Origin of the sequence: Flavobacterium orientale, from assembly GCF_014638005.1 — a bacterium.
GTDB lineage: Bacteria > Bacteroidota > Bacteroidia > Flavobacteriales > Flavobacteriaceae > Flavobacterium > Flavobacterium orientale.
In genome coordinates, this window is record NZ_BMFG01000002.1 from 350981 (window position 1) to 408651 (window position 57671).

The 57671-nt window shown below is 32.5% G+C and carries 45 protein-coding genes and 1 tRNA gene (1 of these 46 cut by a window edge); 22 read left to right on the plus strand and 24 right to left on the minus strand.

Annotation, left to right across the window (positions count from 1 at the left end):
• From mdxK to IEV15_RS04110, 4 genes are all read right to left on the minus strand, one after another.
• Nucleotides 1–857, minus strand: the 5' portion of a protein-coding gene (gene mdxK / locus IEV15_RS04095) for a maltose phosphorylase MdxK (RefSeq protein ID WP_188361229.1). Its footprint begins 1447 nt before the window's first position; the window shows 857 of its 2304 coding nt (coding positions 1–857); it begins with the start codon at nucleotides 855–857; its stop codon lies beyond the left edge, outside the window.
• 82 nt (nucleotides 858–939) lie between these two features.
• Nucleotides 940–1596, minus strand: a complete 657-nt coding sequence (gene pgmB / locus IEV15_RS04100; protein ID WP_188361230.1) for a beta-phosphoglucomutase — start codon at nucleotides 1594–1596, stop codon at nucleotides 940–942.
• On the minus strand, nucleotides 1596–2942 hold the full coding sequence (locus tag IEV15_RS04105) for an MFS transporter (protein WP_188361231.1): 1347 nt from the start codon (nucleotides 2940–2942) through the stop codon (nucleotides 1596–1598). Before IEV15_RS04105 ends, pgmB begins: the two co-directional genes overlap by 1 nt.
• 156 nt (nucleotides 2943–3098) lie before the next feature.
• On the minus strand, nucleotides 3099–4118 hold the full coding sequence (locus IEV15_RS04110) for a LacI family DNA-binding transcriptional regulator (protein ID WP_188361232.1): 1020 nt from the start codon (nucleotides 4116–4118) through the stop codon (nucleotides 3099–3101).
• Between the two features lie 227 nt (nucleotides 4119–4345).
• On the opposite strand from IEV15_RS04110, the gene IEV15_RS04115 reads away from it, so the two are divergent.
• From IEV15_RS04115 to IEV15_RS04135, 5 genes are all read left to right on the plus strand, one after another.
• Complete coding sequence (locus IEV15_RS04115; protein ID WP_188361233.1) at nucleotides 4346–7303, plus strand: SusC/RagA family TonB-linked outer membrane protein; 2958 nt, start codon at nucleotides 4346–4348, stop codon at nucleotides 7301–7303.
• A gap of 11 nt (nucleotides 7304–7314) precedes the next feature.
• Nucleotides 7315–8904 carry a RagB/SusD family nutrient uptake outer membrane protein gene (locus IEV15_RS04120; protein ID WP_188361234.1) on the plus strand — a complete coding sequence of 530 codons (1590 nt, stop codon included), beginning with the start codon at nucleotides 7315–7317 and terminating at the stop codon, nucleotides 8902–8904.
• 27 nt (nucleotides 8905–8931) lie between these two features.
• On the plus strand, nucleotides 8932–9975 hold the full coding sequence (locus IEV15_RS04125; RefSeq protein ID WP_188361235.1) for a SusE domain-containing protein: 1044 nt from the start codon (nucleotides 8932–8934) through the stop codon (nucleotides 9973–9975).
• 68 nt (nucleotides 9976–10043) lie between these two features.
• On the plus strand, nucleotides 10044–12941 hold the full coding sequence (locus IEV15_RS04130; RefSeq protein WP_188361236.1) for an alpha-amylase family glycosyl hydrolase: 2898 nt from the start codon (nucleotides 10044–10046) through the stop codon (nucleotides 12939–12941).
• A gap of 88 nt (nucleotides 12942–13029) precedes the next feature.
• The gene (locus tag IEV15_RS04135; protein WP_188361237.1) at nucleotides 13030–15798 is read left to right on the plus strand and encodes an AsmA family protein; all 2769 of its coding nucleotides are present in this window, start codon (nucleotides 13030–13032) and stop codon (nucleotides 15796–15798) included.
• A 33-nt stretch (nucleotides 15799–15831) separates the two neighbouring features.
• Here the strand turns inward: IEV15_RS04135 and IEV15_RS04140 are convergent.
• Nucleotides 15832–15904 (minus strand) — tRNA-Phe (locus IEV15_RS04140).
• A 99-nt stretch (nucleotides 15905–16003) separates the two neighbouring features.
• On the opposite strand from IEV15_RS04140, the gene IEV15_RS04145 reads away from it, so the two are divergent.
• The 7 genes from IEV15_RS04145 to IEV15_RS04175 all read left to right on the plus strand — a co-directional run bounded on the left by IEV15_RS04145 (nucleotide 16004) and on the right by IEV15_RS04175 (nucleotide 23678).
• Complete coding sequence (locus IEV15_RS04145; RefSeq protein ID WP_188361238.1) at nucleotides 16004–16723, plus strand: type III pantothenate kinase; 720 nt, start codon at nucleotides 16004–16006, stop codon at nucleotides 16721–16723.
• Complete coding sequence (gene bamG / locus IEV15_RS04150; RefSeq protein WP_188361239.1) at nucleotides 16720–17976, plus strand: BamG family beta-barrel-assembly machinery protein; 1257 nt, start codon at nucleotides 16720–16722, stop codon at nucleotides 17974–17976. Before IEV15_RS04145 ends, bamG begins: the two co-directional genes overlap by 4 nt.
• 17 nt (nucleotides 17977–17993) lie before the next feature.
• On the plus strand, nucleotides 17994–19364 hold the full coding sequence (locus tag IEV15_RS04155) for a tetratricopeptide repeat protein (protein WP_188361240.1): 1371 nt from the start codon (nucleotides 17994–17996) through the stop codon (nucleotides 19362–19364).
• 1 nt (nucleotide 19365) lies between these two features.
• The gene (gene lptC / locus IEV15_RS04160) at nucleotides 19366–19923 is read left to right on the plus strand and encodes an LPS export ABC transporter periplasmic protein LptC (RefSeq protein ID WP_188361241.1); all 558 of its coding nucleotides are present in this window, start codon (nucleotides 19366–19368) and stop codon (nucleotides 19921–19923) included.
• A 25-nt stretch (nucleotides 19924–19948) separates the two neighbouring features.
• Complete coding sequence (locus IEV15_RS04165) at nucleotides 19949–20143, plus strand: hypothetical protein (RefSeq protein ID WP_188361242.1); 195 nt, start codon at nucleotides 19949–19951, stop codon at nucleotides 20141–20143.
• A 5-nt stretch (nucleotides 20144–20148) separates the two neighbouring features.
• Nucleotides 20149–21414, plus strand: coding sequence for a hemolysin family protein (locus IEV15_RS04170; protein WP_188361243.1), 1266 nt, complete (start codon nucleotides 20149–20151; stop codon nucleotides 21412–21414).
• Between the two features lie 155 nt (nucleotides 21415–21569).
• Nucleotides 21570–23678, plus strand: a complete 2109-nt coding sequence (locus IEV15_RS04175) for a peptidylprolyl isomerase (protein ID WP_188361244.1) — start codon at nucleotides 21570–21572, stop codon at nucleotides 23676–23678.
• A 47-nt stretch (nucleotides 23679–23725) separates the two neighbouring features.
• Here IEV15_RS04175 and IEV15_RS04180 read toward each other — a convergent pair whose 3' ends face one another.
• Entirely contained in the window at nucleotides 23726–24634 is a 909-nt protein-coding gene (locus IEV15_RS04180) for a GYDIA family GHMP kinase (RefSeq protein ID WP_188361245.1), read from the minus strand.
• Between the two features lie 6 nt (nucleotides 24635–24640).
• A complete protein-coding gene (locus IEV15_RS04185; RefSeq protein WP_188361246.1) occupies nucleotides 24641–25957 on the minus strand; it encodes a hydroxymethylglutaryl-CoA reductase, degradative in 1317 nt (438 codons plus the stop codon).
• Between the two features lie 183 nt (nucleotides 25958–26140).
• Here IEV15_RS04185 and IEV15_RS04190 point away from each other — a divergent pair, with 183 nt between their 5' ends.
• Genes IEV15_RS04190 through IEV15_RS04210 form a run of 5 tightly spaced genes read left to right on the plus strand, consistent with a single transcriptional unit; the run spans nucleotide 26141 to nucleotide 32374 of the window.
• Complete coding sequence (locus IEV15_RS04190) at nucleotides 26141–28315, plus strand: S9 family peptidase (RefSeq protein WP_188361247.1); 2175 nt, start codon at nucleotides 26141–26143, stop codon at nucleotides 28313–28315.
• Nucleotides 28316–28323: 8 nt separating this feature from the next.
• Nucleotides 28324–29859: a peptide MFS transporter gene (locus IEV15_RS04195; RefSeq protein WP_188361248.1), complete on the plus strand. Its 1536-nt coding sequence runs from the start codon at nucleotides 28324–28326 to the stop codon at nucleotides 29857–29859.
• A 13-nt stretch (nucleotides 29860–29872) separates the two neighbouring features.
• On the plus strand, nucleotides 29873–31408 hold the full coding sequence (locus tag IEV15_RS04200; RefSeq protein WP_188361249.1) for a peptide MFS transporter: 1536 nt from the start codon (nucleotides 29873–29875) through the stop codon (nucleotides 31406–31408).
• Between the two features lie 41 nt (nucleotides 31409–31449).
• Nucleotides 31450–31911, plus strand: a complete 462-nt coding sequence (locus tag IEV15_RS04205) for a thioredoxin family protein (protein WP_188361250.1) — start codon at nucleotides 31450–31452, stop codon at nucleotides 31909–31911.
• Nucleotide 31912: 1 nt separating this feature from the next.
• Nucleotides 31913–32374 carry a thioredoxin family protein gene (locus IEV15_RS04210; protein ID WP_188361251.1) on the plus strand — a complete coding sequence of 154 codons (462 nt, stop codon included), beginning with the start codon at nucleotides 31913–31915 and terminating at the stop codon, nucleotides 32372–32374.
• 5 nt (nucleotides 32375–32379) lie between these two features.
• On the opposite strand, the gene IEV15_RS04215 is transcribed toward IEV15_RS04210, so the two are convergent.
• From IEV15_RS04215 to surE, 5 genes are read right to left on the minus strand one after another with little or no spacing between them, the layout of a single operon-like run.
• A complete protein-coding gene (locus IEV15_RS04215) occupies nucleotides 32380–34401 on the minus strand; it encodes a ComEC/Rec2 family competence protein (protein ID WP_188361252.1) in 2022 nt (673 codons plus the stop codon).
• Between the two features lie 46 nt (nucleotides 34402–34447).
• Nucleotides 34448–35080, minus strand: a complete 633-nt coding sequence (locus IEV15_RS04220) for a C40 family peptidase (RefSeq protein WP_188361253.1) — start codon at nucleotides 35078–35080, stop codon at nucleotides 34448–34450.
• Nucleotides 35081–35082: 2 nt separating this feature from the next.
• Complete coding sequence (gene lpxB, locus IEV15_RS04225; RefSeq protein WP_188361254.1) at nucleotides 35083–36204, minus strand: lipid-A-disaccharide synthase; 1122 nt, start codon at nucleotides 36202–36204, stop codon at nucleotides 35083–35085.
• A gap of 1 nt (nucleotide 36205) precedes the next feature.
• Nucleotides 36206–36478, minus strand: coding sequence for a hypothetical protein (locus IEV15_RS04230; protein ID WP_188361255.1), 273 nt, complete (start codon nucleotides 36476–36478; stop codon nucleotides 36206–36208).
• Complete coding sequence (gene surE, locus IEV15_RS04235; RefSeq protein ID WP_188361256.1) at nucleotides 36478–37257, minus strand: 5'/3'-nucleotidase SurE; 780 nt, start codon at nucleotides 37255–37257, stop codon at nucleotides 36478–36480. The genes IEV15_RS04230 and surE overlap by 1 nt, the downstream gene beginning before the upstream one ends.
• Before the next feature lie 198 nt (nucleotides 37258–37455).
• Between surE and IEV15_RS04240 the strand changes: the two genes are divergently transcribed.
• The gene (locus tag IEV15_RS04240; protein ID WP_188361257.1) at nucleotides 37456–39639 is read left to right on the plus strand and encodes a carboxy terminal-processing peptidase; all 2184 of its coding nucleotides are present in this window, start codon (nucleotides 37456–37458) and stop codon (nucleotides 39637–39639) included.
• A gap of 7 nt (nucleotides 39640–39646) precedes the next feature.
• The gene (locus tag IEV15_RS04245; protein ID WP_188361258.1) at nucleotides 39647–40750 is read left to right on the plus strand and encodes an ABC transporter permease; all 1104 of its coding nucleotides are present in this window, start codon (nucleotides 39647–39649) and stop codon (nucleotides 40748–40750) included.
• A 40-nt stretch (nucleotides 40751–40790) separates the two neighbouring features.
• On the opposite strand, the gene IEV15_RS04250 is transcribed toward IEV15_RS04245, so the two are convergent.
• The gene (locus tag IEV15_RS04250) at nucleotides 40791–41348 is read right to left on the minus strand and encodes a hypothetical protein (protein ID WP_188361259.1); all 558 of its coding nucleotides are present in this window, start codon (nucleotides 41346–41348) and stop codon (nucleotides 40791–40793) included.
• A gap of 65 nt (nucleotides 41349–41413) precedes the next feature.
• On the opposite strand from IEV15_RS04250, the gene IEV15_RS04255 reads away from it, so the two are divergent.
• The gene (locus tag IEV15_RS04255; RefSeq protein ID WP_188361260.1) at nucleotides 41414–42217 is read left to right on the plus strand and encodes a DNA/RNA non-specific endonuclease; all 804 of its coding nucleotides are present in this window, start codon (nucleotides 41414–41416) and stop codon (nucleotides 42215–42217) included.
• Here the strand turns inward: IEV15_RS04255 and rodA are convergent, their stop codons facing one another.
• Genes rodA through purH form a run of 6 tightly spaced genes read right to left on the minus strand, consistent with a single transcriptional unit; the run spans nucleotide 42218 to nucleotide 49296 of the window.
• The gene (rodA, locus tag IEV15_RS04260; RefSeq protein ID WP_188361261.1) at nucleotides 42218–43471 is read right to left on the minus strand and encodes a rod shape-determining protein RodA; all 1254 of its coding nucleotides are present in this window, start codon (nucleotides 43469–43471) and stop codon (nucleotides 42218–42220) included.
• Nucleotides 43471–45324 (minus strand): penicillin-binding protein 2, encoded by a 1854-nt coding sequence (gene mrdA / locus IEV15_RS04265; protein ID WP_188361262.1) that lies wholly within the window; start codon nucleotides 45322–45324, stop codon nucleotides 43471–43473. The genes rodA and mrdA overlap by 1 nt, the downstream gene beginning before the upstream one ends.
• Nucleotides 45321–45827 (minus strand): rod shape-determining protein MreD, encoded by a 507-nt coding sequence (locus tag IEV15_RS04270; protein ID WP_188361263.1) that lies wholly within the window; start codon nucleotides 45825–45827, stop codon nucleotides 45321–45323. The genes mrdA and IEV15_RS04270 overlap by 4 nt, the downstream gene beginning before the upstream one ends.
• Entirely contained in the window at nucleotides 45820–46641 is an 822-nt protein-coding gene (gene mreC, locus IEV15_RS04275) for a rod shape-determining protein MreC (protein ID WP_188361264.1), read from the minus strand. Before mreC ends, IEV15_RS04270 begins: the two co-directional genes overlap by 8 nt.
• Before the next feature lie 45 nt (nucleotides 46642–46686).
• Nucleotides 46687–47715: a rod shape-determining protein gene (locus IEV15_RS04280; protein WP_188361265.1), complete on the minus strand. Its 1029-nt coding sequence runs from the start codon at nucleotides 47713–47715 to the stop codon at nucleotides 46687–46689.
• Between the two features lie 54 nt (nucleotides 47716–47769).
• A complete protein-coding gene (gene purH / locus IEV15_RS04285) occupies nucleotides 47770–49296 on the minus strand; it encodes a bifunctional phosphoribosylaminoimidazolecarboxamide formyltransferase/IMP cyclohydrolase (RefSeq protein ID WP_188361266.1) in 1527 nt (508 codons plus the stop codon).
• 186 nt (nucleotides 49297–49482) lie between these two features.
• Here purH and IEV15_RS04290 point away from each other — a divergent pair, with 186 nt between their 5' ends.
• On the plus strand, nucleotides 49483–50736 hold the full coding sequence (locus IEV15_RS04290) for an ABC transporter permease (RefSeq protein ID WP_188361267.1): 1254 nt from the start codon (nucleotides 49483–49485) through the stop codon (nucleotides 50734–50736).
• 56 nt (nucleotides 50737–50792) lie between these two features.
• On the opposite strand, the gene accD is transcribed toward IEV15_RS04290, so the two are convergent.
• The 3 genes from accD to tamL are packed head-to-tail and all read right to left on the minus strand — an operon-like array spanning nucleotide 50793 to nucleotide 55367.
• Entirely contained in the window at nucleotides 50793–51644 is an 852-nt protein-coding gene (gene accD / locus IEV15_RS04295) for an acetyl-CoA carboxylase, carboxyltransferase subunit beta (protein WP_188361268.1), read from the minus strand.
• A gap of 48 nt (nucleotides 51645–51692) precedes the next feature.
• Nucleotides 51693–52760 carry a class II fructose-bisphosphate aldolase gene (fbaA, locus tag IEV15_RS04300; protein WP_188361269.1) on the minus strand — a complete coding sequence of 356 codons (1068 nt, stop codon included), beginning with the start codon at nucleotides 52758–52760 and terminating at the stop codon, nucleotides 51693–51695.
• A 45-nt stretch (nucleotides 52761–52805) separates the two neighbouring features.
• Nucleotides 52806–55367 carry a translocation and assembly module lipoprotein TamL gene (tamL, locus tag IEV15_RS04305; RefSeq protein WP_188361270.1) on the minus strand — a complete coding sequence of 854 codons (2562 nt, stop codon included), beginning with the start codon at nucleotides 55365–55367 and terminating at the stop codon, nucleotides 52806–52808.
• A gap of 37 nt (nucleotides 55368–55404) precedes the next feature.
• Here tamL and IEV15_RS04310 point away from each other — a divergent pair, with 37 nt between their 5' ends.
• A complete protein-coding gene (locus tag IEV15_RS04310; RefSeq protein ID WP_188361271.1) occupies nucleotides 55405–56142 on the plus strand; it encodes a TrmH family RNA methyltransferase in 738 nt (245 codons plus the stop codon).
• Here the strand turns inward: IEV15_RS04310 and porT are convergent.
• Together porT and ubiE are read right to left on the minus strand one after the other, a co-directional pair.
• The gene (porT, locus tag IEV15_RS04315; RefSeq protein ID WP_229734090.1) at nucleotides 56129–56830 is read right to left on the minus strand and encodes a type IX secretion/gliding motility protein PorT/SprT; all 702 of its coding nucleotides are present in this window, start codon (nucleotides 56828–56830) and stop codon (nucleotides 56129–56131) included. The genes IEV15_RS04310 and porT overlap by 14 nt on opposite strands.
• Nucleotides 56831–56834: 4 nt before the next feature.
• Complete coding sequence (gene ubiE, locus IEV15_RS04320; RefSeq protein ID WP_188361272.1) at nucleotides 56835–57563, minus strand: bifunctional demethylmenaquinone methyltransferase/2-methoxy-6-polyprenyl-1,4-benzoquinol methylase UbiE; 729 nt, start codon at nucleotides 57561–57563, stop codon at nucleotides 56835–56837.
• Between the last annotated feature and the right edge of the window lie 108 nt (nucleotides 57564–57671).

Below are 57671 nucleotides of genomic sequence, written 5' to 3' on the forward strand. Positions count from 1 at the left end.
ATTGCATTGGATAGAACTTTTTTAGCTGCTTCTTCTGTGTTTTCGTGGTTCATTGAAACGGTGTAACCACCTATTTTTTGAATGGTAGCCGATTGATTTCTATCAACTGAAACTTCATACGAAAATTCAATTTTATCATTTGAAGAAGCAACGTTAGACGGAGAAGCATTCACATTTTTCCCATCCACCAAAATCGTATTTTGCATAAAAGTGGTTGCCGTAAAATGCGTTTTGAAAGTTCTTGCGGTTACAAAAGCTTCGTTTGCATTATTTTTTACATTTAATGGTTCCCAAAATTTTTCTTCCCAGTTGGCATCTTCGTTGTGAACACCAGCATCAATATATGGTTTGAAAACAATACTAACATCCTGATTTAAAGCGGTAATTTGATAATTAATTACACCCACTTCATCTAAATCCAATGAAAGAAAACGACGCACTTGCACTTCAATTTCAGTTCCGTTTTGAAGCGTTGCTGTAAAAGAACGATGATACCAACCCTCTTTCATATTCAACTCTCTACGGAAATTTTTCACTGCTGCACAATTGGCCAAATCTAAATTTTCACCGTTAATTTCGATGTTAATACCAATCCAATTTGGAGCATTAAGCACTTTGGCAAAATATTCGGGATAACCGTTTTTCCACCAACCCACTTTTGTTTTATCTGGATAATAAATTCCGGCAATATAACTTCCTTGGAACGTTTTTCCGGAATAATATTCTTCAAAATTTGCACGTTGTCCCATCGCACCGTTTCCAATGCTGAACAAACTTTCGGAAGACTTAACCAGGTCTTGTTCAAATCCTTCTTCAATAATCGACCAGTTATCTGGTATGATATAATCTTGGTTCATTAATTTTAGGTTTAAAAAGTTTTAAGTTTCAAGTTTCAAGTTTTGTTGAATGATTTTAAAACTTGAAAACATTAAAATTTTACTATTTATTTATTAGGTTTTGTATAAAATTCAAATCGATGTGTGTAAAATCAGGAAATACGAATTGAGCTTCATGCAAAATACTTTCTTCGCCAATTCCAACACTCGTCATTCCGGCAATATTTGCGGCTTGAACTCCGGCAACAGAATCTTCAAAAACAATACATTCTTCGTTTGAAAAATTCACTTTTTTGGCTCCTTGAATAAAAACTTCCGGATCCGGTTTGGCATTTGATACATCGTTTCCATCCACAATGGCATCAAAATAATCGATAATTTTTGCTTTTTCTAAAATTGGTTTTGCGTTTTTACTAGCAGAACCCAATACGATTTTTTGTTTATTTTCTTTGAGATAGATTAGAACCGGTAAAACTCCCGGCAAGATTTCACTTTCGTCCATATCCACCAAATAGGAAAGATAATCTTCGTTTTTTTGAACGAGCCATCTGTTTTTGTCTTCCTGAGAAGCTTCCATGTTTCCTAAGGCTAAAATGAGGTCGAGTGATCGAACACGACTTACTCCTTTAAGTTCTTCGTTGTGTTCGGGCGTAAATTCGATACCTAGTTGGTGAGCAATCTTTTGCCAAGCTAAATAGTGATATTTTGCTGTATCAACGATTACACCGTCGAGGTCGAATATGAAACATTTTTGATTCATTAGTTTTGTACTATATCATCCACATCTTTTACTTTATAAACTAAAGCTGCAGCGATTAAGAAACTGACACCGCTAGTTACTAAAGCAAAAATGGCATGATCATTATATAAATATTTAACAAGTAATCCTCCAATGAGGGCATTAATAATCTGCGGAATTACGATAAAGAAATTGAAAATTCCCATGTAAACTCCCATTTTCTTAGGTTGGATAGATCCGGCAAGTATGGCATAAGGCATTGATAAAATACTCGCCCAAGCAATTCCGACACAAATCATCGAAAAAATTAGTGCTTCTTTGTTTGGCATGAAGTACACAGATATTAAACCGATTCCACCAATAATTAAAGAAATTGCATGTGTTTTCTTTCGTCCAATTTGTTTCGCAATGTAAGGAAGTGTAAAAGCAAAAATCATCGAAACGAAATTGTAAACCCCAAAAAGAATACCAACCCAATTTCCAGCGTCATCAAATAGTGGATTTTTTACATCATCTGATGCTAGTCCATAAATGTGTTGAGCAATCGCTGGAGTTGTAAATACCCACATTCCGAAAAGTCCGAACCAAGAAAAGAATTGCACCATACTTAATTGACGCATGGTGGTTGGCATTTTAGCAAAATCTTCAAAAATGTCTAACAACCGTGCTGGTTTTTCATCACCAATAGCATCTTTATGAGCTTTTTCGTCAGTAAAATTTTCTAATTCTTGTGGCGAATATTCATGCGTAGTAATTACAGTCACTAAAATTGTAATTATTAAAATAGCTGCACCAATAATAAAAGACCAAATTAAATCATTTGGAATTCCGCTTTCGGTTTCGCCTGTAACTCCAGCCCATCTTAAAAAAGAGGGTAGAATGGAACCGACAACAGCTCCCATTCCAATTAAAGCAGTTTGCACACTAAAACCTAGTGTTCTTTGATCAGTTCGAAGATTGTCTCCAACCAAAGCACGAAAAGGCTCCATGGCAATGTTGAAAGAAACATCCATAATCATCAGCATTCCGGCACCTACCCATAGAGCAGGCAAAAAGGCGATGAAAATTTCAGACTGTGGCATTAAAATTAAACCAACCGATGCAAGAACAGCACCAAGTAAGAAAAACGGTTTTCTTCTTCCAAAGCGACCCCAAGTATTATCGCTATAATGACCGATAATTGGTTGAACAATTAATCCAGTGAGTGGAGCAATAATCCAAAACCACGAAAGTTCGTGAACATCGGCACCAAATTTTTGAAGAATTCTACTGGCATTTGCATTTTGAAGGGCAAAACCCATTTGTATCCCCAAGAAACCGAAACTCATGTTCCAAATTTCCCAGAAACTTAACTTACGCTTTTCCATTATCGTAATTTATTGGTTAATAACACGATAAGCGTTTAATGCTTATCAAAACTTGTGGGTTCGAAGTAAAATACAAGTTTTGATTAATACTGGTTACAAATATATATTTTTTTCTATTCGAAAAATTTATTAGGCTTAAATATTTTAGTAGAAAATTTATTTTGTGGATTCTCTTTCCACCAGATGCGTTTCAATAACTTCAGTTTTAAATTGTTCGTCATCCCATTCATCACTCTCTAATCTTTCAATTAACATTTTAGCTGCTTTTTCACCCATTTTAATTCCGTTTTGGCTAACAGTAGTAATGCTGGGTGAAGCATATTTGGAGATAATTCCATCGGTAAATCCAATGACAGACATTTCTTCCGGAACTTTGATATTGTGTTTTGAAGCTGCTTTAATTGCAGTTACTGCAAATAGTTCATTAACTGCAAAAACAGCATCAATTTTATTGTTTTTAATTAAATCTTCAATTAAATTTTCACAGTTGTCAATGTCTTCAATTTTTAATATCAGTTCATTGTTTACTTTTAAATCGTTAGTTTTTAATGCTTTAATGTAGCCGTCGGTTCTTAGTTTTCCAACACTAACGTAATCAACAGTTGTGATTAAGGCTATTTTTTTCATCCCTCTTTCAATCAAGGTTTGAACGGCATTAAAAGCGGCAAGATTGTCATCTATAATGACTTTGTCACATAAAATATCATTAGTCACTCTGTCAAACATTACAACAGGCATTCCTTGGTTAATAATTTCCGTAATATGGTGAAAATCTCTTTTGAGTTGTGTTTCTTTTGACAATGATAAAATAAAGCCATCTATACTGCCATTGGCCAACATTTCCATGTTAATTACTTCTTTGTCAAAAGATTCATCAGATAAACATACCATAACGTTGTATCCGTTTTCATTGGCTAAATGTTCAATTCCGCTAATTACAGTAGCAAAAAAATGGTGTACAATTTCAGGAATTATTACTCCAATTGTTTTTGTTTTTTTGTTTTTTAAACTTAGAGCAATATTGTTTGGTTTGTAATTGTAAAGTTTGGCAAATGCTTGCACTTTTAATCGTGTGTCTTCGCTGATTTCAGTGCTGTCTTTTAGTGATTTTGAAACGGTTGAAATGGATACATCAAGTTCTTTGGCAATCTGTTTTAGAGTAACTTTTCTTTTCATTATTGAAGGAGATAAATAGTAAATTTTGAATAAAGATAAATTTAATTTTTTGTAATCGGAATTTTAGTGGCAAAAAACTATGAATTATTAAAACTTTTCAACACGAAAACGTTTTCGTTTCATTTTTAACAGCTGTTCACAAAAATTGTTTAAATTTTTACGTAAATTTAACATTCGAAGTAAAATACAAGCACATAAAAAACACAATTTTAACCTAAACAAACTGTATGAAAACAATTTATAAAAAGTTGTTCATTGCGTTACTTCTGCTGCCAATTACAATGTTGGCTCAGAGCACTTTAACAGGAAATGTGTCGGATAAAACATCTGAACTGCCTTTGCCCGGTGTTAACGTAATTATTAAAGGTACCACAAATGGTACTATTACTGATTTTGATGGAAATTTTACACTATCAAATCTAAAAAGTGGAGATGTAATTGAATTTTCTTATGTAGGATTCAAAACTTTGGATGTTACATTTAGTAATCAAAGAAGCATTCAAATTTCTCTAGAAGAAGATAATGCACAACTTGATGAAGTAGTGCTTATAGGTTATGGAACTGTAAAGAAAAGAGATGCAACCGGTTCCGTGACTCAAATTTCAGCAGAAGATTTTAATAAAGGAGCTAATGTGACCGCTGAAAACTTACTTAATGGTAAAGTGGCAGGTGTAACCATTAACACAAGTGGAGCTCCCGGTTCAGGTTCTGAGATTAGAATTCGTGGAGGTTCTTCATTATTAGCTTCAAACGACCCTTTAATTGTAATTGACGGATTACCGATAGATAATAATGGCGTTGCAGGGGCTACTTCTATTTTGTCTTCAATAAATCCAAATGACATTGAGTCATTTTCTATTTTAAAAGATGCTTCAGCTACAGCAATTTATGGATCTAGAGCTTCCAATGGAGTTATCATCATAAATACTAAGAGAGGTTCAAAGAAACTTCAAGTTGACTATAATTTTCAATATGGTTCCGGAAGAAATGTTGGAGAAATTGATGTTTTTTCTGCTGATCGCTACAGAGATTTAGTTGCAGGAACTTTTGACGAGAATGGTAATCAACTAACACCTGGTGTCGGTACACCTGCACAAGTTGCTTTGTTGGGGGATGCAAATACTAATTGGCAAAAAGCAATATACAGAAGAACAGATTTTGTTGATAATAATTTATCTATTAAAGGAAACTTATTTGGAGCAATTCCAACAAGGTTATCAATTGGAAATACTTATCAAGAAGGTCTTCGTTTGACAAATGAGTTTACAAGAAATTCGGTTTCGTTGAATTTGTCACCTAGTTTTTTTGAGAATCATCTAAAGTTGAGAATTTCAGCTAATTATACCAATCAACGTAATCGTTTTGCCGATGGTGTTGAGGGATCTGCTATTCGTTTTGATCCTACGCAACCTATTTATGATGAAAACTCACCTTATGATGGCTTCTTTGAGTATTATAATCCAAGTTTACCAGGGAATCCATTCTTGAATCCTTCTACAGGAAATCCAGTTGCTCAATTGTTGCAAACTAACGATAGAGGCTTAAACAATAGATTGTTTGGAAATTTTGAAATTGATTATAAATTTCATTTTTTACCTGAATTAAGAGCCGTTGTAAATTTTGGTTATGATAATAATGATGGAGAGAGAAGTAGAACCAGATCGACAAATGCAAGATCAGGTTTTCAAAATAACAACATTTCATTAGGAACTAAGTTTAGTGAAAACAACCAAAGGATAAACAAGCTTTTAGACTTCTATTTTATTTATAATAAAAAATTCGGCAATTTAGATTTTGAAGGAACTGCGGGTTATTCTTATCAAAAGTTTGAAAATTCAGGCCAAGCAGGTTTTGAGGCAACTGATCCAACTGACGAACGAAGATATTATGTTGATACAGATGTAGTTCTTTTGGGATATTTTGGAAGAGCAAATTTCAATCTTCATGATAAATACTTGTTAACTTTATCTTATAGAAGAGACGGTACTTCTCGTTTTGGTCCTGATAATCGATGGGGCAATTTCCCTGCTGCAGCTTTAGGTTGGAAAATCAAAGAAGATTTTTTTAAAGACTCTACCGTATTATCTGATTTAAAGTTACGTGTTGGTTGGGGTATAACAGGTCAGCAATCCATTGATAATCCTTCTTTTTACCAATCAATTTATAATTTAGGAGATGCAAATTCACAGTATATAATTGGTGGTCAACCTGTTAATGTTGGAGTTCCTAGTGCTTTTGGTCCGTTAAAATGGGAAGAAACAACTACCTATAATGTTGGTCTAGATTATGGTTTTTATGAGAATAGATTGAATGGTTCCTTAGATTTTTTTTATAAATTATCACAAGATTTATTTCAAATTGGTCCATTTGCAGACGGAAGTAATTTTTCAAATCAAGGGCCACAAAACGTTGGTGATATGAGTTCAAAAGGTGTTGAATTTTCTATCAATTATGATGTTTTTAGATCTGAAGATTTTAATTGGAACATAGGTTTTAACGCAACTAAGTTTGAGAGACGAATTGAGAAAATTGCTTTAGGCTCACCTTTATTTACTGGTCAATCAGGTGCCGGAACCGGAGGAACATCACAAATACTTCAAGAGGGATTTACGCCATTTTCATTTTTTGTTTACAAACAATTGTATGATTCTACCGGAGCAGCAATTGAAGGTGCTTTCGCAGATTTGAATGGCGACGGTATAATTAATGGCGACGATAGATATATCTACAAAAACCCAGATCCGGACTTATTGTTAGGATTTAATTCTAATTTAAATTACAAAAATTTTGATTTTGCATTCAATCTTAGAGCTAGTATTGGCAATAGGGTTTTAAATGCTGTTGAATCAACTCGTTCTTATTATGCCTTAATTCAAAATGGTGTTTTAGAAAATATTTCAACAAATGTTTTGAACACAAATTTTGTGGAACAAAATGGAGAAAATGTATTGTCTGATATGTATGTTGAAAATGCATCTTTCTTAAGAATGGATTATGTGACCTTAGGCTACACATTCCCTAAATGGTTAGACGGAAATGCTTCTCTACGTTTATTTACCGGAGTTCAAAATGCATTTGTTATAACAAAATATGGAGGTCTAGATCCTGAAGTTACAGGAGGTTTTGATAATACAATTTATCCAAGACAAAGACAATTTTTGTTTGGAGCTAACGTAAAATTTTAAAAATAAAAACTATGAAAAAAATTAAAATCTTATCCTTATTAGGTTTTGCATTTTTTATGCAATCTTGTGAAGATGATTTAAACGTTGTTCCTGAAGATCCTAATCAGATTTCGGTTGAACAGTTTTATTCACAAGACGGAGCCTATACTCAAGCCATTGCAGGTGTTTATGGCAACTTGTCTTTGACAGGAACATTAGGGCCTGATAATTCTAACATTGGTGGCGTTGATGCAGGTACCAGTCAATACGGACGTGTATTATGGTATTTACAAAACTTATCGACAGATGAAGTAATCTGGAGTTATGAAAATGATCCAGGGACCAGAGAAATTCAAAGAAATATTTGGAATTCATCAAATCCTGTTATTCGTGGAATGTTTAGTAGAGCCATGTTTCAAGTTGCTTTAGCTAATGAATTCTTAAGACAGTCAACAGCTGATAAGTTAAACTCAAGAGGAATTACCGGTGCACAAACACTATCAGAAATTGAAGAGTACAGAAACGAAGCTCGTGCTCTAAGAGCGTTATCTTATTATCATCTATTAGATTTGTTTGGAAAAGCTCCATTTAATACTGAAGATGATGTTGTAGGAGTAGCAGGGCCAGAGTATAATGCACAACAATTATTTGATTTTGTTGAAGCTGAGTTGACAACAATTTTGCCAAATTTAAAACCTGCAGGAACAAATATTGACGGTAGACTTGATCAAGGTTTTGCCAGAATGGTCTTAGCTAAATTGTATTTAAATGCTGAAGTTTATATCGGACAAAACAGATATAACGACTGTGCTGATCAATGTATTGCTATCATTGGATCTGGATATTCATTAGCAACAAATTATTTGAATAATTTTAATGCTGATAACAACACATCTCCAGAAGCAATTTTCTATATTCAAGCTGACGGATTAGTTACTCAAAATTATGGACCTACAACCGTTATGATTAATGGTCAAGTTGGATCGATTGAAAGTAATGGTAATCAATTTGGCGTAGGAGGATGGGGTGGTGCACTCCGTTTGAGAAAACAATTTGTGCAAAAATTTGATGGGAATGAATTTAATAATGATGTAAGAAATACTATAATTTCGGGTGTTCGTGACATAGAAATTACGGATATTGCCAATAGAGATCAAGGCTATATATTAGCTAAGTTTTCTAATATATCTTCTGCAGGAGTTCCCGGTATAAGTACCACTTTCGTTGATACAGATTTTCCAATGTTTCGTTTAGCTGATGTCTATTTGATGTATGCTGAATGTGCTTTAAGAGGAGCATCCAGTGCTACTTTACCTCAAGCTGTAACCTATGTAAACGCACTAAGAGAGCGAGCAAATAACGGGTCTCAAATCGGAAACATTTCTCAATCGAACTTAACATTAGATTTTATTATTGATGAAAGATCAAGAGAATTGCACTGGGAAGGTCACAGAAGACAAGATTTAATTCGATTCAATAGATATACAGGAGGCAATTATAATTGGGCATGGAAAGGTAACGGTAGCAATGGTGTTTCAATTCCAAGCTTTTTGAAACTCTATCCTATACCTCAAGCTTCTTTAGCATCAAATCCAAATTTAACTCAAAATCCAGGTTATTAATACCTATTAACACTAATTATATTAAACATGAAAAATACATTTAAATTACTATTAGCTACCATTCTATTTTCAGGATTGTGGTCATGTGAAGATGAGCAAGATCTTATGTTCTTAACTCCTCCCGCAAGTTTTGATATTTTAACACCGGATGCTGGTACTGCAGTTGAATTAACACCCGGTTTACAAAATAATCCTGCTTTAACAGTAACATGGTCTGCTGCAGATTATGATACTCCAACAGCGGTTACCTATGATGTTGAAATTTCTAAATCAGGAAATGATTTTGAAACATTTATTTTAGCTGCAAGTACTTCAAACACAAACGTTACTTGGAGTGTTTCTGAATTGAATGCTGCAGCGGGTGCGGCTGGCTTAACTCCTTTTGTTGAAGAAGGATTGGATATAAGAATTAAATCAACAACAGGAACTGTTGATTCTCAGCCAGTTTACTCTAATGTTGTTACTGTTTTGGTAACAACTTACACTACAGAATTACCTAAAATTGCAGTTCCCGGAAATCACCAAGGTTGGAATCCACCTACTGCTCCAAGGTTAGCTGCTTCTGGATTTGGTCAAACAGACTATGATGGATATGTTTGGTTAGATGGCGGATACAAATTTTTAGGTCCAGATGCAGCAGGTAATTTCAATTGGGGTAACACAGATTGGGGAGACGACGGGTCTTTTTCAGGAATTCTTGTTGAAACAGGTGAATCAGATTGTCAAGCTACTGCAGGTTATTATAGAGTACAAGCAAATACTACAACTTTAACCTATTCTACTACTGTAACAGTATGGGGTATTGTTGGAGCTGCAACTCCAGGAGGTTGGGACAATAGTACTGCTCTAACATACAACCAAACTTCCGGTAAATGGGAAGGGGTTGTTGCAATGACTGCAGGAGGTTATAAATTTAGAGCTAACAATGCTTGGACACTTAATCTAGGAGGAAGTACTGAAAGTTTAAATTATGATGGACCAGATTTAATTTTGGATGTAGCCGGAACTTATTTAGTAAAACTTGATTTAAGTAATCCGCGTGCTTATTCTTATGAGCTTATTGCTCAATAATTATTAATCAATTTAAATAAGCGGGCTGTAATCCTTCAGCCCGTTTTTTTAAATTAAAATTTTTTGCTATGAGAAAAAATTATTTTATTACTTTTTTATTTTCGTTGTTTTCTGTTTTGGCATTTGCTCAAGTTACAATAACACCCTCAACGTTTAATGTAACAGATCAAATCACTATAACAGTAAATTTAGCACAAATAACTTGTAACGGGATACCAACAAGTACAACAAAGGTTTATGCACATGCGGGTATTGGTAACGATACAGATGAGTATGGATTTAGTGTTGTTGGGAACTGGGGTCAAGACAATGGGGTTGGATTAATGACCAATAATGGTAATGGAATTTGGAGTTTAACAATTACTCCAAGTACTTATTTTAATTTAAATGCTACCCAACAAGCTAATGCTACCAAATTAGGGTTGGTATTCAGAAACGCTAATGGTTCACAAGAAATGAAACTTCCTGCAACAGGAGGGGGATGTGGGAACTTTGTATTTAATGTTGGAACCTTCCAAGTTAATTTAACAGCACCACAAAACAACAGTACCACTATTTTAAATTCTGGTGGTAACTTATTAGTTTCAGCTACAAACACGGGTGGAAATTCTTCTTATGTTTTAAAAGCTAACGGAACTACCATAAATACGAATGCATCAACTGCTAATTACAGTTATACACATACTAATATTACTTCAAATCAAACGTACCAACTTGAAATAACCCAAGGATCTTCAACAATTACAAGAAATTTTAGTGCAATTGTAAATCCTGGTACAATTTCCCAAGCTATACCAGCAGGTTTGGAAGATGGTATTAATTACAATTCGTCAGATCCAACTAAAGCAACTTTAAAATTAAATGCTCCGGGTAAAGATTTTGTTTATGTAGCCGGTAGTTTTAATAACTGGCAACCGGATGCATCCTACGCCATGCGAAGAGACCCTTCTACCAATATTTTTTGGTTAGAATTAACAGGCTTAACTCCCGGTCAAAATTACACCTATCAATACTGGGTGGTAGATCAAACCCCGGTTGCAAATTCACCGGTTTTAGTAAAAACCGCTGATATGTATTCTACTTTGGTTTTATCACAATTTGATGATCCATGGATTCCTGCTACTTCTTATCCTAATATGCCTGCATTTCCTGAGGGACAACAAAGAGAAGTGACTGTTTTACAAACCGGACAACAGCCTTTCAATTGGAGTAATGCAACTACTAATTTTGTTAAACCAAATAAAGATAATTTAATAATCTATGAGGTTTTGATTAGAGATTTTGATGCCAATAGAAATTATCAAGATTTAATTAATAGAATTGATTATTTTAAAAACTTAAAAATCAATGCAATACAGTTAATGCCAATTATGGAGTTTGAAGGCAATGAAAGTTGGGGTTATAATACTTCTTTTCACATGGCTTTAGACAAGTTTTATGGAACTTCAGACAAATTTAAAGAGTTTGTTGATTTGTGTCATCAAAATGGCATTGCTGTAATTTTAGATTTAGCTCTAAATCATGCATTTGGTAGAAATCCTGGTCTCAGAATGTGGATGAATGATCCTGATGGTGACGGATGGGGTCCACCTTCAATTGACAATCCTTATTTTAATACTGTGGCAAGACACAGTTATAGTGTAGGTGAAGATTTTAATCACCAATCTGAATTGACAAAATATTATACGAGACGTGTAATTAAACATTGGATTGAAGAATATAAAATTGATGGTTTCCGCTGGGATTTAACCAAAGGTTTTACTCAAAATTGTACTGGTGCTGATGAAGGTTGTACCAATGCTTATCAAGCGGATAGAGTAGCTGTTTTAAAAGAATATGCAGATTATTCCTGGACTTTAGATCCCAATCATTATGTAATTTTTGAACATTTAGGTTCGGATAATGAAGAACAACAATGGGCAAATTATCGTCTTAATGAAGGAAAAGGAATTATGATGTGGGGTGAATTATGGGATCCTTACAAACAACTTATTAGTGGTAATTCTGTAAACGCTGACATTAATAGAGTGGGTCACGTTAGTAGAGGTTTTCAAGGTAAACGATTGATTGGTTACCCTGAAAGTCATGATAAAGACAGAATTATTTATGAAGCTGTTACTTTTGGAAATGGCGGAGGAACTGCTCCTGTTAATGGTAATTTAAATAACGCAATTAACAGAATGAAAGCTATTGCAGCTACTAATATTTTAGTGCCTGGGCCAAAAATGGTATGGCATTTTGCATCCCTAGGAATGGGCGATTCAATTTGGACATGTTCAAATGGAACAATAAACTCAAGCTACGATGCAATTCCCGGGGATTGTAAGTTAGATACCAAACCACAACCGCAATGGACTCAAAATTGGTTGGCCGATCCACTTAGAAATTCTGTGTATAATACGTATGCTAAGTTAAATGCATTAAAAACTTCGCAACCTGTTTTTAATGGTGAATATTCTATAAGTCCAAATGGAAATAACATTAGACAACGTATTTATATTTTTGACAATTCTTTACCGGCATCTCAATTAAAAAATGTGGTAGTGTTGGCTAATTTTTCTGTAGCAAATCAAAATATTACTCCTGATTTTCCATACACGGGTATTTGGTATGATTTAATGACTGAAACGCCTTTGAATGTTACCAGCACAACTGCACAAATAACTTTAGGACCGGGTGAATTTAAAGTTTATGGAAATCAATTAGTGACTTTGAATGCTGATGATTTTGAATTAGCGGATGATTTCGAAATATATCCTAATCCTGCTACAACTTCATTTTCATTAAATGTTTCAGCAAATCGTGTTGAAGTGTATTCATTAACCGGTCAATTGGTGAAATCGTTTACGGCTTCATTTTCTGAAAATCACTTATTTGATGTAAGTGAATTAAATTCAGGAATTTATATGGTTAAAGTGAGTGACACTTATAATCGTGAAAAAGTAATGAAGTTAATAAAAAATTAATTTTAGAGTTAGTTATACAAGTTTGCTTTAAAAACCCAACTTTTTGTTGGGTTTTTTGTTTAAGTAAGATGTTGTATATATGAACTTTATGATTTACTTTCGCCGTGTGAAACACAATCTTAAAATACTTAAAAAAGTAGTAAAAGTGCTTGGTTTAAGCCTTGTATTTCTATTATTAGTAATGTTAATTTTACCTTATGTTTTTTCTGATACTATAACTGAGAAAGTTAAGCAATATGCTAATAGTAAATTAAATAGCGAACTGTATTTTTCCGAAACCAGTTTGTCTTTTTTTAAACACTTCCCATCCCTAACTGTTTCACTTGAAGATGTTGTTTTAAAAGGTTCAGCACCATTTGAAAAAGACACTTTGATCCAATCAAAAGAGATAGGTTTTGGGGTGGATATTCTATCAGTTTTCTTTAATGAAAAAATAAATATTGATAAAATATATATTGAAAATGGTCAAATAGCGATTACTATAAATTCAAAAGGACAACCAAATTATAATGTTTATATTTCAGATGAAGCACTTCCTGATGTTGAATCTGAACCGGCTTCATTGAAATTATCACGCATAGAAATTAAAAATACTGATTTGATTTACAATGATCTAGCTACAAAAATGTATATCAAAGCTAATGGGTTTAATTATGTTGGGAAAGGTGATTTAAACAAATCTGTGTTTGATTTAGCTTCTAATGCTAAAATTAACGCCTTTGATTTTACTTATGATGGGGAACAGTATTTAAAACAAAAAAGTGTCAACGCTAAATTAATTACAAAGATAAATACTGAATCGCTTTCGTTCTTTTTCCAAGAAAATAATTTAAAGATTAATAAATTACCCGTTGATTTTAAAGGAGCCATACATTTTTTAAAAAATGGTTACAGTCTTGATTTTAAAGTAGTATCTGAAAATAGTAATTTGAATGATTTTTTTACAGCATTACCTCCGCAATTTATAACATGGCTTGACAAAACTAAGATAAAAGGAAGAACAGATTTGCTTTTTTCTTTGAAAGGCGATTATATAGCTTCTGAAAATAAAAATCCGGACTTACATTTTAATATGAAAGTTAGAGAGGGTTTTATTTCTTCAAAAGAATCTCCTTATCCTGTAGAAAATGTCTTTTTAAACTTCGACACAAAATTACCTTCCTTAAATTTCGAAGCATTGCAACTAAAAATTGATTCCATATATTTTGATGTTGGAAAAGATTTTTTCAATGGAAATGTTATAACAAAAGGATTAAAAAATCCCGTTATTGATGCCAAAATAAGATCAAATCTTGACTTAGAAAAATTAAATATAGCACTTGGAATTGATGGTTTGCATTTAAAAGGATTGTTAAAAGCAGATGTAACATCAAGAGGAATTTACAACGCAGAAGATTCAAAATTTCCTATTACTAAAGGTGAACTACTCATTAAAGATGGTTTTATCAAAACAAAATATTACCCAAATCCAATTCAAAATATAAATATTCAATCAACAATTGAAAATATAAGTCAAGATTTCAAAGATGCATCGTTAATAATTTCTAAAGGAACATTTGAATTTGAAAATCAACCTTTTGATGTTGTGGCCTCTTTTGTGAATTTTGAAGATATTAATTATAATGTAAAAGCAAAAGGGACAATTGATGTTCAAAAAATATATAAAGTTTTTTCACAGGAAGGTTTGAATCTTGAAGGTTTTATCAAAGCTGATGTCTCATTTAGTGGAAAACAAAGTGATGCTTCCAATGGGAATTATGAAAAACTAAATAACAAAGGAACTTTGTATCTAAAAGATATCCAAACTTCAACAGCCTATTTGCCAAAACCTTTTTTGATCAAAGAAGGGCTGTTTCAATTCAATCAAGACCAAATGAGTTTTGATGAATTTAAAGCAAATTATGGCACATCAGATTTTTTAATGAACGGTTATTTAGAGAATGTGATAAATTTTGTTTTATCTGATAAGGCTATTCTGAAAGGAAATTTTGACCTCAAGTCAAATTTTATTAACCTAAATGAATTCGTACCTGTTAACAATTCTGTTGCTGATGAAAACGATTCAATTACTTCTGGCGTAATTATTATTCCCTCCAATTTTGATTTAAAATTTAATGCTTCAGTTCAAAAAATTAAATATGATGAATTGATAATTGACAACCTAAAAGGGTCTATTGCAATACATCAATCAAAAATCGGAGTTCAAAATACAGGATTCGAATTAATTGGAACAAAGGTAAATTTAAACGGATTGTATTACAATGAAAATGAAGAAAGAGCACATTTTGATTTCAAAATGAATGCAGTTGATTTTGATATAAAAAGAGCCTACAATGAAATTTCACTATTTAAAGAAATAGCTTCAGCTGCAGAATATGCCGAAGGAATAGTTTCTTTAGATTACAAATTATCCGGAAAATTAGACAATACTATGTCGCCAATATTACCTTCACTTATTGGTGGGGGAACACTTTCGGTTAAAAATGTCAAAATGAAAGGGTTTAAGCTATTTAATGTGGTAAGTCAAAAGACAGAAACAGGGGCTTTAAATGATCCTGATATTTCAAAAGTGGATATAAAAACTACCATTAAAAACAATTTAATTAAAATTGAACGTTTTAAATTTAAAGTTGCCGGATTTAGACCCAGAATTGAAGGAGAAACAAGTCTTGATGGGGATTTAAATCTTAAAATGCGTATAGGATTGCCCCCTTTGGGAATAATTGGGATTCCTATAAAAGTTACCGGAACACAAGAAAATCCGTTGATTAAATTAGGGTCTAAAACAGAAGATTTAGAAGAGATTGAATATGATGAAGAAATAAAGCCTACAGAGGAATTAAAAACGGATGAATAAAAAAAAGCTGCCAAAAAATGACAGCTTTTAAAGTGGTACCTCCAGGAATCGAACCAGGGACACATGGATTTTCAGTCCATTGCTCTACCAACTGAGCTAAGGTACCGTTGCTAATGCGGGTGCAAATATAGAATGTTTTTTAGTTTATCCAAAACAAATTACAAAAAAAATAAGCCCTTTAAAAAGATAAATTTAATCAGAACATATGTTGCTAGTTATTGACATAGGAAACACAAGAATAAAAGCGGCTGTCTTTGAGCAGTATACATTGTTAGATTTTGTTGTTTCAGAAAGAATAGAGGTTCAAAATGACATCGATTTTTTTTTAAAAAATTTTAAAATTGACAGTGTTATTTTGTCTTCTGTAAGTAATTTTGAATATAAAAAGTTATTTTTTCCGGAATCTATCAAAGTTGTAATAGTAGATAATTCTAGTAAGATGCCTTTTTCGAATTTTTACAAAACACCAAAAACGTTAGGAATTGACAGAATGGTGTTAGCAGCAGGTGCAGTTTTACAATTTCCTAAAAAAAACAGATTAGTAATTGATGCAGGAACTTGTATAACGTATGATTTTATAGATGAGAATGATAATTATTTTGGAGGTGCAATTTCGCCGGGATTGAAGCTTAGATATGAAGCATTAAACAATTATACTGCAAATTTACCCTTGTTGCGACTTGAATCGCCTGAAAAAGTTATTGGAAATTCAACAAATTCTGCAATACATTCCGGCGTCGTAAACGGAGTTATTTATGAAATAGACGGATTTATTACAAATTTCATTAACCAAAATAAAAACTTTACCATAATTTTAACTGGTGGAGACACAGATTTTTTGGCTAAACGATTAAAAAGTACCATATTTGCCAATTCAAATTTTTTACTCGAAAGTTTGGCCCATTTATATCAATATACAAAATGATCAAAAACATAATTATCTGTTTAAGTTTGTTAGTAACTTTTGCGTCAGTTGCTCAAGATAATACTGCTTCTCCGTATTCTTTTTATGGAATTGGAGAATTTAAAATTAAAGGAGCTGTAGAAAACAGAACCATGGGTGGGGTTGGTGTTTTTAAAGATTCATTAAGTATTAATTTTTTGAATCCTGCATCTTATGCAAATTTGAAAGCAACTTCTTTTGCTGTTTCAGGAAGTCATAATTTTACAACTTTACAAGCTCAAAACGAAAGTGAGCAAGCTCAAAGAACATCGTTTGACTATTTAGCGGTTGGTTTACCTTTAGGCAAATCATCTGCTGTTTTTGGATTGATGCCGTACACCGCGGTTGGTTATAAAATTCAAAATTCATTTAATGATGAAGAAGGATTTTTTAGAAATAAGGTTTCATCAGGAAAAGGAGGCGTTAATAGACTTTTCTTTGGTTATGGTTATAGCCTTACTAATGATTTTTCAGTTGGTGTCGATGTAAATTATCATTTTGGAAATGTAGAGACAACTTCATTAGAATACATAGCTGGAGTGCAGTTAGGAACCAGAGAAATTAATAATTCATCTATTGCCGGTTTTGGTTTTAATTTTGGTTTAATGTATAACAAAAAAATAACCGAAAAAAACTCCATCTTCGCTTCATTGACCTATTCTCCTGACAGTAAATTAACTATTGATAACACTACAAAAATAGCTACTGTAAATGTTATAATTCCCGAGAATCCTATTGAAGTGGAAAGTGAAGATGATATTACAAGTTCTAACAAAATTAATAATCCCGGAAAAGTTTCTTTGGGATTTGGATATGGTAATGCCCAAAAGTTTGGAATTGGAACACAACTTACTTTTACACAAAATAGCGATTTTGGGAATAGATTTGAAGACATAAACAATGTTTCATTCGAAAATGGAACTAAAATAGGTTTAGGTGGTTATTTTATTCCAAAAGTTCTGTCTTACAGTAATTACTGGAATAGAGTTACTTACAGAGCCGGAATGAGTTATGAAAACACAGGTATGGTAATAAATAATGAAGACATAAAAGATTATGGCATAAATTTTGGTTTAGGTCTTCCAGTGAGTGGTACGCTTTCCAATATTAACATCGGATTTGAATACGGCTCAAGAGGAACAAATAAAGCAAATCTAATAAGAGAAAAATATTTTAATATTTTAATTAGTTTATCATTAAGTGATAAGTGGTTTGTAAAAAGTAAGTATAATTAACAGTGAAATTTAATATCATGAAAACTAAATTAACATTTTTAATCGTAATTTTATTTGGATTTTATAATTCAATAGCTCAACCTGCAGATTGTGGAGACAAGCTTTCAATTTTCGTTGAATTAGCTAAATCAAAAAATTTTACTGAGGCATATGAACATTTAAATTATTTAAGAAAAGATTGTCCAGCACAACATGCCGCAATTTATGTGTTAGGAGAATCAACCTTGAATTATTTTATTGATAATTCAAAAACTCCTGCTGATAAAGAAAAGCACGTTAGAGATCTAATGAAACTTTTTGAAGAATATGACCAACATTTTCCTGGTAACGGAAAAGGAAATTCTGTAAAAAGAGGTTTAGCTCTTTTTGATAACAACATTGGAACTCCAAATGAAGTTTTTCAAATATTGGATAAATCTTTCAAAACTGACAAAGCAAATTTCTCTAACCCAAAAGCATTGTTGTTATATTTCCAAATATTTGTAGATGATTACGAAGCGGGTAATAAAGGAATTCAGCTACAAGAAGTTTTTGATATGTATGATGTAATATCAGATAAACTTGAAGAAGAAGCTAAAGTTTTATCTGATGCTAAAGATGAATTGATTCAAAAACAAGAACTTGGTGAGGCTTTATCAACTAAAGAGCAAAAAGACTTTAGCAGATATGAAATAAACTTAGAGGCTTTTGAAACAGTGGGAACAAGTATGGATGCTAAAATTGAATTATTAGCAACTTGTGATAGATTAATTCCTTTCTTTAGTAAAAGTTTTGAAGAAAAGAAAGGTGATGCAGAATGGCTTCGTAGAGCTGCTCAACGTTTAGACAGAAAAAATTGTTCTACCGATCCGTTGTTTGCTAAAATTTCTGATGCATTACATTTGTTAAACCCAACAGCAGAGTCAGCCTATAATTTAGGAGTTTCTTTTTACAACAAGAAAAACACAGCTAAAGCTTTAGAATATTTTAATCAAGCTGCAGAATTGCATACTGATAAAAACAAAAAGGCTAACGTATATTATACTATTGCTACAAATATCTACGGAAATGGTAATAAATCTCAAGCTAGAGCTTATGCAGAGAAAGCTTTAGCAGCAAGACCATCGATGGGAAGAGCTTATTTATTTATTGCTCAATTATATGCCAATAGTGTGAATGATTGTGGTGTAACACCTTTTGAAAAAAGAGCAGTAAATTGGTTAGCTGCACAAACTGCTAGAAGAGCCGGTCAGGTAGATTCTTCTTTAAAAGCAACAGCCGATCAAACCGCTGCAACTTATGAGCAAAGAGCTCCATCAAGACAAGATATTTTTCAAGAGAATATGGCAGGTCAATCAATCTCTTTCAAATGTTGGATTGGAAAATCTGTAACGGTGCCAAGCCTATAAGATGAATAAAGTTAATAGATATAGTTTAAAATTGAGTGTCATTGCATTTGCAGTGACACTCTTTTTTTCTTGTGAAAGCAATTTTAAACAGATTCAGCAAATCAATTTTTCTGAATTTATGCCAACCGGTATAGCTGATACAGTGAATTTAAAATATACAGATTCAGGTAAAGTCAAAGCCATTTTGATTAGTTCTAAAATGCTTGATTATGGAACCGTTAAATATCCATTTACTGAATTTCCAGAGGGGATTGATTTAACACTTTATGAAGCAAATAATAAAAAAAGTTTTGTTAGTTCAGACTATGCTATTACTTTTAAAGGAACTGAAATAATTGACTTGAGGGGTAATGTGAAAATGACCACGCAAGACGGTCAGTTTATGGAAACGGAACAATTGTTTTATGATCAAAAGAATGAATGGTTTTTTACCGAAAAAAAGTTTAAATTTACAGACCCTATCAAAGGTTTTACAACCGGAGAAGGAATTGATTTTAGTAAAGACTTTAAACGAATTAATTTTCAAAAAGTGTATAGCGAAATCAATGAAGCTGAATAGTTCAAGTATCAATTAAATTAACTTTATGAATTACCTAAAATACATTCAATATTTTTATCTTTTTGCAGCAGGATTTTTCGCCTATTTGGGATTTACCTCACTAGATAATCAAGGAGAACGCAACCCATGGATGATGTTTTTCTTTGCTGCTTTAGCATTGTTTATGTTCTTTTTCAGAAGACATTTTTATAGCAAATATCAAGATAAAAACAAAAAATAAAACAAGTGGAAATTAGCATTATTATTCTATGCTTACTGCTTTCTGCATTATTTTCAGGAATGGAAATTGCTTTTGTCTCTTCCAATAAAGTATCTCTGGGTATCGAAAAATTGCAAGATAATTTTTTGTCAAGAATACTCTCCAAACTCACCGAGAAGCCTTCAAAATTTATTGCAGCAATGTTTGTTGGAAAAAATATTGCATTGGTTATTTATGGATTCTTGATGGGAGAACTAATTTTAAAATTAGTATTTCCCGGTTTACAATTTGATTCAGAGTTATCCATCCCTATTTTACTTATTCAAACAATTATTTCAACTGTATTAATTTTAATTACTGCTGAGTTTTTACCAAAAGTATTTTTTCAGATTTATGCGAATAGTTTTTTAAAGTTATTTGCACTTCCTACTTATATTTTTTATTTGTTGCTTTATTTTTTATCATCATTTGTAATTTGGATATCTGATGTTATCTCTAAAAAATTCTTTAAAATAGATGTTGATAAAGACCAGTTACTATTTAGTAAATTAGAATTAGGAAACTATATTTCTGAGCAAATGCATGGCATTGAACATGATGAAAATGTCGATTCTGAGATTCAAATATTTCAAAATGCTTTAGAGTTTACTGCTGTAAAAGCAAGAGATATTATGAATCCAAGAACAGAAATAGCTGCAGTAGAAATTCATGATTCTGTTTCAGAATTGAAACAAAAATTTGAAGAAACAGGTTATTCTAAAATTGTGGTTTACCAGAACTCTTTAGATGATATTATTGGCTATGTTCATTCTTTTGATTTATTTAAAAAGCCAAAAACAATCAAATCAGTTTTAATTTCGGTGGAATATATTCCTGAAACCATTTTTATAAAAGATGCATTGAGTTTACTAACAAAAAAACGAAAAAGTATTGCAGTTGTCTTAGATGAATATGGAGGTACTTCGGGAATGATAACAATTGAAGATATCGTGGAAGAACTTTTTGGCGAAATTGAAGACGAGCATGATGAAGAGGAAACTTTGATTGAAGAGCAATTAAATGAAAATGAATATCGTTTTTCTACTCGATTTGATGTAGAGTATTTGAATGAAACGTATAAATTCAACCTTCCTGAAAGCGACTCTTATTCCACTTTGGGAGGAATGATAGTAAATCATAATAATGAAATTCCTCAAAAAGAAGACACTATTCAAATAGAAAATTATCTATTCATTATTGAAGAAGCTTCCAGCAAAAAAATTGAGCTTGTAAAGATGATAATCAAAGAATAACAAACTTCAAAAAACCATTGTTTTTTCAAAAACCATCTTTATTTATTGATTTCAAAATCTATTAATCAAAAAAACTGCAAAATATATCCGATACATTATTATTATTTCACAGATAATTGTATTTTCGCAAACTGAATTAAAAAAACATATATAAAATGGCAATTTTAGGAAAAATTAGACAGCGTTCATTTATTCTAATTGTAATCATTGCGTTAGCATTATTTTCATTTGTCTTGGCAGATGTTATTCAAAGTGGCGGTTTTAGTCAAACAACTACTAATGTTGGTACAATAAACGGAACAGATGTGTCATACGACCAGTTTAACTTAAAGGTTAACAATGTTGAAAAGCAAGGTGCACAACAAGGAACTACAACGATTCAGGCAATGAATCAAGTTTGGAACCAAGAAATAAATCTTGCATTGTTAAATGACGAATTAGAAAAATTGGGAATCAGAATTTCTGAATCACATTTGGTTGAAGCTTTAAAAGCTGACCAAACTATTGGAAGAAGCCCAATGTTTGCTAATGAAATGGGTCAATTTGACATCAATAAATACAGAGAATATTTCAAATCAAGTTCTAATCAACAAGAAAAAGATGAATTAGAAAGAATTGAAGTTAATGCAAACGTTTCTGCAAAATATCAAATCTATTCTACTTTATTAAAATCAGCGTTTTATACAACCGTAAATGATGCTAAATTCAAATATAACTTAGAAAACGATAAAGTTACTTTTGATTATGTGGTGGTTCCGTTTTCTTCTATAAATGATAGTGAAGTAACTGTTTCTGATAAAGAAATAACTGACTTCATGAAGAAAAACGAAAAGAAATATAAATCAGAAGAAACAAGAGAAATCGAATTTGTAACTATCAATGATAATGCAACTGATAGTGATAAAACAGATATCAAATCTCGTTTAGAAGGATTGCTAAATGCAAAAGTTGTATTTAACAATGAAACCAATCAAAATGATACTTTGCCTGGTTTCAGAGCTACAACAAATATTGTAGAGTTTGTAAATGCTAATTCTGATTTTCCATATGATTCAACATTTGTATCAAAATCTGATTTACCTGCAGAATATGCAGAACAAATCTTTAACCTTGCAGATGGTGAAGTTTTTGGACCTTATGAATATGGAAATTATTATGCTGTAAGTCGTTCTATGGGAAGAAAAGCAGGAGCAAAAGCAAGAGCAAGTCACATTTTGATCAGCTACGAAGGAACTCCTGTTCAAACAAAAGAAATCAGAAATAAAGAACAAGCTAAAACAAAAGCAGAAGAAATTTTAGCTAAAGTAACGGCTAATCCAGGTGAATTTGCAATGATTGCAATGACGGAATCAGAAGATACACAGTCTGGACAAAGAGGTGGAGATTTAGATTTCTTTAATCCTGGTCAAATGGTAAAACCATTTAACGATTTTGTATTCAACAATTCAGTTGGTAAAATAGGTTTAGTAGAGTCAGAATTTGGTTTCCATATTATCAACATTACTGACAGACAAGATGCTATACAATTAGCAACTATTGCTCAGAAAATTGAAGCTTCTGAAAAAACTACAGACGGAGCTTATACGAATGCAATGAAATTTGAACAGTTAGCAAACGAAAAAGCTTTTGCCGATGCTGCAAACGAATTCAAATTGGCTGTTTCGCCATCAGTGAAATCAAAAGCTCTTGATGAAGCTATGGGAGAATTAGGTAATCAAAGACAAATCGTTCGTTGGGCCTTTGAAAAAGGAACTGATCTTAATGATGTGAAACGTTTTGAAATTCCTAAAGTTGGTCACGTAATTGCAAGATTAAAAAAAATAAACAAAGAAGGTTTGTTGCCAATTGAAGATGCAAGAATTCAACTGGAGCCAATCATCAAAAACAATAAAAAGGCAGAATTGATTAAAGTTAAAATGAAAGGAACTACGCTTGATGCTATTGCTAAAGCAGGTGCTGTAACTGTTCAAAAAGCTGAAAACGTTAGTTTAGAGAACCCTATTATTCCAAATTCAGGTTCAGAGCCGGCAGTGGTTGGAGTTGCTTTTAGCACAGAGGCATCAAAAGTATCTGAATTAGTTCAAGGTAACACAGGTGTTTATGCGGTTAAAACAACTCAGGTTTCTAAAGGATTACCAACCCAAGACTATACAGTTCAACTAACAGCTTTGAAAGCTCAGAACGGAACAGCTTTAAATAGAGTTTTCCCTGCTTTAAAAGAAAAAGCGAAAATTAAAGACAATAGAACTAAGTTTAATTACTAATGTTCTCCAATAAATATTTAAAAACCACACTGAAAAGTGTGGTTTTTTTATAATATCATTTCGCGGTAAGTTAAAAGAGTAATGTAACCTTTAGATTCAAAATAGGTTGCAGGGTTTTCTTTTGAAATGACTAAAACAAAATCACCGCCCCAAGCTCCTAAGCTTTTTATTACTCCTTTAAAATCAGGAAATAATGCTTCTTTAACGGTTTGCATTTCTAAAATTAAACTCAAAATGGATTCGTGCTTTTCCAATTCCAAAGCAAATGTCTTTAAAGAATCTGTTGTAACGATCTCAGAAGTTATTTTGTTTATTTCAGGAATAACTTTATTTTTTTCTTTCTGTTTACTTAAATAAGTGTTGATTGCGGCTTTGCTACTTTGCTTCTGATTTAAATATAAAAAATAAAGATTTTGATGAAATTCAGGATTGAAGTCAACGCTTTCAAAATAAGGTTTTCCATCGTGGAGTTTATATAATATAGCAGAATCATTTTGGGCACAAGCAATATCATAGCCGCTTCCACCAAAACTGCGTTGCAACAATTCAAAAGCATCAATGCCTAACCATTGCCCAATGTTGTTAATCAATGTAGAAGAAGTGCCCAGTCCCCAGTTTTTTGGAAAAGTTAAATGAGTTTCAATTGAATAGCCTATGTCAGAAGATAAAAAATCAGGATTTAAAAGATTAGCTTCAAATAGAATTTCTAATAATGTTTTTTTAATTCCTTTTTCTAAATTTTGAAATGATATAATATCTTGAAAAGAAAAAAAATCCTCAAACCAAACAGTTCCATCCGAATCATAACTAGTCCATGAGATGTTTTGTGACATTCCGGGAGAAACATGCATGCTCTGCCCAAACTTTGTAGGAAGTGCTAAAGCTTTTGCCCCGTCTAACACCAAATATTCTCCGGTGATCAGTAATTTTCCGTTGCTGTAAAAGGTTTGTTTCAAGGTGATTTATTTTCTAATTTCTTCCAAAAATCCCGCCACAGAAGCATGAGAAATTGTATTGTCTTTAAAATACTCCGCTACTTTTATTCTTTCTTCTGCCGTAGCGTGATATTGATTTAAAATATTGTTGATGTGCATTTTCATATGACCTTCCTGAATTCCTTTGGTGGTCAATGATCGCAACGCAGCGAAATTTTGAGCCAATCCAACAGCGGCCACAATTTGCATTAATTCGCGTGCCGATGGTTTTTCTAAAATTTCTAAATTTAATTTTACCAATGGATGTAACGAAGTTAATCCGCCCACAGTTCCTAACGCTAACGGAATTTCTAACCAAAATTTAAAAATGCCGTTTTCAATTGTTGCATGAGATAAACTGCGGTATTTTCCATTGCGGGAAGCATACGCATGTGCTCCGGCCTCCACGGCTCTAAAATCGTTTCCTGTTGCTAAAACCACGGCATCAATTCCGTTCATAATTCCTTTGTTGTGCGTAACCGCTCTATAAGGTTCTATTTGTGCAATTTGAACGGCTCGCACAAACTTCTCTACAAACTCTTTTGGGTTTTCGATTTGTTTTTCGGCTAATTCTTCAATTGGACAAGAGACTTCTGCTCGAACAATGCAATTCGTTACATAGTTCGACAAAATACTCATCACCACTTCAATGTTTTTTTCTTCTTCCGAAAAAATTTGAAAAGATTGAGCTTCTTGTTTCAAGGTTTTTGCAAATTGCTCCAAACAGGAATTGATAAAATTTGCTCCCATGCTATCTTTGGTTTCAAAAGTAGCATGCAACTGATAATAATTTTCGAGCTCAGCGGTTTTATCATTCAATATAATATCCAAAATTCCACCACCACGTTTTTGCATATTTTTAGTGATGCTTTCTGTTTCTTGGTAGAATTTGGGTTTCGTTTGATTAAAAAAATCAACCAATTTCGATTTTTCCCCTTTATAAATAAAATGAACTTGACCAATTTTTTCGGTGTTCAAAACCGTCGTTTTAAATCCGCCACGTTTCGACCAAAATTTAGCCGATTTAGCAGCTGCCGCCACCACCGAACTTTCTTCAATCACCATCGGAACGGTATAATTTTTTCCGTTGATGTTGAAATTTGGTGCAATTCCCAACGGTAAATAAAAATTGGAAATCGTATTTTCGATGAATTCGTCGTGCAATTGTTGCAGTTTTTCATCCGTATTCCAATAGTTTTTAACTAATGAAATGGCTTCTTCAGGTTGTGAAAAATACTGCTTTGCAATCCATTCAATTTTTTCAACTTTGGATAATTTAGAAAATCCGGAAATTTCGTGGCTCATTTTTGTTGCTTATTGTGATGCAAAGATAATGAAGAAAAAATTTTAGAGAGGTTTTTCAAATTGATAATAAGATTCTTTTAATTCCAAACCATTCAAAATCCCTAAAATTGCTATTTAACAGAAAAAAACTCGTTTTATTCCGATTTTTTCACTAAAATTGAATCTTTTTTTAACGTATTTAAAATGAATCAATTCTCAAAACTCGTTTGTTTCTTACTTCTTGTATCGGCTACCGCCATTGGTCAGCAAAAAATCACTTTAGAAGACATCTGGTCCTCAGGAACTTTCCGAACAAAAGGGATGGATGCTTTGCAAGCACTTAAAAATACCAATCAATATACGGTCTTAAATTTTGACAGAAATTCAAAGAATTTTCAAATTGATTTGTATGATTTTGCTACATTGAACAAAGTGAGTACGCTTATTGATACGAAAAATCATTCAGAATTAAAATCCATTGATAGTTACACTTTCAATTCAACTGAAACGCAATTGCTTATTGCCTTGAATTCTGAACAAATTTACCGTCACTCTGCCGTTGCCGATTTTTATATTTATGATTTAGCATCAAAGAAATTACAAAAAGTAGCCGATTATAAAATCCAAGAACCAACATTTTCGCCGGATGGGAAAAAAATTGCCTACGGTTTTGAAAATAATTTATATGTGTATGATTTAGCTTCTGATAAACATACTCAAATTACTACAGACGGGAAGAAAAATCACATCATTAACGGAATTACCGATTGGGTTTATGAAGAAGAATTTGCTTTCGTAAGAGCTTTTGATTGGAATAGTTCAAGCACTTATTTGGCTTATATTAAATTTGATGAAACCAATGTTCCCGAATTTTCAATGGATGTATTTGGGAAAGAATTATATCCTTCACAAGAAGTTTTTAAATATCCAAAAGCAGGCGAAAAGAATGCGTTGGTGACATTGAATGTGTATGAAGTTGCTTCCAATGAAACAAAAAAAATAAATTTGAGTCAGTATAATGATTTTTATATCGCTCGAATGAAATGGACAAATGATGCAAATGCGTTGAGTATTCAAGTGTTAAATCGTCATCAAAATAATTTAGATTTACTTTTTGTGGATGCTAAAACCGGAACTACAAAAGTGGTTTTAAATGAAAAAGATGTTGCTTATGTGGATGTTACCGATAATTTGACCTTTTTGAAGGATAACAGTTTCATTTGGACTTCCGAAAAAGATGGATTTAATCACATTTATCATTACGAAAAAAACGGAAAACTTCGCAATCAAATCACCAAAGGAAATTGGGAAGTGACTTCGTATTATGGTTTTGATGAGAAAAACGGGCAAGTGTATTATCAATCAGTTGAAAATGGTTCAATTAATCGTGATGTTTATAAAGTCAAATTAGATGGAAAGAATAAAGTTCGATTAACGAATAAAACCGGAACCAACAAAGCAACTTTCAGTCCGAATTTTCAATACTTCATCAATTCTTTTTCTAGTTCAACCGAACCAACTTCATACACGTTACACGATTCCAAAGACGGAAAACAAGTGCAATCCATCGTTGATAATAAAGAATTAGCTTCCAAATTAGAAAGTTTCAATCTTCCTACCAAAGAATACTTTGAATTAACGACCGAAAAAGGTCATAAACTCAATGCCTACATCATCAAACCAAAAGATTTTGATGCGTCTAAAAAATATCCATTATTATTATTTCAATACAGCGGACCAGGTTCACAACAAGTGGCCAATCAATGGTTAGGGCCAAATGATTATTGGCATATGCTATTAGCTCAAGAAGGTTATCTAGTTGCTTGTGTAGATGGAAGAGGAACCGGATACAAAGGAGCAGCTTTCAAAAAAGTGACTCAAAAAGAATTAGGAAAATACGAAGTAGAAGATCAAATTGATGCTGCAAAAGTATTAGGAAATTATCCTTACATCGATAAAACACGCATCGGAATCTGGGGTTGGAGTTATGGCGGATTTATGTCAAGCAACTGCATTTTAAAAGGAAATGATGTGTTTAAAACTGCCATTGCCGTTGCTCCGGTAACCAATTGGCGTTTTTATGATACTATTTATACGGAAAGATATATGCAAACACCACAAGAAAATGCAAGTGGTTATGATGATAATTCTCCCATCAATCACGTAGATAAATTAAAAGGAAATTACCTTATTATCCACGGGACAGCCGATGATAATGTACATTTTCAAAACGCAACTCGTATGATTCGTGCATTACAATTGGCCAACAAACAATTTGACCAAGCCATTTATCCCGATACCAATCATGGAATTTATGGTGGAAAGATACGCTTGCAATTATACACTAAAATGACTAACTACTTAAAAGCTAACCTATAACCAAACTTATGACAAACGATACTTCGCTGGATAAAAAAGAATTATTCGGACATCCAATTGGGCTTTTTATTCTTTTCCTCACTGAAATGTGGGAACGATTTTCTTTTTATGGAATGAAAGCTTTGCTAATTTATTATTTAGTAAAATATCATTTATTTTCAGATGAAGCTGGAAATTTTATAGTTGGAGGATATGCTGCTATGGTTTATGCACTTCCGGTTGTGGGGGGCTATTTAGCTGATAAATATTTAGGATTTAGAAAAGCAGTAATTTTTGGAGGTGTTTTATTAGTGCTTGGACATCTTGGGCTAGCTTATGAAGGGCATCAAGCCTTTTTAGCCGAAAATGGTGAAGTGGTTCAGGATAAGTTTGCCTTGCAAGCTTTTTTCTTTTCGCTATCATTAATTATTTTAGGAGTTGGATTTTTGAAAGCAAACATTTCTTCTATAGTTGGTGCACTTTATGAAAAAGAAGATATTAGAAGAGACTCCGGTTTTACCATTTTCTACATGGGAATCAATTTAGGATCTTTTGTGGCCACTTTACTATGTGGTTGGTTAGGAGAAAATTACGGTTGGGGTTATGGTTTTGGAGCTGCCGGAATTGGAATGATTTTAGGATTAATCACCTTTATTTATGGTCAGAAATATTTGATGGGTAAGGCTGAACCTAAAAATCCTGAAATTTTGAAAAAGAAAGTTTTTGCCGGAATTTCAGTTGAATGGTTGATTTACATTTTATCAATTGCCAGTTTATTTATTATTGCTCAAATGGTGCAACGCCATACTGTAGTAGATTGGATGTTGCGTATAACAGGAGCAATTGCTCTATTAATGATTATCTTTTACAGTATTAAAGAAGAAAAAATTATTCGTGAACGATTGTTGGCTTTGACTGTTTTGATTATTTTCTCAGTGGTTTTTTGGGCTTTGTTTGAACAAGCTTATACTTCAATGAATTTATATGCTGACCGAGTTTTAGACCGTGATTTTTTTGGATGGACTATTCCGGGACCATGGTTCTTGAGTTTGAATGCATTATTTATTATTCTTTTTGCTCCAGTAGTTGCAAGTTTGTGGGTGAAATTAGGAAAATATAATCCAAATACACCTGTAAAATTTGCCTTTGCAATAATCTTAGTTGGATTGGGATTTGGAATGTTAGTTATAGGAGCAAATGTAACTGCAGATGGTGCTAAAATCGCTATGATTTGGTTGGTATTAGCCTATTTTCTTCATACAATGGGAGAACTTTGCTTGTCTCCTGTTGGTCTTTCATCTGTTACAAAATTAGCTCCACAAAAAATAGTTGGTTTCATGATGGGCGTTTGGTTTTTAGCTACAGCTAGTTCAGAATTTATCGCAGCTGTATTGGCCAATTTAGCCAAAATTGATACAGAAGGAGGTCAAGTTACAGATGTTACTTTAGCATTAACAAGTTATACCGATTTATTCTCAAAATTATTCTGGGTAGGATTAATTTTTGGAGGTGTTTTGTTAGTACTTTCACCATTATTAAAGAAATTAATGCACGGAATTAAATAATTATAATTTACTTATGAATACTTCAACCTCTAACGACTTCTTCAAAGACCAAGTTCTCGGACATCCTGCAGGATTGTTTGTTCTCTTTTTCACCGAAATGTGGGAACGTTTTTCCTATTATGGAATGCGTGCCATTTTGGTGATTTTCTTAATCTCAACATTTGATAAAGGGGGTTGGGAATGGACTACCGAAAGAGCAATGGCATTATACGGAACTTACACAATGGGAGTTTATCTAACACCGGTTCTAGGAGGTTTGTTGGCAGATAAATTATTGGGTTATCGTTGGGCTGTAATTATTGGAGCATTTATTATGACCTTAGGTCACGCATCAATGGCACTTGAAACAGAGTTCTTTTTATATGTTGGTTTAGGGTGTTTGATCATTGGAAATGGTCTTTTTAAACCAAATATGACTTCTATGATTAGCCATTTATACAAAGATCACCCAGAAAAGAAAGACGGTGCTTATTCTATTTTTTACATGGGAGTAAATGCCGGTGCCTTTTTAGGAATTATGCTTTGTGGTTATATTGGTGAAAAAGTTTCTTGGAGCTTAGGTTTCGGATTAGCTGGAATTTTTATGTTCTTTGGAATGCTACAATTCTATTTTACACAAAATATTTTTGGTCAAGTTGGACTTTCTCCAACAAACAAAAGCCTAATCAAAACTGATGAAGTTGATCACACACCGTCAAATATTATCAGAGATAGAATGATTGTGGTTTTCATTTTTTCAATTTTTACCGTTTTCTTTTGGGCTGCTTTTGAACAAGCCGGTGGTTCGATGACTATTTTTGCAGAAAAATATACACAACGAATTTTAGAAGGAAATGCAGGTTTTTCATTTAAAATTATTGATGCAATTTTGACTATTTTACCACTAGGAATTATCACTTATGTGTTGGCTAAATTGTTTTCTAAAACTTTCGCAAAATATTCTCTAGGAAATATTATTCTTTCTTTGAGTTTTTTAATCATTTGGGGAATTGTAATTTGGAAAGTAAACCGAGAATTTACAGCTACTGAAACAGAAGTTCCTGCAACATGGTTCGGAATCTTAAATTCATTATTTATAATTATTTTTGCTCCTATGTTCTCAAAATTATGGGAAAGTAAATACAATTTGCCCGGTGCAGTTAAATTTGGAGTAGGATTAATTCTTCTAGGTTTAGGATTCGGATTTTTAGCTTTTGGAGCTCAATCCATCGTGTCGGGAGAAGATTTTGTACGAGTAAGTATGGTTTGGTTAATCTTAGCCTATTTATTCCACACCTTAGGAGAGCTTTGTTTATCACCTGTTGGATTGTCGTATGTAAGTAAATTGGTTCCTGCAAAATGGATAGGAGTAATGTTTGGTATTTACTATCTTTTCATTGCAATGGGCAACAAATTAGCCGGATCAATGGGAGGAATGATTGAAAAAATATCCAATGAATATTCATTAAGCACATTTTTCCTTATTTTTACAATTGTTCCGATTGGAATGGGAATTTTAATATCAGCATTAAATCCAATCATCAAAAAACTAATGCACGGTGTTCGCTAATTTTCGGCATCATTTTTGAAAAATGAATTAAAATTTTAATTATGAAAAAAATACTCTTACTACTTGCCTTTATATCGTTTTCTTTTGTTCAGGCTCAGGAAATTAAATGGATGTCTTTTGATGAAGCAATAGCTCTTCAAAAAGAGAATCCGAAACCAATTTTTATGGATGTTTATACCGATTGGTGTGGACCATGCAAAATGTTGGATAAAAATACATTTCAAACCAAAGAAGTTTCAGAGTATATCAATGCCAATTATTATGCTGTGAAATTTAATGGCGAAGGAAATACTACTTTAAATTATAAAGGAAGAAAATTTTCAAATCCCGGGTATGATGCCAACCGAAAAGGTAGAAACAGCATGCATGAATTTACCGGATTTTTAAAAGTAGAAGGTTATCCTTCAATGTATGTTTTAGATAAAACCGGCGAAATTGCAAAAGTTATCGTTGGCTATTATCAACCTGAACAATTATTATCTGAACTAAACGGCACTAATTAAAATGAAAAAAACAATTTTAATCGCGGTCTTATTTATGACCTTTCAATTCGCTTCAGCTCAAGAATTAACTTGGCACACTGACATTAATAAAGCAATCGAAATTTCTGTTAAAGAAAAAAAACCTTTACTACTGTTCTTCACCGGAAGTGATTGGTGCGGATGGTGTATCAGACTTCAAAATGAAGTGTTTAAAAAACCTGAGTTTGCAGAATGGGCTAAAAAGAAAGTAGTTTTAGTGGAACTTGATTTTCCGAGAAAAACGAAATTAGATCCAAAATTAGAAGCACAAAATAACGAACTTCAAGCCATTTTTCAAGTGAGAGGTTATCCTTCGGTATGGTTTGTAAATCCTGAAAAAAAGAAAGACAAATCGATTAATTTACAGCAATTAGGAAAAACCGGTTATGTTGCCGGTGGTCCTGATAAATGGATTGAAAGTGCTGCAACTTTCATCGGAAAATAAAGAAATTAATAAATTCTCAAATATCCCTTTTCATTAGTTATATGAAAAGGGATGTTTTTTTTCAAACAAGTTTTTTTCCATTGTTCTATGGTGCTTAAATAATTACTTCCGTTAGCAATAATTAGCTTGGGTTGATGGTAATCGATAAGTCGTTCTAAATTAATTTTTGGAGATTGTGTCAAAAGAATTAGTTCCACTTTTTCCGGCACTTTATAAATTGCATTCTCGTCTATAATTAATAATTTTTTATCGAATAGTTGTATTGCGTTTGGTACTTTTTCAACCGTATTAATTTCTCCAAAGTTACCTTGTAGATAATTTTTTACCACATAATTGTTTTCAATCAAGGTGTCGTTTGTATAAATAGTGATTTTATTATTTTCCTTAAGAGCGATTATTGTTTTTTTTGGATAATGAAAAAGCACCGCTTCGTCCGTTTTGTAGTTAGAATAAATGCTACCAAAATAGGCTAGTTGATAACTAAATATCAAGATTAATACAAATTGGAGTTTTAAGTAGTTGGGTTTTTTCAATAAAATTATAATGCCAATCAATAATGCATATAAAGTAATTAGAAGCAGTCTATTGAATGAAATATCAGAAAATATAAACTTTTCAAAAGAAGCAATCCAGTTAACATAGTAATTCATAAAACCAATGGATTCCGATAAAATGTAACTAAAAGGAAGAAATGAAACTCCAATAGCATTAGTTATTACAACCAGAATCCCAATTACCAAAATGACTGTTAAAAGTGGAATTATGATTAAATTGGTCATAAAGAATAACCCCGGAAATTGATGAAAATAATAAATACTTAATGGCAGAACACCAACTTGTGCCGCGATAGAAACAGTTATAATTTCATAAAAATAATTCAAGATTTTATTTTTTGGACGCCAAAATTTAGTGAATAAGGGTTGAATCCATACAATGGCAATTACTGCGGAATAACTCAATTGAAAACCAACTTCAAATAAAAAATTAGGTTTGAAAAGTAATAACAGTAGAATGGAAACTGCTATAGTGTTAAAAATGTTTGTAGCTCTTTGTAAATAAATTCCAATCCCGACAAAACTAAACATTGTTACGGCTCGAACTACTGAAGGCGATAATCCTGAAAGAATAGCAAATAACCATAAAAGGCTAATTAAAATAATCAGTTGGACTACTGCCCCATGTTTAATTCTTCGTAAAGGCGAGAGTACAGTTTTAAAAAAGAACAACAATATGCCAATATGTAAACCTGAAATAGCCAAAATATGAATAGCACCGGCTTTCGAATATTTTTGCAACAATTCACTATTAATATCTTGTCGTTGTCCTAATAAAAGGGCTTGAATTATATGCAATCGCTCTGTAGGGATGTTGTTTTTAGCAATATCTTTACTTATTGATTCTCTGGTTTTTTGCAAAAAATAGTTGGTGTTTTTATCCGTTTTTAGATAACGGAAATTTTTGTTTTCTAAATAAATTTGATGAAAAACATTTCGCTTTTCCAAATAATCAGCATAATCAAATTGATTTGGATTATTAGGTTTGATTAATTCTTTAATGGCACATTTTGCCAAAATAACAGTGCCAACTTCGGGAAGACTTTCTTCATTTTTCTTTGAAAAGTTAACTAAGAGTTTTCCCTTGAGTTCTTGATTGTTGATTTGTGTAACCTCTAAATAGTATTTATGTGAATAGGGATTGGCTTTTAATTCTTCAGAAATAACGCCGGTCAGAATTACTTTTTCTCCTGCTAGAATCCAGTTGCTGTAATGGTTTTTATGATTGGGTTGGTAATGCGAAACAAAAACAAAAATTCCGGAAGAAAAGCTCAAAAAGTATAGAAATAGTCCAAAAAGTAGTTTTGCTTTTTGGGACTTATTCACCAAAACAAAAGCGGTAAAAAGTGATAAAAGTTGTAGGGTAAGTAATAGATATAGAGAATCCGGGTTGGGTTTGTAGAGGTTTCCTACAGTTATTCCCAACATGAAACATATAGTGATGGCTATAATTGGAAATTTTAAAACCTTCATCGAAAACGAAGGTAATAAAACTCTTATAAATAAAAAAATTAATTTCTTACAAAACTCTGTTTATTTGTGCGAAATTTTTCTTATAATAAGGTTCTTTGGTAGATGAAAATATCACGCCTCTTTGAACTGAAGCATGAATAAATATTATTTCATCATCTTTGATTTCTGTGACTAAACCAACGTGATTAATTACATTTCTGCCATTGGTTTTAAAAAATATTAAGTCGCCTTTTTGCACTTCTTTTTGACTTATTTTTTTTCCCACCTTTGCCATTTCAAATGATGATCTTGGAAGCGAAATATCATAGGTTTTAAAAACAGTACTAACTAATCCGGAACAATCCATGCCTTGTTTTGTGGTGCCGCCACCTCTATATTTTACGCCTTCATATTCACTTGCGGCATGAATTAATTGTTTTACTAAATAGGGTGTGTTTTCTTTATCAACAGTATAGTCGCTATCTTCTTCGTCGTTAATTTTATATTTACGAGTTGGTTTTGTGTTGGTTTCTGAATTTGGTCTAACAGTTTTTGTTGTGGTAGTTGTAGTTTTTTTGTTAGTATAAATGCCTTTTTTTTGTGCTTCTTCTTTTGATGTAACTATTCCCGAAGAAGAAGTTTTACACGAAAAAACTACTGTTGATAAAATCACTACGATGCTGAATTTTAAAAATTTCATTTTTAATCTATTTTTTTTGTGTCCGCAACAATGAGTTGGGCAACTTTTTTACTGGCTCCAATTCCGCCGAGTTTTGTTTGTAATAATTCATATTCTTTTAACAAAAGAGAACGGTTTTCCGGCTCGTTTATTTTCAATAATTCTTTTTTCAATTTGTTGGTGTTGCAATCACTTTGAATAAGTTCCTTAACAACTTCTTTGTCCATTATAAGGTTTACCAAAGAAATGTATTTTAAAGTAATGATGCGTTTTGCAATTTGATAAGAAATCCAATTTCCTTTATAGCAAACCACTTCCGGTACTTTAAAAAGAGCAGTTTCCAAAGTTGCAGTTCCCGAAGTAACCAACGCCGATTGAGCTATACTCAAAAGATCATACGTTTTATTGGAAACAAATTTAATGTTTTCCAAAGTTATGAAATCTTTATAAAAACCAAAATCAATAGAAGGAGCACCTGCAATGACAAATTGAAAATTTTTAAAATCTTTTGCAATAGATGTCATTACATCAAGCATTTTTTTAATTTCCTGCTTTCTGCTTCCGGGTAAAAGTGCAACAATAGGTCTATTGTCCAAATTATTTTCAGTTCTGAATTTTTCTTCCTCAACCGTTGGATGATTATTTATGGCATCTAGCAAAGGATGACCCACAAATTCAACCGGAAAATTGTGTTTTTTTTCAAAAAAATCTTTTTCAAACGGAAGAATTACATAGAGTTTGTCAAAATCTCTTTTAATGGCTTGAATTCTATTTTCTTTCCATGCCCAAATTTGTGGAGCTATATAATAATGAGTCGGGATGTTTTTTTGCTTTGCCCATTTTGCAATTCGCATATTGAACCCGGGATAATCTATAAAAATTAAAGCATCGGGTTGAAAAGCTTCGATATCTTTTTTACAAAAATCAATATTTTTTAAAATCGTTTTTAAATTAAAAAGCACTTCAGCAAAACCCATAAAAGCTAGTTCTTTGTAATGTTTGACCAAAGTTCCGCCAACTGATTGCATCAGATTGCCACCCCAAAAACGGATAGTAGCATTTGGGTCGCAATTCAGCAACTCTTTCATTAAATTTGAACCATGCAAATCGCCGGAGGCTTCTCCGGCTATAATGTAATATTTCATTTTAAAGAACTATTGTGACAATGGTTAGGGCAATCGTTGCTAAAACTACTCCCCGAGCCATCATTTCTTTATTGAATTTTAATAGGATGAAAAACAATACTATATTGATAACAGCTCCAAGAGCAATTAACTTTCCTAATGAATTTTGAGCTTTTAAAGCCAGTAATCCATCTGCGAATTCGAAATCTGTAAAAAGGGAAATAAACAAAAAAACTCCTGTTGCAGCACCTATATTTCCTAGAATGAATCCAATGAGTATATCTATTTTTTTCATTAGTGATTGAATTTATATGTGTTTAGTTTTTGAATGGCATGATGGGCCGTTAAATCAAATTGAACGGGAACTACAGAAATATAACCGTTTTCTAAAGCCCATTCGTCGGTGTCTTCTCCTTTGTCTTGATTAATAAATTCACCGGTTAACCAATAATAATCTTTTCCTTGAGGGGTTTTTCTTTTGTCAAATTTTTCCATCCAAAAGGCTTTAGCTTGTCTGCAAACTTTAATGCCTTTTATTTCCGATTCTTTTAATTTCGGAAAATTCACATTCAAAATTACGCCTTCCGGAAGGCCGTTTTCTAAAACTTCCAACGTTATTTTTCGAACAAAACGCTTAATGGCATCAAAATCTGCATTCCAATCATAATCCAAAAGTGAAAAACCAATTGCGGGAATTCCTTCAATTCCGGCTTCAACAGCGGCACTCATGGTTCCTGAATAGATTACATTTATAGAAGAGTTTGAACCGTGATTTATTCCCGAAACACACAAATCAGGCTTTTGTTTTAGAATTTCATTTACGGCTAGTTTGACACAATCTACAGGAGTACCCGAACAACTGTATTCTTGTTCCACATCATTATCAATGTTTATTTTATTGATGAATAACGTGCTGTTAATGGTTATGGCATGACCCATTGCACTTTGAGGACTATCAGGTGCCACCACTACAACGGTTCCGATTTCTTTCATAACACTAATTAAGGCTCTGATTCCCGGAGCTGAAATCCCGTCATCGTTGGTAACTAAAATTAAAGGCTTTTTTTTGGTCATGGTTTTATCAAATAGTTTGACGCGAATAAAAATAGGTCTTTTTATTTTTTTAGATGTTCTAAAGTCACAAAATTAACGAAAATTAAGGTTTTCTATGGGTTCAATTTTATAACTTTGTTTGAAAGTTGAATAAAACAAACTATTTTTTTGTTTATTTACACAAATGGCACAATTTTTAATAAACTTGTACATACCCTAATGGATAATATAATTGATTTTATGAAAAAGAATTTTAAATCCCTATTGTTGGTAATAGCAATATCAGTTTCGCTTGTTGCATTTACCGTGTCTGATTTTAAATCAACACCAAAAAATGATCCGGAAAAAGATAAATTATTAATTGAATTATTAACGTTCGTAATAGAACGAGGTCATTATGATCCGGTTGCAATTGATGATGATTTGTCGAAAGGAATTTATAAGGATTATGTGATGGCATTAGACCCTTCAAAACGATTTTTTTTACAATCGGATATTGACGCTTTTGCTGTATATGAACTTGAAATCGATGATCAAATTAAAAATAAAGAACTTACTTTTTTTGATTTGACCTATACTACCTATGTAAAAAGAATGGAGGAAAGCACTAAATTTTTTAAAGAGATTTTGAGTAAACCTATTGATTATACAGTTGATGAAGAAATTGATACGGATTATGAAAAGCTTCCTTATGCAAAAAACACTAAAGAATTAAAAGAACGTTGGAGAAAGCAAATCAAGCTTTCTACTATATCCTCAATGGCCGAAAAACTTAAACTAGAAGAGGACAAGAAAAAAAATGATGCAGAACATGTGGTAAAAAGTTTTCAAGATTTAGAAAAGGAAACTAGAGAAAGTACATTGAATTCATTAAACGATTATTTTAGTTTTATAAAAGATTTAGATAGAAATGATTGGTTTTCTGTTTACATCAACGCTATTTCATCTCGATTTGACCCACATACAAACTATATGGCTCCTGATGATAAAGAACGTTTTGATGTTAGCATGAGTGGAAAATTTGAAGGAATTGGTGCTCGTCTACAAAAGAAAAATGATTTTACAGAAATTACAGAATTAATTTCAGGAGGTCCGGCTTGGAGAGGAAAAGAATTAGAACCCGGCGATATCATTTTGAAAGTTGCTCAAGCTAACGAAGAACCTTTGGATGTGGTTGGAATGCGATTAGATAATATTGTCAAAAAAATCAAAGGACCAAAAGGAACAGAAGTTAAATTGACCGTTAAGAAAGTAGACGGAACAATAAGTGTTATTTCATTAATCAGAGACACTGTTGAAACAGAAGAAACATATGCAAAATCTAGTATTATTGAAAGAAATGGTGTGAAATACGGCATCATTAACTTGCCTAAATTTTATATTGATTTTGAAAACAAAGATAGTAGAGATGCTGCAAAAGATGTAGCTATCGAAGTGGAACGATTAAAGGAAGAAGGAATTCAAGGAATTATCATGGATGTTCGTGATAATGGAGGTGGATCTCTGAAAACAGTTGTTGACATAACCGGTTTATTCATTGAGCAAGGTCCTGTTGTTCAAATAAAATCAGCCGGAACCAAGAAAGAAGTTTTATATGATAGAGATTCTAGAGTACAATGGGATGGTCCTTTGGTAGTTTTAGTGAACAATTTTTCGGCTTCAGCCTCAGAAATTTTAGCAGCAGCAATACAAGATTACAAAAGAGGAGTGGTTATTGGAAGTAAGCAAACTTATGGAAAAGGTACGGTTCAAAATGTAATCGACTTGAATCAATTTGTCAGAGGAAATGCTGTCGGTGATTTGGGAGCTTTAAAAACTACAACTCAAAAATTTTATAGAATTAATGGTGGTTCAACTCAATTAGAAGGGGTTTCCAGCGATATTGTGCTACCGGACAGGTATTCACATATTAATATTGGTGAACGCGATTTGGATAATGCTATGCCATGGACAAAAATTGATCCGGCTGTTTATACTACTTGGAACAAACAAGTGAATTTTGATAAAGCAATTGATAACAGTAAAAGTCGATTGGCTAACAATGAACATTTTCAACTTATCGATAGAAGTGCTCAATGGACAAAAGAACGCAGAGATGCATCAGTTTATAATTTAAAGTTGGAAAATTTTCAAAAAGAACAAGTTGAGCTGGAAGAAAAAAGTAAAGAGTTCAAAATCATTTCAGATTATACAAATAATTTGGTGTTCAAACCAATTAAAGATGATACAGCGTTGATGAATAAAGATGAATCATTCAAAGAAAAAAGAGAGCGTTGGTTTGAGAATTTATCAAAAGATATTTATGTTGAAGAAGCTTTGAATATTTTAGATGATTTGCAAACAAAACCAGTTATTAAAGGTGATGTAAATTTGAAGAAAAAAGAAAAACTCGTAAAGTCATAATTTACGAATGAGTCTGGAAAATAAATCATTAACTGCTATTGCACTCCAAAAATTTAAACAAAATTTTTGGGGTGTTTTTAGTTTGGGCTACATAGTTTTAATGGTTTTTTTAGCACTCTTTGCTTATGTTTTTTCACCCGATAATACGGAGAATGCTAACCAAATGCATTTGTCAATACATTCACAATCTCCTGGTTTTGAAGTTAAAATGTTAACTGTTCCTAATGAATTTTTATCTCCAAAAACTTTTAAATCTTATTTTTTAGGAAGCACAAATCAAATAACGGAAATTCCAATAAAATCATACGCGATTAAAAATGATGTGCTACACTATGTAGAATATAATGAAGACGAATCTATTCTAATAGAAAAAGAAATTACATTAGATAAGTTTTATGGCTATTCCTCTTTTAAAGAGGTTGAAAAAGAGTTAATAAAAGATAAAAAGTTTTATTTAGGAACAGATAAATACGGAAGAGACTTGTTGAGTAGAATGTTGGTAGGGTCACGAGTTTCAATTTCCATTGGTTTTGTTGCTGTTTTGATTTCTGTACTTGTAGGTTTGTTTTTTGGTTCACTTGGAGGTTTTTATGGCGGAAAAGTTGATGCTGCTGTGATGTGGTTGGTCAATGTAATTTGGTCCATCCCCACACTTTTGTTGGTAATTGCAATCACATTAGCCTTAGGAAAAGGATTTTGGCAAGTGTTTGTCGCTGTTGGTTTAACAATGTGGGTTGAAGTAGCCCGTGTTGTTAGAGGTCAAATTATAAGCGTGAAAGAAATGCAATATGTAACCGCAGCAAGAGCTTTAGGTTTTTCCAACGTTAGAATTATTATAAATCATATTTTACCCAATATTATGGCACCTGTTATTGTAATTTCAGCTGCCAATTTCGCTTCTGCTATTTTGGTGGAAAGTGGATTGAGTTTTTTGGGGTTAGGTGCTCAACCGCCAATTCCTAGTTGGGGAGGAATGATAAAAGATCATTACAGTTATATCATCTTAGGCAAACCCTATTTGGCTTTAATTCCGGGAATGGCTATCATGTTTATAACTTTAGCTTTTATGCTCACAGGTAATGCCTTGCGAGATGCTATGGATGTTAAATAAAGAAAGGATTTACATTATGTAAATCCTTTCTGTAGTAAAATTAATTTCTGCTTTTAGATAATTTTTTTTGATCTTTTTCTGCTTGTTGTTCTAACTTTTTTATTTTTTCTTTTTGTTTCTCAATCCGGTTATTTTCTTTCTCAATTTTGATTGGAGAAAGTTTTCCTTTTTCTTGATCTCTAATAAGTTTTTCTCTGTTCTTCGCTAAAGATTTTTCTTCTTTAGCAATTCTACTTTGCGTTTTTTGTAAGTTCTTCTCTGATTTAGCTATAGCATCTTGTTGCTTTTGAAATCTCTTCTGATCTCTTTCTAGTTGTTTTTGTCGCTTTTCATTTTGACGTGCAATTTTTTCATTTTGCTTTTGTCTTTTTTCTTGTTCTTTTTGAACTTTTTCAGTAGCTTTTTGTTGTTTTTGAGCTTCTTTCTGCACTTGCTGAGCTTCTTTTTGTGCCTGTTGAGCTTCTTTTTGTTTTTTTGCAATTTCAGCTGCTGTAACGGGTAGTGCTAATGTATCTTTTACAGGTCTTTCATTAACTTGAGCAACGGAAGAATAGCTGATTGATAATAGAAATGCAAGGGTGAGTAAAATATTTTTCATAATAGAAAAGGTTTTTATTTTATAAATTAATGAATATCTTTACAAAGATACAAAAATTGTGCCGTATGTATAATATTGTTAAAATTGTAAAATATTCACTTTTAATAATCCTTTTGGTTTCATGTAAAAAGGAAGCAGATTTAAAAACTGCTGTTTCAACTGAAACAGTTTCATACACTTTCAATCCTGATGAATTTGATTATCATCCAACTTCCACAACCAATCAAATTATATTTCACACGGATTATACTTTATCCTATTCCGAAAAACACGAACAGGCAGAATGGGTAGCTTATGAACTAAAAAGAAACAACCTTAGTAATTCAAATTTTAAACGCCCATTTTTTATTGAAGATCCAAAAGTAACAACCCGTTCAGCAGATTGGCGAAATTATAAAAATTCAGGTTATGATAGAGGTCATTTAGTTCCGGCCGGGGATATGAAATTTTCCAAAGAAGCTTTTGATGCTACTTTTTATACATCAAATGTCACGCCGCAATTACCTGATTTTAATAACGGCATTTGGAATAGATTGGAACAAAAAGTTCGCTATTGGGCTCAAAAATATGATGGACTATATGTCATCACAGGAAGTGTTTTAGAAGATAATTTGCCAACGATTGGAAAAGAGAAAGTTGCAGTGCCTAATTATTTTTATAAAGTTTTATTAAATACTTCAGGTGAAAAACCAAAAATGATTGCTTTTTTAGTGCCGCATCAAGAAAGCAATCGACCGCTTTATGAGTTTGTTGTTTCTGTAAAAGAATTAGAGCAAAGAACCGGAATTGATTTTTTCTATCAATTACCTGATTCTATTGAAAATGAGTTGGAAAATTCGGTAGATTATAAAAAATGGAGTTTTAATTAACTACCATTCATTTACTTTGTTAGCATCTAATTTTAAAAAGATAAACAATAAGATAGTAAATGCCCACAAACTTGAACCACCATATGAAAAGAAGGGGAGAGGAACTCCAATTGTTGGGAATAACTTGATAAGCATGGCTATATTTACAAAAAAATGGGTAAAAAGTATAGAAACTACACAATAGCCATAAACCCTACTGAATTTTGTTTTTTGATGTTCTGCTAAATAAAGTAATCTCATTAGCAAAGCAACAAATAGAAGTATAACAACAGTTGAGCCAACAAAGCCCCATTCTTCACCAACTGTTGTAAATATATAGTCGGTGTGTTGTTCCGGTACAAACCCCCCTTTGGTTTGTGTTCCTTCAAGAAAGCCTTTTCCAATCCAACCACCTGAACCGATGGCAATCATAGACTGATTTAAATTATAACCTTCTTTTTTCATATCTACTCCATCATCAAAAAGTACATTGATTCTGTCTTTTTGGTGAGGTTCCAATACATTATCGTAAACAAAATCTACCGACAAAACAAATGCTGTCGAGACTATAAAAACCATTAAATAGGCAAGTGGATTTCTATTAATTCGTTTGGCTCTTAAAAAGTGAATAATTATTAAAACAACAATAGTTATTATGATATATTCAGGTTCAATTAATAGAGAACCAAAGAATAACAACAAAGCAAAGAAACCTGTCCACAAGTACCAATCAGGTAAATCCTCTCGGTTCAAAACCAACACTAACGATATAAAAATCATCGCACTTCCGGCATCGGGTTGAAGTAAAATCAATAAAATGGGAATACCAATTATTGCAAAAGCAATGAGTTGATGTTTGGTGTTTTTTAAAATTACTAAGGCATCACTAAGGTATTTTGCTAATAATAAGGAAGTTGCGGTTTTTACAAATTCTGAAGGTTGAAAACTAAAATTTCCAACCCCATACCAGTTTGTTTGTCCTTTTACGGTTTTACCAAATACAAATAATCCAATAAGTAGAAGTATACCGACTATATAAAAAACAATGGCAAATTTTTCATAAACCTTTGCATCAATAGAAAGTATGACTATTATCAAAGGAATGGTCAGTGCAATAAACAAGAGTTGTCTTCCATAAATTGCAGATATATCAAAATTGACTGTTTCAATTGGTAATGAAGATGAATAAATGTTCATCCAACCTAATATGACCAATGCTCCATAAATTAATATAGAAATCCAGTCAAGATTACTTGTTACATTTTGATTCTTCATTATTTATTGATGCTAAAAGGTTCGCCGCTTATAACTTTGGCATATTCTTTTTCTAAACTTGATTCAAACATTCTCTTTTCAAGATCTGTTCGTGTGATTGTTCCTTTTAAATATTTTTCAATCATCAAACTCGAAATCGGTCCCGCAATTCGAGCACCCCAATATCCGTTTTCAACAAATACTGCAATAGCAATCTTTGGATCATCTTTTGGTGCAAAAGCAACAAATATGGAGTGGTCTGTAAGTTGCACTCTTTTTCCGTCAATTTTAGTGAAATTTTCAGCAGTTCCCGTTTTTCCACAAATTTCTATTCCTTCAACTTGAAGTCTTGAGGCAGTTCCCTTGTTATAAACATCAAAAAGCCCATTTATCACCGGAGGAAAATATTGTTGATCAATTGTTGTTTGATGTTTGGTTGTGAATTTTGCATCAATGTCATAATGTTGAATTTTCTTAATTACATGAGGAGTATAATAATAACCCTGATTTGCAACAGCTGCCATAACATTGCACAACTGAATTGGAGTGGTTAAAATTTCACCTTGTCCGATTGCGTTTGAAATAATTGTTGTACTTCGCCAACCACCGGCACTGTAATATTTGTCATATAATTTTGTAGTAGGGACCTTTCCTCTTTTTCCTGGAGGCAAATCATAACCCATGTAGTCACCAAGACCAAAACTTTTTAAGTGACTACTCCAAGCATCTACACCTTGTGAAGGTTTTGGATATTTTTCGATGGTTTTTTTATAAACATTGGCAAAATAAGTGTTGCAGGAACTATACATTCCTGCATTCAAGCTAAATCCGCCCGAATCATGGCAACGCATAAATCGATTGCCATAACTAAAGCCACGACGACAAAAGAAAGTTGTCTGCTCATCAATTACTTCTTCTTGTAAACCAATTAAAGCCGTTAAAATTTTAAATGGCGAACCAGGGGGATATTCTGCAAGTAAACCTCTGTCAAATAAAGGCATTGCGATACTGTCATTATAAAGTTTGGTATAATTTCTTGAACGTTGCCTTCCAACCAAAAGAGCCGGATCATATGACGGAGCCGAAATTAAAGCTAAAATTTCACCTGTTTTGGGTTCTATTGCTACAATTCCTCCTCGTTTGTTTGCCATTAAAGCTTCACCATATTTTTGAAGCTCAATATCAATAGAAAGCGTTATGTCTTCACCTTGTTTGGCAATAGTGTCATAAATCCCATTTTTATAAGGACCAATTATTCGGTTAAATTTATCACGTTGATAATATTTAACCCCTTTTTGACCTCTTAACAATTCTTCATATTCTTGTTCAACTCCTTGTTTTCCAATTAAATCACCACTTCTGTAATAGGGATTGTTGTCAATGATTGCTTGGTTTACTTGTGTGATATAACCAAAAATATTGGCTCCAACGGCAACTTGGTAATCTCTAAGTGAACGTTTTTGAATTTCAAAACCTTTGAATTTTCCAATTTTTTCTTGAAAAGCGGCAAAATCTTTTCTGTTTAATTGGGTCAAAAAAGGAGAAGGCAATCGAGGACTGTGATTAATGGCTTTCTTTAAAATTCTATCAAAATCTTGTTTTGTGATATCTAAAAGTTTGCAAAATTCTAATGTATCCAGATTTTTAATCTCTCTTGGAATCACCATCAAATCGTAAGAAGGTTGATTGGCTACTAATAATTTGCCATTTCTGTCATATATGTAGCCCCTTTCCGGATATTCATAAACAATCTTAATGGCATTATTTTCTGATTTCAATTTATAGGAATCGTCAACAACCTGTAAATAAAAAAGCTTCACTAAAATCAATAAAGTAGCGGCTACTATAAGTGAAGGAAGGAGAAGTTTTCTCATTTTTTTACAGGTTTAAACAAATAAATCAAACTAATGCATAAAATTAAGGTAAAAATACTACTTAAAAAAGTTCGCAATAGAATATCCCAAAAAAATGAAAATCTAAAAATTTCTAATAAAAATAAAATTAAATGATGTGTCAATACTGAAATTAAAAGAAAAGAAAATCGTTCGGGAGTTAGTCTGTCATTAATTCTAACCGTTTGGTATTCATAACTTAATCCGAAGGAGAATTTAAAAAAGGCAGGTCGGAAATAGGCTAAAGTAACACAACCAGCGGCGTGAACACCGCCTGAATCACTAAACATATCCATGAATAAACCTAAAAAGAAACTGGCAAGTAACAAACCATAGCGATTTCCATTGACAGGATATAAAAGGATAAACAGAATGTAAGGATAAGGATTAATGTACTTTAAAAAATCAAAATGATTAAAGATTACAACCTGAATTGCAAGCAAAAGAATAAAGCGAAATATGTTGGTCAAAAAAGTACTATTCATCTTTGATTTGTGCTTCTAATTCTTCTAATTCTTCTCTGTTTTTATTTTCAATAACATAAACATGGCCTAAACTTGTCATGTCATTGAAAAGTTTAACATCCATAGTGAATAAATTGGATTCTGTATCGATATATATTTTATGAATGGTTCCTATACTAATATTTTCCGGAAAAACAGATTGAGCTCCAGTTACAATAGTATCTCCTCTTTTTACAGAGGCCAATCGAGGAATATCAATCAATTGAACAAAACCGGTGTTTTTTCCATTCCAAGTTAGTGTTCCAAAATGATTGGATTTTTTAATCTTGGCATTTATTTTTGATTTTGTGTTTAAAACACTAACAACGGTGGCATAATTTTTTGAAGTAATATCTACGATTCCTACGATTCCTTTGCTGTTAACCACACCCATGAATGGTTTAACGCCTTTGGCTCTTCCAGTGTTAATAGTCAAAAAGTTTTCGTGAATAGAATAGGAATTCTTTATAACTTTTGATTGAATCACCACGTAATCATTTTCAATATTCAGCGGATCTTGATCAAACTTGTTTATACTATCGGATTGATTGTAGAGTAAACTTTTAAGCAACGCATTTTCAGCCGCTAAACCTTCGTTTTCAGATTTCAGATTCATAAATTCATAAAAGGAATGAATTTTTTCATAAACTCCACCGGTTATGCCATTTGCGGAATTAATAACCTTACTTCTGTGATACGAATGCGATTGAATTGTAAGCAATAACGAAATTCCTAAAAGCAGCAAAAACAGCATTCGGATGCTGTTTTTAATGATATAGTTAAGAATTTGCTGCATGAGTAATTCGCTTCAAATGTAAGGTAAAATCGTTTGTTGAAAAGCTTACTTAATTAAGATGCTTCTATATTTATTGATGTTTTTCAATGCAATTCCGGTACCTCTAACAACTGCTCGCAAAGGATCTTCAGCAATATAAACAGGTAAATCGGTTTTTAGAGAAATTCGCTTGTCCAAACCTCTTAACATGGAACCTCCACCTGCTAAATAAATTCCGGTATTGTAAATATCTGCGGCAAGTTCCGGTGGTGTTTGCGATAAAGTTTCCATTACGGCATCTTCAATTCTTTGAATAGATTTGTCTAATGCTTTTGCAATTTCACGATAGGAAACATCAACTTGTTTTGGTTTTCCGGTCAATAAATCTCTTCCTTGAACAGACATTTCGTTAGGTGGTGATTCTAAATCTTCGATAGCAGCACCAATTTCAATTTTTATTTTTTCTGCGGTACTTTCTCCAACAAACAAGTTGTGTTGTGTACGCATATAGTATACAATGTCATTGGTGAAAACGTCACCTGCAATTTTTACAGATTTATCACAAACAATTCCTCCTAGAGCAATTACGGCAATTTCTGTTGTTCCACCACCGATATCAACAATCATGTTTCCTTTTGGTTGCATAATGTCAATACCAATACCGATTGCCGCAGCCATTGGTTCATGAATCAAGTAAACTTCTTTTCCATTTACACGCTCACAAGATTCTTTTACAGCTCGCATCTCCACTTCAGTAATTCCGGAAGGGATACAAACTACCATTCTTAGAGCAGGTGTAAACAAACGTTTCTTTAAAGCAGGAATGCTTTTGATAAACATGTTTATCATCTTTTCAGATGCGTCAAAATCAGCAATTACACCATCTTTTAAGGGACGAATAGTCTTAATGTTTTCGTGTGTTTTTCCTTGCATCAAATTGGCTTCTTTTCCAACGGCTATTATTTTTCCGGAAATTCGATCACGGGCTACAATCGACGGACTGTCAATTACAACTTTATCATTATGAATAATTAATGTGTTTGCTGTACCAAGGTCAATTGCGATATCCTCGGTCATGAAATCAAAAAATCCCATACGTTTGTTTAGGGTTTATTAGGTTTATAAAAATAACACACAAAGGTATAAAAATTAATGTTTAAAATGACGTGTTCCTGTAAATACCATTTTCAAATTATTTTCATTACAATATGTGATGCTTAATTCGTCTTTAATTGAACCACCTGGTTGAATTACAGCTGTAATTCCGGCATGATGAGCAATTTCTACACAATCAGGAAATGGAAAAAATGCATCGCTTGCCATTACAGCTCCTTTCAAATCAAAATTAAAAGAATTTGCTTTTTCAATAGCTTGCTTTAAGGCATCAACTCGAGAAGTTTGTCCGGTTCCGGCAGCAATAAGCTGACCGTTTTTGGCTAAAACAATCGTATTAGATTTGGTGTTTTTACAAATTTTTGAGGCAAAAAGTAAGTCTTCAATTTCTTGATTAGTAGGTTCAAGAGTAGTAACGGTTTTTAATCCTTCTTTAGTATCTGTAATTGCATTTCTTTCTTGAATTAACAATCCGTTCAAGCAAGTTCTAACTTGTTTTTGAGGTAATTCAACTTCGTTTAGGACTAAAATAATCCTATTTTTCTTTTCTTGAAGAATTGAAATGGCTTCCGCATCAAAACTTGGAGCAATCACAACTTCGCAAAATAATTGGTTAATTTCAGTTGCCGTTGCTTTATCTATAGTTCCATTGGCAATAAGAACACCGCCAAAAGCAGAAGTTGGATCACCGGCTAAAGCTGCTAAGTAAGCGTCTTTCATAGTGCTTCTTGTTGCTAATCCACAAGCGTTATTGTGTTTCAAAATTGCAAAAGTGGGATTGTTATTTTTGAATTCTAAAATTAAATTTACAGCAGCATCAACATCCAAAAGGTTATTATAAGAAAGTTCTTTACCGTGAACTTTAGTAAACATTTGGTCAAAAGCTCCAAAGAAATACCCTTTTTGATGAGGGTTTTCGCCATATCTTAGTATTTGCCCATCAGCTATACTTTGTTTATAAATGGTTTCATCAGTATTAAAATAAGAAAAAATCGCTGTGTCATAATGTGATGAAACATGAAATGCTTTAGTAGCTAATAATTTTCTCTGCTCCAAAGTTGTAGTTCCATTTTGAGCAACAATTAAATCTAACAAATATGAATATTCATTTACAGAAGCAACAATTACCGTGTCTTTGAAATTTTTTGCAGCAGCACGTATAAGCGAAATTCCGCCGATGTCTATTTTCTCAATAATATCTGATTCAGAAGCACCAGAGGCAACAGTTTTTTCAAAAGGATATAAATCAACAATTACTAAATCAATTTGTGGAATATTAAATTCTTCCATTTGTTGAACATCACCTTCATGATCTTGACGGTTTAAAATTCCTCCAAAAATTTTTGGATGCAATGTTTTAACACGGCCTCCTAAAATAGAAGGATAAGAAGTTACATCTTCAACAGCCACAACTGGAATGCCTAAATTTTTTATAAAATCTTCGGTTCCTCCGGTAGAATAAAGCGTTACATTTTGTTGGTGTAGTTGTTGTACAATTGGCTCTAATCCCGTTTTGTCAAATACTGAAATTAAAGCCGATTGAATGTTTTTTGAGTTGTTCATGTTGTAGTTAGATTTAAAGGTGCAAAAGTACTATTTGTCTGTTTAACTTTCAAAAGTTTACGGGATTACTTTCTTAGAATTTTTTGTAACTTTCAATCTGTTTTGATATCGTTAGAAGTTTTCATATTTTTTGTAACATTCTGTCCTTTTTTTCTACTAATAAGATATCTTATTTGATTTTAACTCATGTTGGTATATTTACGTTTGCTTAAAGAGAGTTTTAGTTTTGCAATGAATGCTTTGCGAACAAACAAACTCCGAACTTTTTTATCGCTTTTGGGAGTAACTATTGGAATTTTTTCAATTATTGCTGTTTTGGCAGCCGTTGATTCTTTGGACAGAAAAGTGAAAGCAGATTTAAGTGATTTAGATAAAAACACTGTTTACTTAATGCGTTTTTCGTTTGGACCGACTGAAATCCCACAGTGGAAAAGAGAGCAATTTCCCAATGTTACTTACGATGAATTTGAGTATTTAAAAAAATCATTAAACGGTGTTGATAAAATGGCGTTTAATCTTTTTACCAGAAATGAAAATATCAAATTTGAAGATCAAACTGTTAGTCAAGTAAGAGTTACACCTACAACCAATGAATTTGAAGGGATTGACGGAATCAAAATTGGACAAGGGCGTTTTTTTAATGAATCAGAATCCAACTCAGGTACTCCTGTAATTATTTTAGGTTTTGGCGTTGCAGAAGGTTTGTTTGTAGATTCAAATAAAGCTATTGGTCAAAAAATTAGACTTTACGGACAACGATTCTCAGTTATAGGTGTAACAGAAAAACAAGGGTTTTCAACTTTTGGAGATAGTAGAGACAACGCAGTTTTTATTCCTATGAATTTTATTAGACGGTTGTATGGTGAAAATAGTGATATGATAACTCCTGCTATACTAATAAAGCCGGAAAAAGGAGTCGATATGGAGGCTTTTAAAGGTGAAATTACTCAAAAATTGAGGACATACAGAGGCGTGAAAGTTACCGATATTGACAATTTTTTTATTAATGTTCTATCTGGTTTTACTGATTTGATTGATGGTATTTTTACACAATTAAACATTGCAGGATGGTTAATAGCTGGATTTTCTTTATTAGTTGGTGGTTTTGGAATTGCCAATATTATGTTTGTTTCTGTGAAGGAAAGAACCAATTTAATTGGAATTCAAAAATCATTAGGAGCAAAAAATAGATTTATCTTGTTCCAGTTTTTGTTTGAAGCCATTATTTTATCTGTTATTGGTGGAATAATTGGTCTTTTGATGGTTTGGGGAATTGCTGCTATTGTAACAAAAGTTTTAGATTTTGAATTTGTTTTAAGTACCGGTAATATAATTTTAGGAACAGGTTTAGCTGGTTTTATTGGGTTGATTTCTGGAATCATTCCTGCTATTTCTGCATCTAAATTAGATCCGGTGGAGGCAATCCGAAGTGGAATGTAGTAATGATAATTAGTTTTTAGATATAAAAAAAATCCCGAGCAATCGGGATTTTATTTTTATCTAACGTCTTGATTTAGAATTAAATCGATATACAGATTTATTTTGTCTTTCAATTCTTTTCTATGGGTAATGAAATCTAAAAATCCGTGTTCTAATAAGAATTCAGAAGTTTGAAAACCTTCTGGCAAATCTTTTCCGGTAGTGTCTTTTACAACTCTTGGTCCGGCAAAACCGATTAAAGCTCCGGGTTCACCGATATTTATATCACCTAACATCGCATAAGAAGCGGTTGTTCCTCCAGTAGTTGGATCTGTACAAAGTGAAATGTATGGAATTCCTGCTTCAGCCAATTGAGCTAGCTTAGCTGATGTTTTTGCTAATTGCATTAAGGAATAAGCTGCTTCCATCATTCGGGCTCCACCTGATTTTGAAATCATCATAAAAGGAACTTTGTTTTTTATTGAATAATCAATTCCTCTTGCTATTTTTTCTCCAACTACAGCTCCCATTGATCCGCCAATAAAAGCAAAATCCATACAACAAACTACTAAATCATTTCCTTTTGATTTTCCTACGGCAGTTCTTACGGCATCTTTCAATCCTGTTTTTTCCATCACGTCTTTTAAACGATCCGAATATTTTTTGGTATCTGTAAATTTTAAAGGGTCTTTAGATGTCATTTTTGCATCCAATTCTTTAAAACCATCATCAAAAAGAATACTAAAATATTCAGCACTTCCTATTCGTACATGAAAATCATCTTCAGGACTTACCCATAAATTTTTTGCTAATTCGTCTTGATCAACTATTTTTCCTGTTGGAGATTTATACCACAATCCTTTTGGCACATCTTTTTTATCTTCTGTAGCCGTTTGAATTCCTTTTTCTGTTCTTTTAAACCAAGCCATATGTTTAGTTATTAGTATTCCGTTTTCTGTTGTCGGTTTTCCGTTTTTTTAGAGTGTGTTTACATTGTTCAAATCAGCAAATGCCTGTTCTAAACGTTTATTGAAAGTCATTTCACCTTCACGAATCCATTTTCTAGGATCATAATGCTTTTTGTTTGGGGAATCATCGCCATCCGGACTTCCAATTTGAGTTTTTAAATAGTCAATTTTTGAAGTCATATAATCACGAATTCCTTCTGTAAAAGCAAATTGTAAATCGGTATCAATATTCATTTTGATTACTCCATAAGAGATAGCTTCTCTGATTTCTTCTAAGGTTGAACCCGAACCTCCGTGAAAAACAAAGTCTATTGGATTTGAAATTGTGTTGAATTTATTTTGAACAAATTCTTGAGAATTTTTTAAAATTACCGGTGTCAATTTTACATTACCCGGTTTGTAAACCCCGTGAACGTTTCCAAAAGCCGCAGCAATTGTAAACTTTGGACTTACTTTCATTAATTCTTCATAAGCATAAGCTACTTCTTCTGGTTGCGTATACAATTTTGAACTGTCAACATCAGAATTATCAACACCATCTTCTTCACCACCGGTAACGCCAAGTTCAATTTCTAAAGTCATTCCCATCTTGCTCATTCGAGCTAAATAAGCTTTACAAATTTCGATATTTTCTTCAATTGGTTCTTCGGAAAGATCAATCATGTGCGAAGAAAATAAAGGTTTTCCGGTTTCGGCAAAATGTTTTTCTGAGGCATCTAACAAACCATCAATCCAAGGCAATAAATTTTTAGCACAATGGTCAGTATGTAAAATAACAGTAGCACCATATGCTTCTGCTAAAGTATGAATATGTTTTGCTCCGGCAATTCCGCCTAAGATTGCTGCTTTTTGTCCGTCATTTGACAACCCTTTTCCGGCATTATAAATTGCTCCTCCGTTTGAAAATTGAATTATAACAGGAGCATTTAATTTTGCAGCGGTTTCCAAAACGCCATTTATTGAGCTGGAACCTATCACATTTACCGCAGGTAATGCAAAACCTTTAGCTTTAGCATAATTAAAGATTGCTTGTACATCATCACCGGTAGCAACTCCTGGTTTAATTGTATGACTCATATATATATATGTTTTAGTTAGCTTACAAAAATAGTAAATCTGAATTTAGAATGGATAATTTATACCAATATTTAGCACAGAACTTTTAAAATTAAAATCTTTCATCCATCGTCTGTTTTCTTCGTTTGCTGGATTATAAGTTTTAAATCCTAGGTCAAAACGAACAACAAAAAAACTGAAATCGTAGCGAGTTCCAATTCCTGTTCCCAAAGCGATATCTTTAAGGGAAGCTATTCCCGTAAACTTTGCACCTTCTAATGTGACATTGTCTAGGAAGTTCCAAATATTACCCAAATCGGCAAAAAAGGCACCTCTAAAATTGCCAAAAAGCTTGAATCTGTATTCTGCATTTAAGGCTAATTTTAAATTGGCCTCATTAAAATCATTTAAAGCACCACTGCTTCCCGGACCTAAACTATAAGGTCTCCAAGCTCGGTTGTCATTTGTTCCTCCGGCAAAGTAACTTCGTGAAAACGGAATGTTGTTTGAATTTCCATATGGAATTGCTACTCCGGCAAACGTTCGCGTAGCAAAAACACGGTTTCTTTTTAAATCCCAATGTTTTATAAATTCAAATTCTGTTTTAATGTATTGTGAATATTCAACATCAAAAAAAGTGGAACTTCCTTCAGAAATTAAGGGCTCATTAATGGTTCTTGATAACAATGACAGGAGATTTCCGGCTGATTCTACTTTGGCTTTTAAAATGTAGAAATTGTTTAATAATAATGATGTTTTTGTTGATTTTGTATAACTATAACTCGATGCAACAATCAAATTGTTTTCAGTTAATCGTTTTTTTCTCTCGTCAATTCCTCTAACAGATCGAAAGTCCTCGTTAGTTGTAACTATTGAAGGGTCCGGTCCTAAAACATCATTTAGAAATCCGTTTGTTCCTGATTCAATAATTAAATTATTATTTGGGTCAAAATAGTCAGGATTTACCTGATTACTGTAAACTTCGGCAATAGTGTTTAAGGCATTATACGAAGAACGATAAACATCAAAATAGCGATCAATTCTTAGATTTTTTACATATTGAATGTTGAACAAATCAAATCTTACGGTGTTGAATCGCTTTGGATTCCAATTATAAGTTAGTGAACTGGTAAAGTTTTCTTTATCTAAACCAATGTTTTTCTGTTTTGCAAAACCAACACCAAAATTGGTAGAAGGAATCATGCTCTTTGGAATAATTTTATCAGTATTGAATGGAAAAAATATTCTTGGAAAGTTAAGTTTTGCATCAACTCCAACTTCTGAAATATTAAAAAAATTGTCGTTAGAACCGGCCAAATCTCGTGAAGAACCAACAGTTCCTTTTACGGCAAATTCAAAAGTTTCAGCACCGTTAAAAACATTTCGAATGGTTAATGACGTATTTCCACTGATACCAAAATCTTGAATGTTAGAATGTGTAAAGTCAACCGCTGCTAAAAAACTGTATTTTTTTCTAGGGTTCAAATATATATTAGCAATTAAACTGTTCGAAATAGTATCACGTTCATCTTCAATATATTGGATTGTAGGATAGTTAAAAACTTTCAAATTACTTAAGTAGCGGTTAGTAAGTGTGTTTTGATAATCTGCATAAACATTGCCTTTTGTGATAAAAACAGCATCAGTTATGGCTTTTGGTTTGTATTTGATTTTATCGGTACTATATAAGTTAAATCCTTTATAAGAAATGCTATCGGCTACTTTTATTTTGTTTTTTGACGAAGGGCTGTCGGTAAAGATATTTACTTCACTAATTGTAAATATTTCAAAAGGAACAGTTACAATTGTATCTCCTTTTCGGTAATTGAAGTCTGTTATTTCAATAGTGATGTTGGGTTTTTTTCCAGTACCAATAGTATCGATATCAAAATTGATATAATTCTGTTGAAATTGATATACTCCACGATTTCTGAAGAATGATGTTAAGCGGTTTCGCTCTTCACTAAAATTTTCACTTTTAAATTGTTCTCCTGATTTTATTGCAGAATTACTTTTTGCAACTTGATAAAGCGAATCAACATCAGGAGAGGAAATGGCAGTTTTGATAGAATCTATAATATAAGGTTTTCCAAGTGAGACTTCATAAGTTGTTTTGGCTCTTTTAAAGCCAACGCTATCTGTTTTTGAAGAAGTCTCTACGTCAAAATAACCGTTATTGAAATAATAGTTGTAAAGACGTTGTGTGCTTTTTTTGGTTTTTTCATCATCAACAATTTCCGGAGCTTCTCCGCTGCTTTTTAGAAAATTATTAAACCCTTGATAAAAAAAAGATTCTCCTAATCGATAAACTTGTTTTTCAGAGATTAATCTCTTTATGCGTTTGAACCTCACCGAATCTTCAATAAATCTTGCTTTGAAAACAGAGTCTGGATTTGGTTGGGCTAAATTATAAACCAATAAGCTCAAAGGAATTTTTAAAATGCGGGAATTTGGTTTTTGAATCAATATTTCATTGACACTTTCTTGATTTGAAGCTTTGCCATCAACAATAATTTCAGTGTTTACAAGTAAGCTTTTTCCATCGGGAACTCTTTTTACAGTGTTACACGAATAAATTAATATCGTAATTACTATTAATAATACTATTTTTGTGTCGCTACTTTTCAAGTAATGGGATAATTTTAGTCAAAAGTACATCTTTTCTATGGTTAGTAAAAACCAAATAAAGTTAATAATAAGTTTAAGACAAAAAAAATTCAGAGTTGAACACCAAATGTTTATTGCTGAAGGCATTAAGGTGATTTCTGAATTCATTGAAGCCGGATTTGAATTGTTGTATTTGTATGCAACTGATGCCAATTTATTTGATAATAAGGAGTTGAATCCGATCTTAATTTCTGAACAAGAATTAAAAAAAATCAGTGCTTTGGTCACGCCAAATAATTGCTTGGCTGTTTTTAAAATCCCAAAAACAAAACTTTTTTCTGATTCCGGATTGGTTGTGGCTTTAGACGACATTAGAGATCCCGGAAATCTCGGAACAATCATTCGACTTTGTGACTGGTTTGGAATTGAACAACTTTTTTGCTCTGAAACAACCGTTGATGTTTATAATCCCAAAGTAATACAATCTACAATGGGTTCTGTTTCCAGAGTTACTGTTGTTTATGGCGATTTAGCTAAAATGCTAAAAACAACAAGTTTGCCAATTTATGGCACTTTTATGGATGAAAATTCTATTTATTCAGAAGATTTTTCGAAAGAAGGAATTGTAATTATGGGTAATGAAGCCAACGGAATTTCAGAAGAAATAGGGTTCTTGGTACAACATAAAATAACAATTCCACGATTTGGAACAATTCAAAAAACCGAAAGTTTGAATGTTGCTACTGCTACTGCTATAGTGTTAAGCGAAATGCAACGAAAAATTAGTGGAAAGTAAAGTTTATAAAAACACCGCGGGTTTTCATCGATTCAACAGTTCCTGTCCATGGACTATTAGGGTCGTTATCTCTGATTAATTCATCATTGAAACTAAATACACCTCGTATAGACGGAGAAAATTTAAAATATTCAAAATATAAATCAATACCAAATCCCATTTCATAATTAGTTGTCCATTGGTTTACTCTGAATCGATTATTAAAATTGTCATCTTGAGCTTTTGCATTACTTGATAAATTTAAGGAGGTAGAAAGACCGCCAACTATGTAAGGTCTGAAATTTCCAATTCTCTTAGAAGAAAATTTCACCAACAAAGGAAAGTGAATATAAGTAGATTTAACTTCACGTAAAGCATCAAATTCATTTTCAATTAATGGATATTTCAAATTTCTTTGGGTGTAATATAATCCCGGTTCAAAACGCAAATCGATGTACTCGTGAAGTCGGAGGTTTCCAACAAGACCAACGTTGAAGCCGGTTGTTCCTTCAACTATGATGTCTGTAGTTTCTTCAGTATAGTCAAATTTGAAATCATAAAAATTAAAACCAAGAAAATAACCCCAGTGAACTCTTTGTTTATCAAAGTTTTCCAGATTAGTAATTGGGTCTTTTGCAAACATTCCCTTAAATTGAGAATGGCCATTTAAAAATGCAAATAGAAATATAAAACAAACTATTTTTTTCATACGATTATTTAGAAGCACTATATATTGTTGCCACACCAAACGTTTGTGGTTCAGAAACAACATTTATAAACCCAATATTACGCAAAATATTGTTTAAAGCTTCACCATAAGGAAAAACTGATGCAGATTCTGATAAATAAGCATAAGCAGAATTATCTCTTGAAAAAAGTTTTCCAATCAGAGGAAGAATGTTTTTTGTATACAATTTATAACCTTGCTTGAATGGAAATTTTTTAGGAACCGAAGTTTCTAAAATAACAAAAATACCGTTTGGCTTTAAAACTCTTTTGATTTCAGCCAAACCTTTCTCTAAATTTTCAAAGTTTCTAACACCAAAAGCAACCGTTATAGCATCAAAGGTGTTGTCTTCAAAAGGAATGTTTTCAGAATCACCTAAAACCATTTCTATTTTATCTGATAAATTCTTTTTTTCTATTTTCTTTTTTCCAACTTCTAACATTCCTGCAGAAATATCAAGACCTACAATTTTCTTTGCGTTTGTAGCAGTCATTAAAATGGCCAAATCGCCTGTTCCTGTAGCAATATCCAAAATGTTTTCAGGATTAGTTTGCGAAACTAAATTTAATACTTTTTTTCGCCATTTTACATCTGTTCCAAATGAAATTACTCGATTTAAACCATCATAGTTACCCGAAATGGTGTCGAACATTTGAGCAACTTGTTCCTTTTTTCCTAATGAAGAATCTTTATAGGGAGTCACGTTTTTAGACATGCTGATATTTTTTTTACAAAGATAATCTATTATATAAGTTTAACAAGTTGTATTTCATCATAATTGTTTATTTTATTATAAAAAACATTAAACAAAATATCCTTAATA

What these genes read in the sequence shown, in the direction of transcription:
- pgmB (WP_188361230.1), bottom strand. Translation starts at nt 1,596, where the DNA reads ATGAATCAAAAATGTTTCATATTCGACCTCGACGGTGTAATCGTTGAT.
- IEV15_RS04105 (WP_188361231.1), bottom strand. Translation starts at nt 2,942, where the DNA reads ATGGAAAAGCGTAAGTTAAGTTTCTGGGAAATTTGGAACATGAGTTTC.
- IEV15_RS04110 (WP_188361232.1), bottom strand. Translation starts at nt 4,118, where the DNA reads ATGAAAAGAAAAGTTACTCTAAAACAGATTGCCAAAGAACTTGATGTA.
- IEV15_RS04115 (WP_188361233.1), top strand. Translation starts at nt 4,346, where the DNA reads ATGAAAACAATTTATAAAAAGTTGTTCATTGCGTTACTTCTGCTGCCA.
- IEV15_RS04120 (WP_188361234.1), top strand. Translation starts at nt 7,315, where the DNA reads ATGAAAAAAATTAAAATCTTATCCTTATTAGGTTTTGCATTTTTTATG.
- IEV15_RS04125 (WP_188361235.1), top strand. Translation starts at nt 8,932, where the DNA reads ATGAAAAATACATTTAAATTACTATTAGCTACCATTCTATTTTCAGGA.
- IEV15_RS04130 (WP_188361236.1), top strand. Translation starts at nt 10,044, where the DNA reads ATGAGAAAAAATTATTTTATTACTTTTTTATTTTCGTTGTTTTCTGTT.
- IEV15_RS04135 (WP_188361237.1), top strand. Translation starts at nt 13,030, where the DNA reads ATGATTTACTTTCGCCGTGTGAAACACAATCTTAAAATACTTAAAAAA.
- IEV15_RS04145 (WP_188361238.1), top strand. Translation starts at nt 16,004, where the DNA reads ATGTTGCTAGTTATTGACATAGGAAACACAAGAATAAAAGCGGCTGTC.
- bamG (WP_188361239.1), top strand. Translation starts at nt 16,720, where the DNA reads ATGATCAAAAACATAATTATCTGTTTAAGTTTGTTAGTAACTTTTGCG.
- IEV15_RS04155 (WP_188361240.1), top strand. Translation starts at nt 17,994, where the DNA reads ATGAAAACTAAATTAACATTTTTAATCGTAATTTTATTTGGATTTTAT.
- lptC (WP_188361241.1), top strand. Translation starts at nt 19,366, where the DNA reads ATGAATAAAGTTAATAGATATAGTTTAAAATTGAGTGTCATTGCATTT.
- IEV15_RS04165 (WP_188361242.1), top strand. Translation starts at nt 19,949, where the DNA reads ATGAATTACCTAAAATACATTCAATATTTTTATCTTTTTGCAGCAGGA.
- IEV15_RS04175 (WP_188361244.1), top strand. Translation starts at nt 21,570, where the DNA reads ATGGCAATTTTAGGAAAAATTAGACAGCGTTCATTTATTCTAATTGTA.
- IEV15_RS04185 (WP_188361246.1), bottom strand. Translation starts at nt 25,957, where the DNA reads ATGAGCCACGAAATTTCCGGATTTTCTAAATTATCCAAAGTTGAAAAA.
- IEV15_RS04190 (WP_188361247.1), top strand. Translation starts at nt 26,141, where the DNA reads ATGAATCAATTCTCAAAACTCGTTTGTTTCTTACTTCTTGTATCGGCT.
- IEV15_RS04195 (WP_188361248.1), top strand. Translation starts at nt 28,324, where the DNA reads ATGACAAACGATACTTCGCTGGATAAAAAAGAATTATTCGGACATCCA.
- IEV15_RS04200 (WP_188361249.1), top strand. Translation starts at nt 29,873, where the DNA reads ATGAATACTTCAACCTCTAACGACTTCTTCAAAGACCAAGTTCTCGGA.
- IEV15_RS04205 (WP_188361250.1), top strand. Translation starts at nt 31,450, where the DNA reads ATGAAAAAAATACTCTTACTACTTGCCTTTATATCGTTTTCTTTTGTT.
- IEV15_RS04210 (WP_188361251.1), top strand. Translation starts at nt 31,913, where the DNA reads ATGAAAAAAACAATTTTAATCGCGGTCTTATTTATGACCTTTCAATTC.
- IEV15_RS04215 (WP_188361252.1), bottom strand. Translation starts at nt 34,401, where the DNA reads ATGAAGGTTTTAAAATTTCCAATTATAGCCATCACTATATGTTTCATG.
- IEV15_RS04220 (WP_188361253.1), bottom strand. Translation starts at nt 35,080, where the DNA reads ATGAAATTTTTAAAATTCAGCATCGTAGTGATTTTATCAACAGTAGTT.
- lpxB (WP_188361254.1), bottom strand. Translation starts at nt 36,204, where the DNA reads ATGAAATATTACATTATAGCCGGAGAAGCCTCCGGCGATTTGCATGGT.
- IEV15_RS04230 (WP_188361255.1), bottom strand. Translation starts at nt 36,478, where the DNA reads ATGAAAAAAATAGATATACTCATTGGATTCATTCTAGGAAATATAGGT.
- surE (WP_188361256.1), bottom strand. Translation starts at nt 37,257, where the DNA reads ATGACCAAAAAAAAGCCTTTAATTTTAGTTACCAACGATGACGGGATT.
- IEV15_RS04240 (WP_188361257.1), top strand. Translation starts at nt 37,456, where the DNA reads ATGGATAATATAATTGATTTTATGAAAAAGAATTTTAAATCCCTATTG.
- IEV15_RS04245 (WP_188361258.1), top strand. Translation starts at nt 39,647, where the DNA reads ATGAGTCTGGAAAATAAATCATTAACTGCTATTGCACTCCAAAAATTT.
- IEV15_RS04250 (WP_188361259.1), bottom strand. Translation starts at nt 41,348, where the DNA reads ATGAAAAATATTTTACTCACCCTTGCATTTCTATTATCAATCAGCTAT.
- IEV15_RS04255 (WP_188361260.1), top strand. Translation starts at nt 41,414, where the DNA reads ATGTATAATATTGTTAAAATTGTAAAATATTCACTTTTAATAATCCTT.
- rodA (WP_188361261.1), bottom strand. Translation starts at nt 43,471, where the DNA reads ATGAAGAATCAAAATGTAACAAGTAATCTTGACTGGATTTCTATATTA.
- mrdA (WP_188361262.1), bottom strand. Translation starts at nt 45,324, where the DNA reads ATGAGAAAACTTCTCCTTCCTTCACTTATAGTAGCCGCTACTTTATTG.
- IEV15_RS04270 (WP_188361263.1), bottom strand. Translation starts at nt 45,827, where the DNA reads ATGAATAGTACTTTTTTGACCAACATATTTCGCTTTATTCTTTTGCTT.
- mreC (WP_188361264.1), bottom strand. Translation starts at nt 46,641, where the DNA reads ATGCAGCAAATTCTTAACTATATCATTAAAAACAGCATCCGAATGCTG.
- IEV15_RS04280 (WP_188361265.1), bottom strand. Translation starts at nt 47,715, where the DNA reads ATGGGATTTTTTGATTTCATGACCGAGGATATCGCAATTGACCTTGGT.
- purH (WP_188361266.1), bottom strand. Translation starts at nt 49,296, where the DNA reads ATGAACAACTCAAAAAACATTCAATCGGCTTTAATTTCAGTATTTGAC.
- IEV15_RS04290 (WP_188361267.1), top strand. Translation starts at nt 49,483, where the DNA reads ATGTTGGTATATTTACGTTTGCTTAAAGAGAGTTTTAGTTTTGCAATG.
- accD (WP_188361268.1), bottom strand. Translation starts at nt 51,644, where the DNA reads ATGGCTTGGTTTAAAAGAACAGAAAAAGGAATTCAAACGGCTACAGAA.
- fbaA (WP_188361269.1), bottom strand. Translation starts at nt 52,760, where the DNA reads ATGAGTCATACAATTAAACCAGGAGTTGCTACCGGTGATGATGTACAA.
- IEV15_RS04310 (WP_188361271.1), top strand. Translation starts at nt 55,405, where the DNA reads ATGGTTAGTAAAAACCAAATAAAGTTAATAATAAGTTTAAGACAAAAA.
- porT (WP_229734090.1), bottom strand. Translation starts at nt 56,830, where the DNA reads ATGAAAAAAATAGTTTGTTTTATATTTCTATTTGCATTTTTAAATGGC.
- ubiE (WP_188361272.1), bottom strand. Translation starts at nt 57,563, where the DNA reads ATGTCTAAAAACGTGACTCCCTATAAAGATTCTTCATTAGGAAAAAAG.